The sequence below is a fragment of the Bradyrhizobium sp. 141 genome, assembly GCF_023074055.1.
Lineage (GTDB): Bacteria > Pseudomonadota > Alphaproteobacteria > Rhizobiales > Xanthobacteraceae > Bradyrhizobium.
In genome coordinates this window covers 114724-159590 of record NZ_JADPKR010000055.1, presented here as the reverse complement: position 1 = coordinate 159590, position 44867 = coordinate 114724, and the positions used below count along the sequence as shown (strand labels likewise).

Sequence of the window (44867 nt, the reverse complement as noted above, 5' to 3'; positions counted from 1 at the left end):
CCGCCAGGCCACGCCTTGACGGACGCGAGCACGGCGTCATCATGGCAGGCGCAGGCGATCCGTCGGCTCAAAACACCGCCGCCATTTAATGGTTGCTACGGCAGCGGAGCTAGAACAACGAGCCCTGCCCGTCATCCGCCGATCCGGCCGCCGCCTTCCGCGCCACCTTCTTCGGCTTCGACGCCTCTGCCTCCGCCGCCATCTCCTCCGCGCTGATCGGCAGCACGAGCTGCTCGTCATCATTGGCGACGCGGTTGACGCGGGTGGAGACCGGGTGCCAGGCGAATTCGCCGCGGCGCGGGGGGGTCATCAGCGGCAGGATCGCATCGAGCTCGTCGCCGCTGACGTCGAGCCAGCGCTCGAAATCGCGCGGGCTGATGGTGACCGGCACGCGGTCATGCAGCGCGGCGAGATCCTCGCCCGCCGCGGCCGTGACGATCGCGACCGTGTCGAGCTCCTCGCCGTTCGGCCCGGCCCAGGTCTCGAACAAAGCAGCGAAACCGAGCGGCGCACCGTCGGCACGGTGGATGAAGAAGGGCTGCTTGCGGCCGTCCTCCACCTTCCATTCGTAATAGCCATCGGCCGGGATCAGCCCGCGCCGCCGGCGGATCGCCCTCTTGAAGGCGGGCTTCTCAAGGATCGTCTCGGAGCGGGCGTTGATCAGGAGCGTGAATCCGCGGGGGTCCTTGACCCATCCCGGCAAGAGACCCCAGCGCATCAGCCGAAAATGCCGCGCGCCGTTCTCGACCAATACGACCGGAATCGGTTGTGTCGGCGCCACGTTGTACCGAGGCGGGAAATTCGGCTGCTCGACATAGCCGAACAGTTGCCGCAAGGCCGCAGGGGCCGAAGTTATGACGAAGCGTCCACACATCCCAAGCGCTATATAGGGTCCGTTCAGGTCCTTTTAACCCCGAACGTTAACACTGCGGCTGATGAGCTCAATGGCCTCCCAACCCGCGCAGACTCATGCACAGACGGGCCCCGAGGCCTCCGCCTGGGCCGAGCGGTTGCGCGTGGCCAACATCAACCCGCGGACCGGGCTTGCCACTGACTATCTCAACCATTTCAATGAAGCCGTGATGCTGCTGGAAATGGTCCCCGACATGCCCGAATGCGCGGAAGATTTTCTGACCTGGTCGCCGCTGTCCTATGCCGAGCATTTCACGGCGTCGAATTTCAAGGCGCGCGACCTCGCCATCGAAGCCTATGAGAAGGCCGATCCCAACGTCCGCGCCCAGTTTGACCACCTCACCGATACCATGACCTCGATCCTGACTGCGGTCGGCTCAGCCATGCGCGAGGTCGAGAAGGACACGACGCGCATCCGCCTCGCCGAGCAGGCCGCGCTCTGGGTCAAGCCGCTGATCGCGGCCTGCGGCGGCATCATCCATGGCGGGGCCGAAGCGGACGTCGATACCATCATGGCGAACTGAGCCAGGTCCTTGCAGAACAGGTCCTTTAAGAAAATGGTTTCAGTCGTCCAGCCCACCCATCCCCAGCTTGCCGTCAGCGCCGCCATTTTCCGCGACGGCAAGGTGCTGCTGACCCGCCGCGCCCGCTCGCCCGCCAAGGGCTTCTATTCGCTCCCGGGCGGCCGGGTCGAATTCGGCGAATCGCTGCACCAGGCACTGAGCCGCGAGGTCGACGAGGAAACCGGGCTCGACATCGCGATCGTTGGCCTCGCCGGCTGGCGCGAAGTGCTGCCGGCGGCCGCCGGCGCCGGCCATTATTTGATCATGTCGTTTGCCGCCCGCTGGACGGCCCGTGAGCCGGTCCTGAACGACGAGCTCGACGACTACCGCTGGATCGTGCCCGACGCCCTGGCCAGCCTCGGCGACCTCAAGCTGACCGGGGGGCTGGAAGAGGTCATCCAGTCCGCCGCGCGGCTGGTGGCCGGAGATTGACCAGAATTCGTCATGCCGGGGCTTGTCCCGGGCATCCACGTTCTCCGTGCTGCCTGGCAAGACGTGGATGGCCGGGACAAGCCCGGCCATGACGCTGTGGGCGCGTTCGCTGCGTCCCTCACGTCACCTTGCGTCCACCGCCCCGAGGGGGCATACAGCCCGCCGATGTCCACGCGATTTCTCGCCATTTTTGCCCTGATTCTCGCCTGCGCCTCCGCGCCCATGAGGGCCCAGGACGTGGCGGCGCCGTTTGACGGCGATTTGCAGCGGCTGGCGGAGATCCTCGGCGGGCTGCACTATCTGCGCGGCATCTGCGGGTCCAACGAGGGCAACAAATGGCGCAACGAGATGCAGGCGCTGATCGATGCCGAAACCCCCTCCGGCGAGCGCCGCACCCGGATGATCGCCGGCTTCAATCGCGGCTATAACGGCTTTCAGCAGACCTACCGGAGCTGCACGCCGGCGGCGACGGTGGCGATCCGCCGCTATATCGAGGAAGGCTCGAAGATCTCGCGGGATCTCACGGCGCGCTACGCGAACTGAGACTCTCTGGTCGTCATTGCGTGGCTCGCGACTTCGTCGCGCCCCCGGAATGACAACGGCCGGAACTTTGTCATCGAGTTTGTTCACAGCCGTTAACCGTTCCTAAAGATGTGGCCTAGCGGTCATTAACGCCCGTGCTAAACCTCTTGCACAGCGCATCGCCGTGGATCGCGCCCCAGCCCTGATCGAGTTTCATGAGCCAGCCGATTTCCTACGCCCCCGCACGCGCGCCGCTGCCCGATCACGAGCAGAAGCAGGCCGCATTGAGCTATCTCAACGAGGCCTGGGCCGAGGCGCGCCACGATGGCGTCGACGGCGACTGCCTGGCGCAGGCGAGCCTGTTTGCGGCCTTTGCCGAGCTCGTCGGCACCTACGGCGAGGACGCGGTCGCCAAGTTCGTCGAGGGCTTTCCCGGCCGCATCCGCAACGGTGAATTCTCGGTCGACATCTGCAGGCAGTAGGCACTGCCGAAAATGACCCCGCCATTCGGGCGGGGCCAGTTGACGGATGAATGACTTTGCGAACAGGATTTAGCGAAAGGTTCGCGAAGTCTGCCGCGTTTATCGCACGGAAGCCGTCCCCCGCGGACAAGCATTAGTCTTGCAATGAGCGGGAGATGTTCCTGATACGATCGGGAACGTGCTCCCTCCTCACGGTTCGATCTTGAGAGTCGCTTTCATGTTGGGATGATAGCGGCAGTAATAATCGATCGTTCCCGCCTTCTTCAGAACTGATGTCGCCGATTTCTTCGGCGGCAGTGTCACGTCGAAGTCGCCGTTCTTCGCGGTGGCGGTGTGGGCGAAGACGTCCTTGTTGATCCAGTTGATGGTATCGCCGACCTTGGCCGGTATCTCAGCCGGTGAGATGACGAGATTCTCCATCGTGATCTCTATCGTCGCGGCGTCTGCCGGGGCGACCATTGCCGCGAAGACAAGCGCGATAGCGATCGAACACAGCCGCCCCGACATCATCGCACACTCCCTATTTCAGCTCGGCCGCGACGTGCTCGGCGTGCTGCTGATGCCCCTGGAAGATCTTCAGGCCGGTTTGCAGCAGGCTCTTCAGCTCAGCATTGTTCGCGGACGGAATCAGCTGGGTCTCCAGCGCGCCGTTGACCGCCTTGTGGTAGGCGACCTCGTTGGCGACATAGGCCTTGTCGAACGCCGCGCCGTCCAGCTTGTCGAGCTCGGCCATCTTGTCGCTCGCCTGCTTCGACAGCGCCTTGCTGGTGTCGTTGTCCTCCGGCGTGACATTCAGCTTCTTGACCAGCGCGAGCGCCTGCTTGTTGACCGCCTCGTGGTCGCGCAGCATGTCCTCGGCAAAGGCCTTCACGTCCTTGCTCTTCGCCTTCTTCTGCGCCTGTTTGGCCGCGTTGATGTCGATCACGCCGGCGGTATAGGCGATGTGGGCGATCTGCGGATCGGTGGGCTTGTCGGCCGCGCTGGCGCCTTGCAGCAGCGCGGGGCTCGACAACAGAATTGCTGCGGCAACCGCCGCGTTCCATCGGATCAACATGGCTTGACGCTCCTGTGCTGCCGGGCGGTTCGCCGGCGCGTTGCTTCACAGGGATTGGACGGGACTTTCGCGCAAACGTTCCCGAAAAATTTCAGCCGACGCCGATCAGCCGACGCCAAGGCGCTTGAGCACGGCTTCCGTCAGGCGCTCGCAGCGCTGTCCGGCGAACGGAAAGGCATCCATCACGACGGGGCCGATCTTCTTCTCGACGTTCTCGCGCAGCTGAGTGCGCGCACGGTGCAGCCGCGTCTTCACTGTCTCGGGCTTGATACCGAGCAGCTCGGCCGTCTCCTCCATGCTCATCCCCTCCATCACCCGCGCGATGAAGACCATGCGGTAGGCGTCGGGCAATTCATCGACCGCGTGTTCGACGACGCGCTGGATTTCGCGTTGAGCCATGGATTTTTCCGGATCAGTTGCGGCGGACGAAAGGGGAAACTGGATGATTTGCGCTTCGAGCGTCGCCTCCGGCAGCGATCCCAGTTCGACCTGCGGCTTCCGACCGCGTGCGCGTCCGAGCGCTTCGTTGATGGCAATGCGCGACAACCACGTCGACAGCGCCGAGGCACCAAGAAAGTCGTCGAGATGCGTGAATGCGCGGATATAGGTTTCCTGCACCACGTCCTCGGCCTCACTATCACTGCGCAGAATACCGCGGGCGAGCCTGTAGAGCCTGCGGTTGTTGGCCTGCATGATCTCGCGCAATGCGGCTTCATCCCGGCGCCGCGCACGGTCGATCAACTCGGCTTCCGATGTCCTGACGCCGGCGGACAGGCCGGCTGCGGTCCCTGGCATGGCGGGGCACCTCCATTGGCTTCGGACATTGGATGCAGGCCAGTAAGAAAGGTTCCGAGATTTCTTGCCCTGATCTTACCCTCCCCTCGAGGAAGGGCTATCGCATTTGAGATGTGGGCGCTTTGGGCACGATAGTCTCCACATCGTCATGGCCGGGCTTGTCCCGGCCATCCACGTCTTGCCGGCGGCACGAAGAACGTGGATGCCCGGGACAAGCCCGGGCATGACGACCTCTTGTGCAGGTACAAATGCGATCTCTCCCTGGAGGGAAGGGTCAGCAAACCTAATCCGTCTCGATCGGCAGTTCCGGGTCCCTCGCCCATTCACCCATCGAGGCGTCGTAGAGCGTCAGCTTGTCGTAGCCGAGCTGCGTCAGCAGGAACAGGTCGATCGTCGCCGAGATGCCGCCGCCGCAATAGCAGATTACATTCTTGTCGCGCGTGACGCCTGCCATCGCGAATTTGGCTTCGGCATCGGCGAGCGTCGTCAACGTCTTGTCGGCGTTCACGAGTGTTGCGGCTGATACGTTGACGCTGCCGGGAACGCGGCCCGGCCGGCCGTAGCGGCTCGGCTCGAGGCCGCGGTGAAACTGCGGCCCGAGCGCGTTGACGATGACCGTCGCGGGATCGCCGATCCGGGCCTTCACGGTGGTCTTGTCGACGAAGAAGCCCGCGCGCGGTGCAGCCTTGAAGGTCGTCGCCGGATATCCCTTCGGTGCGCCTGTCTCGACCGGCCGCCCCTCTTCTTTCCATTTGTCGAAGCCGCCGTCGAGCACATGCGCATCGACGCCGAGCGAACGCAGCATCCACCAGAACCGCGTCGACCACATCATCGTGCCGATACTGTAGAGCGCGATGATCTTGCCTGCGTCGACGCCGTGGCGGCCGAAGGCGGCCTCGAGCTGGGCGACATCAGGCATCATGAAGAATTGTTGCGCGGAGGCGTCGGAGAACTCGCCTTGCAAGTCGAGGAAATCGGCACCGGGAATGTGGCCGGCTTCAAACGTCTTGTCGCCGGGCACCGCGCGGTACGGCACGTCGCTGCCCGGCGGCACCGGCTCGTTGTAGGTCGTGCAGTCGAAGAGGCGGAGGTTGGGATCGCCGAGGATGGCGGCGAGCTGCTCAGTGGTGATGAGGGCACTCTGACTCATTGGAATATTCTCCCGTCATACGCGCACAATCTCCGTCACCCTGAGGTGCCGGAGCGTAGCGGAGGCCTCGAAGGGCGACGGCCACCAGCGGGGCCGCTCATCCTTCGAGGCTTGCCATACGGTGCAAAAGCACCGCATGGCGCGCACCTCAGGATGACGGATCACACCGACCGCAGCAACTTACTGCTTCAGCGTCTCCAGAAACCGCACCGGCTCGCCTTGCGAGGCCGTCACCAGCTCGCCTTGCCACATCACGCGGCGGCCGCGGATGAAGGTGCCGACGGGCCACCCTGTCACGCGGACGCCGTCATAGGGGGTCCAGCCGGCCTTGGACGCCACCCATTTGTTGGTGATGGTCTCGCTGCGCTTGAGATCAACGACCGTGAAGTCGGCGTCGTAGCCGGCGGCGATGCGGCCCTTGCAGGCCATGTTGTAGAGGCGCGCGGGGCCGGCGCTGGTGAGATCGACGAAGCGCGCCAGAGAGAGTCGACCCGCGTTGACGTGATCGAGCATCAGCGGCACCAGCGTCTGGACGCCGGTCATGCCGGACGGCGAGGCCGGATAGGTCTTCTGCTTCTCCTCCAGCGTGTGCGGGGCATGGTCGGAGCCGAGCACATCGATGATGCCCTGCTCGATGCCGCGCCAGATGCCGGCGCGATGATCGGCGCCGCGCACCGGCGGGTTCATCTGCGCCAACGTGCCGAGCCGCTCATAGCATTCGGGCGCGACCAGCGTGAGGTGATGCGGCGTCGCCTCGCAGGAGGCGACGTCCTTGTGGTCGCGCAGGAACTCGATCTCTTCCTTGGTCGAGATGTGCAGCACGTGGATGCGCTTGCCGGTCTCATGCGCGAGCTTGACGAGGCGCTGGGTCGCCATCAGCGCCGCGGTCTCGTCGCGCCACACCGGATGCGAGCGCGGATCGCCCTCGATGCGCAGCGATTTGCGGTCGTTGAGGCGATACTCGTCCTCGGCATGGAACGCGGCGCGGCGGCGGATCACCTGGAAGATGCGGCGCAGGCTCTCGTCGTCCTCCACCAGCAGCGCGCCGGTCGAGGAGCCGATGAACACTTTGACGCCCGCGCAGCCCGGCGCGCGCTCCAGCACCGGCAAATCCTGCACGTTCTCGCGAGTGCCGCCGATGAAGAAGGCGAAATCGCAATGCATGCGGTGATGGGCGCGCTTCACCTTGTCGGTGAAAGTGGCCTCCGTCACCGTCAACGGAGACGTGTTCGGCATCTCGAACACGGCGGTGACACCGCCCATCACGGCGCTGCGCGAACCGGTCTCGAGGTCTTCCTTCTGCTCCAGGCCGGGCTCGCGGAAATGCACCTGCGTGTCCATGACGCCGGGCAGGATGTGCAGGCCCTTGCAGTCGATCACTTCCGCGGCCGAGGCCTGCGACAACGGGCCCAGTTCGGCGATCCGGCCGCCCGTGATGCCGATATCGCGAACACCCTCGCCGTCTTGATTGACCACGGTGCCGCCCTTGAGGATCACGTCGAAACGCTGGGTCATGGCTGAAGGCCCCTCTCATCCCCAAGCGCAGGGCTCGAGGTCTTGTCGTTTATGCCTCGCGGGCTTACGTTCCGGAGCAACATGTCGCAAGAGATTTTCGTATGAAATCAGCGTTTCTTCCCGACCGGGGCGTGGTCAAGGTCGCGGGCGAGGATGCGCGCAACTTCCTCAACGGCCTTGTCACGACCGACGTCGACAGGCTGAAACCGGGCCTGGGGCGATTCGGCGCACTGCTGACGCCACAGGGCAAGATCATCGTGGATTTCCTGATCACGGAAGCGCCCGCGGGTCATGGCGGCGGGTTCCTGATCGACTGCCCGAAAGCGCTGGCAGATAGCCTCGCCACCAAGCTGAAATTCTACAAGCTGCGCGCCAAGGTCACGGTGGAAAACCTTTCCGGCGATCTCGGCGTGCTTGCCGCCTGGGACGGCCATCCCGCGGCCCAGCCAGACCTCGCCTTCACCGACCCGCGCAATGACGGGCTCGGCGTTCGCATCCTGATCCCTGAAGATCTCAAGCAGAAGCTGTCCGATCTCGTCGGGGCCGAACTGGTCGATCCGACCGAATACGAGGCGCACCGTATCGCGCTCGGCGTGCCGCGCGGCGGGCTCGATTTCATGTACAGCGACGCGTTTCCGCACGAGACCAACATGGACCGCCTTGCCGGCGTCGATTTCGACAAGGGCTGCTATGTCGGCCAGGAAGTCGTCTCGCGCATGCAGCATCGCGGCACCGCGCGCACCCGCAGCGTGAAGGTGCTGCTCGATGGCCCCTCGCCGGAGGCCGGCGCGACCATTCTCGCCGGCGACAAGCCGGTCGGCACCATCGGCTCGACGTCCGGCGGCAAGGGCATCGCGCTGGTGCGCATCGACCGTGTTGCGGACGCGCTCGACGCCGGCCAGCCGCTCACTGCCGGGGGGCTGGTTTTGACGCTCGCTGAACCAGACGTCGTTCGCGTTCCAACGAAGCAGCCCACCGCATGAGCCGCGCTCCCCGCTTGCATCCCGACGGAAAGACCCGCTGTCCCTGGCCTGGTGAAGATCCGCTCTATGTCGCCTATCACGACACCGAATGGGGTGTGCCGGAATATGACGATCGCGCGCTGTACGAAAAACTGATCCTCGACGGTTTCCAGGCCGGCCTGTCCTGGATCACCATCCTGCGCAAGCGCGACAACTTCCGCAAAGCCTTCGACGATTTCCAGCCGGAGAAGATCGCGCGCTACAACGAGAAGAAGGTTCATGCGCTGATGAACGATGCCGGCATCGTGCGCAACAAGGCCAAGATTGACGGCGCGATAGCGAGCGCGAAGTCCTATCTCGACATCATGGAGAAGGGCCCGGGCTTCTCGAAGCTGCTGTGGGACTTCATGGACGGACGACCCAAGGTCAATCAGTTCAAGTCCACCGCGAGCGTGCCGGCCTCGACACCATTATCGGTGCAAATCTCGAAAGAGCTGTCCTCGCGCGGCTTCAAATTCGTCGGCCCGACCATCGTCTATGCCTTCATGGAGGCGACCGGCATGGTCAACGACCACCTCATCGACTGCCATTGTCACGCGATCTGCGGCAAGACGCAGCGCAAGCCGCGCCTCAAGGCAAAATGACCGCGAAGAAGACGGCGCCCGTTGCGCAATCCCGCGCCTGGCAGCGCATGCTGTCGGGCCGGCGGCTCGATCTGCTCGATCCCTCGCCGCTCGATGTCGAGATCGCCGACATCGCGCACGGCCTCGCGCGCGTCGCGCGCTGGAACGGGCAAACCATCGGCGCGCATATCTTCTCGGTCGCGCAGCATACGCTGCTGGTGGAGACCGTGCTGCGGCACGAGATGCCGCGCGTCGATCGGCGCATGCGGCTCGCCGCGCTGCTGCACGATGCGCCCGAATATGTGATCGGCGACATGATCTCGCCGTTCAAGGCCGTGCTCGACGGCCATTACAAGGCGGTCGAGAAGCGGCTGCTCGGCGCCATCCACATCCGCTTCGGCTTGCCGCCGGAGCTGCCGGACGAAATCACGCAAGCGATCAAGGCCGCCGATCGCGGCGCAGCCTATCTGGAGGCGACCGCGCTCGCCGGCTTCGAAGAGCCTGAGGCGAAGCGCCTGTTCGGCAAGGATCCCGGCCTCTCCGACAGCGTCCGGCGCGACTACCTGACGCCCTGGACCGCGGCACGGGCCGAGAAGCAATTTTTGGAGCGGTTTGGCGCGGTGTTCGCGTGAGCGTCGTCCCTTCGTAGGGTGGGCAAAGCGAAGCGTGCCCACCAAACTAAGCGATTCGCGCGGCGCGAAATGGTGGGCACGGCGCGATGCGCCTTTGCCCACCCTACGGCACCGGCTATAATCGCCGCCAAAAAGGTCCGCCATGATCCACGTCTGTTCCCTCGCCGCGCTTCCCGAAACCGTCCGCCTCACCGGAGCCAGCCATGTGCTGACCGTGATGGCCAATGTCGAGCAGGTGGCACGGCCGGTATCCGTGCTGCCGGCCAACCATCTCAAGGTGTCGATGGACGACATCACCGAGGAGATGGACGGTTTCGTCGCGCCGTCCGAGACGCATATCGATCAGGTGCTGAACTTCGTGCGCGGCTGGGACCGCAGCGCACCGCTGGTGGTCCATTGCTATGCCGGCATCAGCCGCTCCACCGCGAGCGCGTTCGCGGCGGTCTGCGCGCTCAATCCAAACCGCGACGAGCTCGATATCGCCAGGAAGATCCGCGCGGCCTCGCCGATCGCCTCGCCGAACCGGCGCATCGTCGGCCTTGCCGACCGTGCCCTGGGACGCAACGGACGCATGCTGCGCGCGCTCGACGAGATCGGCCCGGGCGCGATGATGGTCGAGGGCCGCCCCTTCGTGATCGAGCTCGAATGAGTGGGCGCCACATCGCAGGTGCGCCCCCTCTCCCGCTTGCGGGAGAGGGTTGGGGAGAGGGTGTCGCCGCAACGGGACGATCCCCAAGAGGAGAAAGCCCTCACCCGGCGCGGGACGATGCTTCGCGCCGCCCGGAACGCGCCGACCTCTCCCGCAAGCGGGAGAGGTTACAGCGAGTCCGCGGAGAGACCGTCGCAATCGATTCTGCGATCATCATCGCATGAGCGACAAGCTCCTGACGCCGATCGAGATCGGCCTGACCGCGGCCATCGCCGCGATCGCGGGCCATGAGCCGCTGATCCTGACCGCGCGCGGCAGTGACGGGCTTGCCGGCCTGCCGTTCGGCCCGTTCGACGCGCTCGCGCACCGCACCTTCGAGATCGGCCTGCGCGCCTGGGTCGAGGAGCAGGCGGGCTTGCGGCTCGGCTATGTCGAGCAGCTCTACACCTTCGGCGATCGCGGCCGCCATGCCGAGGCCGGCGACACCGGCGCGCATATGGTGTCGATCGGGTATCTCGCCCTGACGCGCGCGGTGGACGGCGAGCTTGCAGCAAACGCGGCGAGCTTCGCGCCATGGTATCGCTTCTTCCCCTGGGAAGACCGGCGCGAGGAGCCGCCTGCGATCATCGCCCGCGACATCATTCCTGCGCTGACCGAGTGGGCCGCGGAGGAGACGCCGGAGACGATTCGCGCGCTGCCGCGTAAGGATCGCGTGCGATTCTACTTTGGCCTCGAGGGAGCGGCCTGGGACGAGGAGCGCGTGCTCGACCGCTACGAGCTCCTGTACGAGGCCGGGCTGGTCGAGGAAGCGCGGCGCGACGGCCGCCCTGCGGCATTAGCGCGCAAGACGCTTCCCCCGCTCGGGACCTCGATGCGGTTCGACCACCGCCGGATCCTCGCCACGGCGATCGCGCGGCTGCGTGCAAAACTGAAGTATCGTCCTGTCGTCTTTGAACTTTTGCCGCCTGAATTCACACTTACCGAACTGCAGCACACGGTCGAGGCGATTTCCGGCCGGCACCTGCACAAGCAGAATTTCCGCCGCCTGGTCGAAATGGAAGCTCTGGTCGAACCGACCGGGGTGATGTCGACACAGACGGGCGGACGGCCGGCGGCGCTCTACCGCTTCCGCCGCGACGTGCTCCAGGAGCGGCCCGCACCGGGCTTGCGCGTCCGCTCCCGGCGCTAGACAAGGATTTCGCAATCGGCCCCCCGCCGATCGCCTGGAGGCTTCATGTTCGACGGCCCGTTTGACGTCTTTGCGTGGATCATTGCGATCGCCGCGTTCCTCATTGCGATCAAGGCCTCCAGCCAGGCGGCCGAGCTGCGCCGGCGACTGAATTCGCTCGAAGAGATGTTTGACGCGCAGCGGCAGGTGCAGCCGCCGCCGCTCACACCTGTTTGGGAGCAGGCGCCCGCCACCACGACTGATACCGCGGAGCCGCCGCCGCTTGCGCCGGAAACTGAACCGGCATCGCCGCCTGTTACCGAAGCTGTTTCGCCCCCGCCGCTCGAAGCGGGCACCGAGGCCGATGCGCCGCCTCCGCCTCCGCTGCCCGCGCCTGCGCCGGGCTTCGAGGAGCAGCTCGGTACCCGCTGGGTGGTGTGGATCGGCGGCCTTGCGCTCGCGCTCGGCGGCTTCTTCATGGTGCGCTATTCGATCGAGGCCGGCCTCCTCGGCCCCGGCGTGCGCGTGTTCCTGGGCGGCCTGTTCGCAGCTGCGCTGCTCGGGGCCGGCGAATGGTCGCGGCGCAAGGAGAGCATTTCCAACATCCAGGCGCTGCCGATCGCCAACATCCCGGCGATCCTCACCGCCGCCGGTACGGCGGTGGCGTTCGCGACCATCTATGCCGCCTATGCGCTCTACGGCTTCCTCGTGCCTGCCACCGCCTTCGTGCTGCTCGGCATCGTCGCCATGTGCACGCTCGCGGCCGCGCTGCTGCACGGACCGGCGCTCGCCGGCCTCGGCGTGGTCGGCGCCTTCGTGACGCCGGTTCTCGTCTCCAGCGGCAAGCCGGACTATTGGGCGCTCTATATTTACCTCGCGGTCGTCACCGCCGCGAGCTTCGGCCTCGCCCGCATCCGGCTATGGCGCTGGCTCGCGGTCACCACGATCGTGTTCGCGGTGCTGTGGATCTTCCCGGGTCTGGACACCGAAGAATTGCAGGTCGCGCCGCACGCCTTCCATGTCATGGCTGGCTTCGTACTCGCTGCCCTCCTCGTCGTCTGCGGCTTCATGTTCGGCCCGACGATCGAAGACGGCGAGATCGAGCCGGTGTCATCGAGCTCGCTCGGTGCCTATCTGTTCGGCGCGATGCTGATCGTGCTGTCGAGCGCGCATGCCGATCTTGCGCTGACCGCGTTCGCGCTTCTCGTCGGCGCAACCCTGTTCGTCGCCTGGCGCGCGCCGGCGGCGACCGGTGCACTCGGCGCAGCTGCTGCGACGGTTTTCATCGTGTTTGCCGAATGGGCAGTGCGCGCCAATCCGGACATGCTGGTGCTGCCGGGCGGCCCCCTGACGGGAATCGGACCCGCCGCGATCGACAGCTCCGTGACGCTGCATCTGGTGATGGCCGCGCTCTTCGCCGCCGGCTTCGGCCTCGCTGGCTTCCTTGCCCAGGGCCGTTCGAACTCGGCGATCATCCCGGTGGTGTGGTCGGCGGCAGCCGTAGCGACGCCGATCGCGATCCTGGTTGCGCTCTACGCGCGTATTGCCCATCTCGACCGCTCGATCCCGTTTGCGATCCTCGCCGTGCTGCTCGCCGCGGCTTTCGGCGCCGCGACCGAGGCTCTCACACGCCGCGAGAGCCGGCCGGGCACCATGATCTCCACCGCTTTGTTCGCGACCGGCACGCTCGGTGCGCTGGCGCTGGCGCTGACCTTCGCGCTGGAGAAGGGCTGGCTGACGATCGCGCTGGCGCTGATGTCGCTCGGGACCGCCTGGATCTCGCTGCAGCGGCCGATCCCGTTCCTGCGCTGGCTCTCCGCCATCTTTGCGGGGCTCGTCACCGCGCGCATCGCCTATGATCCGTGCATCGTCGGCGATGCCGTCGGCGCCACGCCGATCTTCAACTGGCTGCTCTGGGGCTACGGCCTGCCGGCGGCATCGTTCTGGGGCGCGAGCATCTTCCTGCGCCGCCGCGCCGACGATGCGCCGCTGCGCATGGTCGAGACCGCCGCGATTCTGTTTACCGCGCTGCTCGCCTTCATGGAGATCCGTCACTTTGCGACCAACGGCCGGATGACCTCGCCGCCGTCGCTGCTCGAATTCGCGCTGCAAGTCTGCATCACGCTCGCGATGGCGATCGGGCTTGAGCGGCTGCGGCTGCGCAGCCACAGCATCGTGCACAATGTCGGTGCGGTCGTGCTCACGGTGATTGCCGGGTTCATCAGCGTGTTCGGCCTCTTGATCCTGGAGAACCCGTTGCTGTTCTCCAGTGTCAATGTCGGCGGCCTCGTCTTCAACCTGCTGCTGCTCGGCTACGCTCTGCCGGCAGTGCTGATGCTGCTGCTGTCCTATGCGGTGGCGGGCCATCGCTCCGTCACCTACGCCAACACGATCGCAGGTGGCGCGCTGGTGTTCGCGCTCAGCTATGTGACGCTGGAGATTCGCCGCTTCTATCACGGCCCGGTCCTGCTCTACGGCGGCACCACGGGAGCGGAGCAATACACCTATTCGATCGGCTGGCTCGGCTTCGGCGTGGTCCTGCTCGGCGTCGGCATCCTCGTCAACTCCGAGCGCGCGCGGCTGGCGTCGGCCGCGGTCATCGCGCTGACGATCCTCAAAGCCTTCGTCATCGACATGTCGACGCTGACAGGCGTCTACCGGGCACTGTCGTTCATGTGCCTCGGCATTGTGCTGGTCGCGATCGGCTGGCTCTACCAGCGCATCCTGTTCCGGCGGCAGGTCGCGCCGCCGCCGGCTCCGGCTCCGCAGACGGGCGCGTAAGGATCAGGCCGCGCGGACCGACTCCAGGAACTGCGCGACCTCGACCTTCAGACGGGTGCTGTCGGTCGCCAGCGACTTCGCGGCCGAGAGCACTTCGCCCGAGGCCGAGCCGGTGTCAATCGCGCCGCGCTGCACGTCGGTGATGTTGGACGAGACTTCCTGCGTGCCGAGCGCGGCCTGCTGGACGTTGCGCGAAATCTCCTGCGTTGCCGCGCCCTGCTCCTCGACGGCGGCGGCGATGGCCGAGGACACCTCGGACAACCGTTCGATGGTGCCGCCGATCTCCTGGATGGCGCTGACGGATTCCTGGGTCGCGGCCTGGATGCCCGAAACCTGCGCCCCGATCTCGCCGGTCGCCTTCGCGGTCTGCTCGGCCAGTGCCTTGACCTCTGACGCGACGACGGCAAAGCCGCGGCCGGCTTCGCCGGCGCGCGCCGCTTCGATGGTCGCATTCAGCGCCAGGAGGTTGGTCTGGCCCGCAATGGTGTTGATGAGCTCGACGACGTCGCCGATGCGGGAGGCCGCCTGCGACAGCGCGTTGACGCGGTCGTTGGTCCGCGCCGCCTGCTCGACGGCTTCCGCAGCCATCCGCGCCGAATCCTGCACGCGGCGGCTGATCTCGGTGATGGAGGACGACAGCTCTTCCGAGGCGGACGCCACCGCCTGGACGTTGGTGGAGGCTTCCTCGGACGCAGCCGCAACGACCGTCGCGAGCTCCTGGCCGCGCTGTGCCGTGTTGGTCAGCGTCGTCGCCGATGCCTCCAGCTCGGTTGAGGCCGACGACACGGTCCCGACCACTTCGCCGATCATGGCTTCGAACTTGCGGGTGATGGCGTCGACGCGGCGGCCGCGTTCGATCTTGGCCTCGGCGTCGCGCGCCGCCGCGTCGTCGGCGGCCTTCTTGGCGATCAGCGCCTCCTTGAAGATCTGGAGCGCATCCGCCATCGAACCGATCTCGGTCTTCTCGCCGCGATACGGCACCTCGGCCGAGAGGTCGCCCTCTCCGAGCGACTGCATCGGGCGGATGATCGAGGCAATGCCGCGAGACACGTCACGCACGAGATAGTAGGCGGCGCCGATCGCGATCACGACGGAGAGCACGATGATGCCGACCAGCACGCGGAAGATCGTGGCGTAGCTGTCGGCCGCCTGCTTCGTCTCCAGCTCGGCGCCCTGGTTATTGAGCTCGATGCCCTTCTGGAGCAGGGGATCAGCGGCCTGGGCCATCTTCGCGACCCTGGTCTGCAACATCTCGTTGGCGTCGGTGGGGAAGCGGCCGACGCTCTTGCGCGACAGCGCCATGACCTCCTGCACGCCATTCAGGTAGTCGGCCCACGCCTTGGTCCATTGCTCGTAGAGCGAGCGCTCTTCGGCGGCCGTGATGAGCGGCTCGTAGACCTTGCGCGTCTTCTCGATGCGCTCGCGCAACGAGGCGAGGCGCTTCTCGGCGGCTTCCTTGCCTTCAGCGGTGTCCTGCATCAGGTGCAGGCGTAGCGCGACGCGCAGCTCATTGATGTCGGCGCGCATCGAGCCGAGCGCACGGACGCTCGGCAGCCAGCTCTGCGCAATCTCGACCGTGTGGGCGTTGATGTTCTGCATGGTGCCGATCGCCATCACGCCGACACCGGCCAGCGAGAGAACGAGAACTGACAACACGCTCAGAAGCTTGAAGACGATCGACAACTTCGACATCACACAAATCCCAACGATGCCTAGCAACGCGCACGCCACCTGCGCCAGGCGTCACGACGGACGACCGTGCGGCGGTCAGTTCAACAGTGCTGGCTGGTTCTTATCCCGTAAGATTGCCTTCCATACTCGCAAGCAGGCGTTAACATGACCCTACGTAAAACTACGGGCGAGGCCCGGCCCGCGTTATTTTCCATGCAATCATTTGTTGCTGCACGCGACTATCACGTGCTGTGGCGCGAGCGCGCCGCCCTTGACGCGCTGCAACAATGCTCGCGGTGAAGCCGCTAGGCCGCCCGCACCGACTCCAGGAAGCGCGCGACCTCACTCTTGAGCCGGTTGCTCTCCTGCGACAGCGACTGCGCGGCCGAATGCACCTGCGCCGAGGCAGCCCCGGTCTCGCCGGCGCCGCGCTGGACGTCGGCGATGTTCGCCGAGACTTCGGAGGTACCTTGCGCCGCGTGCTGGATGTTGCGGGAGATCTCCTGCGTGGCGGCCCCCTGCTCCTCCACCGCGGCGGCGATGGTCGACGAGATCTCCGACATCTTCGCGATGGTGTCGCCGATCTCCTTGATCGCTCCGACAGAGTCCTCCGTCGCGGCCTGGATCGCGCCGATGTGCTGACCGATCTCGCCCGTCGCCTTCGCGGTCTGCTCGGCAAGCGCCTTCACTTCGGTGGCGACCACGGCAAAGCCCTTGCCGGCTTCGCCCGCCCGCGCCGCCTCGATCGTGGCGTTGAGCGCCAGCAGGTTGGTCTGCGCGGCGATGGTGTTGATCAGCTCGACCACGTCGCCGATGCGGGTGGCGGCCTTGGCTAGCTCGGCGACGCGCGCATTGGTGCGCTGGGCCTGCCCGACCGCGACGTCGGCTACGCGCGCCGATTCCTGCACCTGGCGGCTGATCTCGGATACCGACGAAGTCATCTCCTCGCTGGCTGCGGAAACCGATTGCACATTGGCGGACGCCTCCTCCGAGGCCCCCGCCACGGCGGTGGCAAGCCCGTTGCCGCGCTCGGCGGCCTGGGAGAGCGTGTTCGACGACGCCTCGAGCTCGGTCGCCGCCGACGATACCGTCTCGATGATCTCGCCGACCGCGCCTTCGAACGTATCGGCGAGCCGCTGCATATCGGCTTTGCGCTGCGCGCGCCCGCGTGCGTCCGCTTCGGCCTGCTCGGTACGCAGCCGATCGGCCTCCGCCATGTTGCTCCTGAACACCTCGACGGCACCGGCCATCTCGCCGATTTCATCCTTGCGCCCGATGCCGGGAACGGAAATCGAGAGTTCGCCGCGCGCAAGCCGCGTCATCGCCGCGACCATGGCAGCAAGCGCCTTCGAGATCGAACGTCCGAGCAGGAAGCCGACTGCGGCCAGCACCACGACGGTGATGCCGAAGGTGACCGCCATCCACAACCGCACGGCGTCGCGCGTTGCAGCCTCGGCGGCCTCGGCCTGCTTATACTGGGCATCGACGGCAGCCCGCATCTCGGCCATGACGGGCTCGATCTCGCGGAACGTCTTCATCATGCTGGCATCGAGCGCGCCGCTCTGCTGCGCGGTCTCCGCCCACGCCGCGAACTCGGACTGGTATTTCTGGAGCTTGGCCATGATCTCGTTCATCACCGCCGTAGGGACTGCGACAACTTCTATTGCCTTGGAGAATTCGGTAGCGGCCTTCTTCATCTCGGCAATGTATTTTGGGTCGCGCCGCAGCATGAAGTCCTTCTCGTGACGGCGCATCATCAACATCCAGCTCGTCGTCCTGGGATCGTCGATCTCCTTCAGCTTGGCCTCGATGTCGTGTACCGCGGCGCGGAGCGAGCCGGACAAGCCTTGCGTCTCGTTCAGTCCAAGCTTGGTCTCGGCCGTCACCAGCGCACCGAAGTCCGACGCGTAGCGCTTGAAGCCGGTCTGGGCCTGCTTCATCCTGTCAGACAACGCAGCCATGCCGCCGGCCGCAATTAACCGCTCCACCTCGTCGAAATCGCGGTTGATCGGCCCGATCAGTTCGGCATGCGCCTTGGCGTAGCTCTCAGTGCGCCGCTGCTGAAAATTCTTCTCGTTGCGGCGAGCCTCCAGCATCTCGATCGAGAGCTGCTTGTTGAGGTCGGCGATCGCGCGGGCGCGGTTGGCAGCGTCGCGGGAGGTGTCCTGGGAGAGGCTGCCGATCTCGTAGATCGCGCCGAAGGCGACGAGCCCGATGAGGCCGAACAGTCCGATCGCCATGACCTTGTGGGTAAGGCGAATGGAAATGCCACTCATGAATGTGCTCCAACGATTGAGACGCAATACGCGAAGGGCGACTCAGCGCCCGGAAATATCGCGGGCATCATGACTGCGTCGCTTTTCCGGAAGGTTAACCCTGCGGCACGGGTCGCAACGTCGAAATACGAACGCGCGCAACCGCCGCGCAGGCACGCGCGACGGTTGCAAGCCAGATCTGCCCGCCGCGGTCAGGCGTTGCGCACGGTGCCGAGAAACTTGCTCACCTCAAGCTTGATGCGGTTGCTGTCGCCGGACAGCATCTGCGCGGCGGACAGCACCTGACGCCGAGCCGTCTCGCTCGCGCCGCGGTGCACGTCGGTGATGTTGGACGACACCTGATGAGTGCCTTCCGCCTGCTGCACGTTGCGGGAAATTTCCTGCGTTGCAGCGCCCCTGCTCTTCCACCGCGGCCGCAATGGTCGAGGAGATCTCCGACAGCTTCTCGATGGTGTGGCTGATGTCCCTGATCGCGCCAACCGAATGCTCGGTCGCAGTCTGGATGCTGGCGATCTGCTGCCCGATTTCACCCGTGGCCTTCGCAAAGCAGCGCGAAGATTCCCAGAATTTTCGTCAGGATGCGAAAACGACCAAGGAAATGCATCGACTTGCCTTCCGAAATGCCAAACCGGAAAAGCTCAAATCTCGGTGAGCATCCCTCCGATGGATTCCCGATGTCTTAGGAAATCGGGCCATAGAAGCACGGCGTCAATCGGGGTGATTGGGCAGCGGATGGCTCTCGCCGACGAGGCTGATGCGAAAGACCGGCTGCTTGTTCTCGTCAAGCAGCTCCATGCACCACTCGGCATTCGGCTTCAGGCTGCGCGCGATGCCACCGAGCAGGTTGGCGCAGACCTCGGTCATCTCGGTCCAGGCGGCTGTGCGATCCTCGAACTCGTACGGCTGGTCGGCGGCACCGGAATAGCGACCGGTGCTGATGCGGAAAAAATACAGCGACATCGTTGAACCCTTTTATCGGGCCGCACCCCCCGGCCGTACGCAAACTGGAGCGCGAACAGCTACCAAGGCATGAAAACCGCCGTCCGTATGACTACGGCGCGGCGGCTTCGTGTTCGATGGACGTCTTCAACGAAAAAGTGGGCGGACTGACGCGCGCGGCCGTCTCACTGGGTCGAACGGCGCAGCTCCAGGGGGCCCTCGTTCTTGGCAGGCTCCGACCTGGTATCCGACTTCACCGGCTCGAGCCGGCCGCTCTCGACACGGGGCGTCTCCACCCGCGCGGCAATCTCGGTGTTGGACGGACCAACCGAACCGGTGTGCTCCGGCCTGTGCAGCGAGCGCGGCCGCGCCGCGGCGCGCGCCATCAGCATCTGGTTGCCGCCCTGGTGATGGAAGTCGCAATAGGCGAAGCCCATGCCCGACACCGAGCCACGGAAGCTGCGATCATCGGTCTTTTCCAGGTTGAAACAGGGCTCGAACGGAATGCCCTTGATCGAGGCGCAGACGTTCTGACCGCGGATCTGGAGCGTGTTGCCGGGCAGGCGGAGGTGTTTCACCGGACCGGCGCCGGAGAACTGCACCGCGCCGGCGGCGCCGAGGTCGTCGAGGATGCGGCCTGCACCGCGGGTGCCGTCGAAACAGGTGAACGCAAACACTTTGCCGGCCACGAAGCGACGCGCCTCGTCGGCGTTCATGCTTCCGGCAATGGCCGGCGCAAACGTTGCTGCCGCCGTGACAGCCCCCAACACAATACGCGCAAGCATGCTCAACTCCGAACCAACCCCCGCAGCGGGCGATGCCTTATCTCTTTACCTGCTGCTTACCATACTAACCATGGCGACATTGAAGCAGCTTGGTTGGTAAAGTCTGAACGCCGTTAGACAATTTTTACCACGATGCGGCCGCGGACCTGGCCGGCCAGGATTTTGGCGCCCCATTGCGGAACTTCGTCGATCGGGATTTCCTGAGTGATTTCAGATAGTTTTGTCCGATCCAGATCGGACGCCAAGCGCTGCCAGGCGGCCTTCCGCGGCTCGATCGGGCACATCACGGAATCGATGCCGAGAAGGCACACCCCGCGCAAAATGAAGGGTGCGACAGACGACGGCAGGTCCAAGCCGGCGGCCAGGCCACAGGCCGCAATTGCCCCGCCATATTTCGTCATCGACAGCAGATTCGCCAGTGTGGTCGAGCCGACGCTATCGACGCCGCCCGCCCAGCGCTCCTTTGCAACCGGCTTGGCCGGTGCCGACAATTCGTTGCGGTCGATGATTTCGGCCGCTCCCAGGTGCTTCAGATAGTCGGCCTCCGAGGCGCGGCCGGTCGAGGCGATGACGTGGTAGCCGAGCTTCGAGAGCACGGCGATCGCGACCGAGCCGACGCCGCCGGCGGCACCCGTCACCACCACGGGACCGCTCTTCGGCGACAGACCGTGCTTCTCCAGTGCCAGCACCGAGAGCATCGCGGTGAAGCCGGCGGTGCCGATCGCCATGGCATCGCGCGCCGACAGGCCTTGCGGCAAGGCCACCAGCCAGTCGCCCTTCACCCGCGCCTTCTCGGCGTAGGCGCCGAGATGGGTCTCGCCCATGCCCCAACCGGTGCAGACGACCTTGTCGCCAGCCTTCCATTGCGGATGCGAGGATTGCTCGACGGTGCCGGCGAAGTCGATGCCGGCGATCATCGGGAAGCGGCGCACCACCGGCGCCTTGCCGGTGAGCGCAAGGCCGTCCTTGTAGTTCAGCGTCGACCATTCGACGCGGACGGTGACGTCGCCGTCCATCAGCTCGGCTTCGTCGAACTGCGTTAGCGCGGCGGTGGTGCCCTTGTCCGCCTTGTCGATCCGGATCGCCTTGAATGTGGCCACGACTGAACTCCCTGACTTGTTTGTCGGGGATGTTTAGCCGATCAGGCCGGCTGCGCAACCGTCCGCTGAACCGGTTTTTCCACGATCGGAAGATTGATCAGCGCCGAGAGCACGCCGAACAGGATCGAGAGCCACCAGATCGGCGTATAGGAACCGAAGCGCTCGAAGACGATGCCACCTAGCCAGACGCCCAGGAAGCCGCCGACCTGATGGCTGACGAAGGCGAAGCCGTAGAGCGTTGCAAACCAGCGGGTGCCGAACATCAGCGCCACCAGCGCCGAGGTCGGCGGCACCGTCGACAGCCAGGTCAGGCCGGAGACCGCACCGAATGCGATCGCCGAGAACGGCGTGATCGGGAACGAGATGAAGGCGAGGGTCGCCAGAGCACGCGTGAAGTAGATGGTCGAGAGGATGTAGCGCTTCGGCAGTGAGTTTTGGAGATAGCCGACGCTCAGCGATCCCACGATGTTGAACAGGCCGATCGCCGCAATCACCCAACCGCCGGTTTGCGCGGTGATGCCGCGATCGACCAGGAAGGCCGGCAGATGCACGGTGACGAAGGCGAGCTGGAATCCGCAGGTGAAGAAGCCGAGCACCAGCAGCACATAGGAGCGGTGGCCGAAGGCTTCGGCAAGCGCCTTGGTGAAGGTCTGATCATCCGCCGGCGTCGCGGTCGCCGCATGTGCGACCGGCGGCGTCGAGAGCGCCAGCGACAGCGGGATGATCAGCAGCATCAGGAAGCCGAACACGGAAAGCGCCTGCTGCCAGCCGAAATTGTCGATCAAGGCCACGCCGATTGGCGCGAACAGGAACTGCCCGAATGATCCCGCCGCCGTGCCGGCACCAAGTGCAAGGCCGCGCTTCTCGGCCGGCAACAGCTTGGTGAACGCCGACAGCACCAGATTGAACGAGCAGCCGGCAAGACCAAAACCGACCATGACGCCCGCACCGAGGTTGAGCGACAACGGCGTCGAGGAATAGCGCATCAACAACAGGCCGCCGGCATAGAGCAGAGCGCCGACGCACATCACCCGGAACAGGCCGAAGCGATCGGCGACCGCGCCGGCGAATGGCTGGCCCAGGCCCCACAACAGATTTTGCACGGCAATGGCGAGGCCAAACACGTCGCGGCCCCAGGAGAATTCGTGACTCATCGGCTGCACGAAGAAGCCGAGCGCCGAGCGCGGACCGAAGCCGAGCATGCCGATCGCACAACCGCAGAGAATGATGACGGCCGGAGTGCGCCAGTTGGAGGAACGTGGGGCCGGGGCAAGCTCGCCCGCTGATGTCGACATGGTGCTCCTCGTCTCTCTTCGGCGGACTCGCAAAGCGGCAACCGCGAACATGCCATTTAATGCACTTGCATGAAAACCCCAAGTCAAAAACGGTTGCATTCCACGGGGAGCTGCCGCGGAAGCATTGCGTTTCAGTGTGGCCTCGCCGACCCACCAAGCCGGGCTTGACGGAAATGTGTGCGGAAGAATCTGGCAGTCCTCAGCAGAGCGTGTTATCTTTGATTTGCTCATATTGAGTATATATGACCTTGATGCGCTGGCCTCAGATTAATTGGGCCTCATATATGCTCAATCTGAGTATAATGGATATGCAAGGGAGGCTTCGATGCCGATCGCTGGAATTTACGGCCCCGACGACTTTGCCAACCGGCCCCAGGGCCAACTCACCACCTCCCCCCGTGCCGCACCGGCACGAACGGGACCCGCGCTGCCGATGCCTTCGCTGGCATGGACGCCGGAGGTCGCGCGCGCCACCACGACGCTCTATGAGCGTGTGAAGCATGTGATCCCGCCGATCGAGTGGCCGCTGATGGCGCCGACGATCCAGGCGATCAACGAGCTGAAGCGCGCGCGGGGCGCGGTGATCCTCGCGCACAATTATCAGTCGCCCGAGATCTTCCACTGCGTCGCCGATATCGGCGGTGATTCGCTTCAGCTCGCCGTCGAAGCCACCAAGGTGAAGGCCGGCATCATCGTCCAGTGCGGCGTGCACTTCATGGCGGAGACGTCAAAACTGCTCAACCCGGACAAGACGGTGCTGATCCCGGATTCGCGGGCCGGCTGCTCGCTCGCCGCCAGCATCACCGGCGCCGACGTCCGCCTGCTCCGCGAAAGATTTCCTGGCGTGCCCGTCGTCGCCTACGTCAACACCTCCGCGGAGGTGAAGGCCGAGGTCGACATCTGCTGCACCTCGTCGAACGCGGTGCAAGTGGTCGAGAGCCTGGGCGCGGCAAGCGTGATCTTCCTGCCCGATCGCTATCTGGCAACCTACGTGGCCTCGAAGACCGACGTGAAGATCATCGCCTGGAAGGGCGCCTGCGAAGTGCACGAACGCTTTAAGGGCGAAGAGCTGCGTGCCTTTCGCGAGGCCGATCCCTCGGTGCAGATCATCGCGCATCCGGAGTGCCCGCCGGACGTGCTGGCGGAAGCCGACTTCACCGGCTCGACCGCACACATGATCAACTGGGTGCGCGAAAAGCGGCCGCGACGGCTGGTGATGATCACGGAGTGCTCGATGGCCGACAATGTCCGCGCCGAGCTGCCCGACGTGGAGATGCTGCGTCCCTGCAATCTCTGCCCGCACATGAAGCGCATCACGCTCGCCAACATCTTGGAGAGCCTGCTGACGCTCGGCGAGGAGGTGACGATCGATCCCGCGCTTGCGGTGCGTGCGCGGCATTCGGTCGAGCGGATGATAAATCTGAAGAACTGAGAGCACAGCATGCAAGACAACATTCACAACCTCACCCGCGGCACGGACGACATCATCATCGTCGGCGGCGGCCTTGCCGGACTGTTCTGTGCGCTCAAGCTTGCCCCCCGGCCGGTGACCTTGATCTCGGCCGCGCCGCTCGGACAGGGCGCATCATCCGCATGGGCGCAAGGCGGCATTGCCGCGGCCGTGGCCGAAGGCGACACGCCGGAAGCACACGCCGCCGATACCGTCGCCGTCGGTGGCGGCCTTGTCGACGAGGCGGTGGCGCTCGGCATCGCCCGCGAGGCCGCGCCGCGGATTCATGATCTCCTGGCCTATGGCGTTCCTTTCGATCGCGATCTCGAAGGCAGACTCGCCGTGGGACGCGAAGCCGCACATTCCGCCCGGCGCATCGTGCATGTGCGAGGCGACGGGGCTGGCGCGGCGATCATCGCGGCCTTGAGCCAAGCCGTGCGCCGCACGCCGTCGATCCGTGTCATCGAAGGTCTCGTCGCTGAAGCGCTCCTGACCGAGGGCGGTGCCGTGGCCGGCCTACAACTGCGTGAGGCCGTCAACTCGTCGGCGAGGCCGCTCCTGCTCGCCTCGCGCGCGGTGGTGCTCGCCACCGGGGGCATCGGGCATCTCTATGCCGTCACCACCAATCCGCTCGAGGCCAGCGGATCCGGCCTCGCCATCGCGGCGCGCGCCGGTGCCATAATCGCCGACCCCGAATTCGTGCAGTTCCATCCCACCGCCATCAGGATCGGACGCGATCCCGCACCGCTCGCCACCGAAGCGTTGCGCGGCGAAGGGGCAACGCTGATCAACGGCAGCGGTGAACGCTTCATGGCGGCGCGCCACCCGCTGGCGGAGCTCGCGCCACGCGACATCGTCGCCCGCGGCGTGTTCGCCGAGATCGCGGCCGGTCGCGGCGCATTTCTCGATGCGCGCCAGGCGCTGGGCGCGAGCTTCGCCGACAAATTTCCGACCGTGCATGCGAGCTGCGTCGCCGCCGGGATCGATCCAGCGACGCAAATCATCCCGATTGCGCCCGCCGCACACTACCACATGGGCGGCATCGCGGTGGACGACCGCGGCCGCAGCTCGATCGACGGGCTCTGGGCCGGCGGTGAGGTGTCGTCGACCGGCGCGCACGGCGCCAATCGGCTCGCCTCGAATTCGCTGCTCGAGGCCGTGGTCTACGCCGCACGAATTGCCGACGACATCGCCGGTCGTGCGCTGTCCTCGCCTGCCCGCCTTCCCGACGCACCGGTCGCACCGCGCGGCGGCGCGCCGGATGCCGCGGTCGTGCAGCGATTGCGGGCGATGATGAGCGCGCATGTCGGCGTGGTCCGCGAGGGCGACGATCTCACCGACGCCGTGCACCACTTCGCCGCGCTCGAACGCGAGGCTACGAGCATCACGCTCCGCAACATGGCGACGTCGGCCCTGCTCGTCGCAGCCTCGGCCTGGAGCCGGCGCGAAAGCCGCGGCGCGCATTTCCGCTCCGACCATCCGGCCGAAATCCCTGCGCTGGCGCAGAGAACGATGACCTCGCTCGCCGCGGCGCGCGAGATCGCAGAAAGCCTGAGCCCGTTACCGCGCACCCGCCCCATGATCGCCTGATGGAGTCCCCCATGATCACCCCGACCTCATTGCTTAACCCCGACGCCTTCCTTTCGCCGCTCGTCATCGACGAAGCAGTGCAGCGCGCGCTCGACGAGGACCTCGGCCGCGCCGGCGACATCACTTCGTTCGCGACGATCCCGGAAGCGACCAAGGCGCAAGCCGTGCTGGTCGCGCGCCAGTCCGGCGTGATCGCCGGCTTGCCGCTGGCGTTGGCGACATTGCAAAAGCTCTCGCCCGACATCGAGGTGCGCGCGCAGATGCGTGACGCCGCACGCGTTGCCCGCGGACAGCAGTTGCTGACGATCACGGGGCCCGCGCGCGCCATTCTCACCGCGGAGCGGACCGCTCTGAATTTCGTCGGCCGCCTGTCGGGCGTAGCCACGCTCACGGCGGATTATGTTGCGCGCACCGAAGGCACGAGAATGCGCATCTGCTGCACGCGCAAGACCACGCCGGGCTTGCGGGCGCTGGAGAAATACGCGGTGCGGTGCGGCGGCGGCTTCAATCACCGCTTCGGTCTGGACGACGCGATCCTGATCAAGGACAACCACATCGCGGTCGCCGGCGGCGTCAGTGCGGTGCTGGAGCGCGCCCGCGCCCATGCCGGCCATCTCGTCAAGATCGAGATCGAGGTCGACACGTTGGCGCAACTGCGCGAGGTGCTCGACACCGGGCTGGCCGATGCCGTGCTGCTCGACAACATGGATGTTGCGACATTGCGGGAGGCCGTACGGATCAACGAGGGCCGCCTCAAGCTGGAGGCGTCCGGCGGCGTCACGCTGGACTCGATCGCGGCGATCGCGGCCACCGGCGTCGACTACGCATCGGTCGGCGCTCTGACCCATTCGGCACCGAACTTCGACTGCGCGCTGGATATCGAGGCGTGATTGGAGCGCCGGCGCCTCCGCAACGTCATGGCCGGGCTTGTCCCGGCCATCCACGCCTTAGCCACGCGGTACGAAGAACGTGGATGCCCGGGACAAGCCCGGGCATGACGACTTTCTACCTTCGCTCGTTCACGCCCATCTCCGCGGAGCTCTTGGCTTCCTGCGCGAGCTCGGCGGAGAGCGCTGCGGTCTGCGCGGGCGTGCCCCAGCTCGGCACCTCGCTGCCGTCGCCCCAGGCGCGCGGGCGGTAGAAGGTGTGCACGCCGGTCTTGTACATCTTCTTCATCTCGGCGACCCAGGACGGACGCACCCAATAGGCGTGATAATGCGTGGACTTGCCGACCTCGGGCAGCCAGATCTGGCCGTCAAGCGTGGCCTTCGCGATCTTCTTGGCGCGCTCCCACATCTCGGGCTCGCGGATCACGTCGGCATTGTTGTCGCAGGCAAAGGTGAACTGGCAGGCGAGATGACGGTGCTTGTTCTGGTAGACCGCTCCGCACACGGTATCCGGATATTTGCCGGAGAACACGCGGTTCATCACGACTTGCGCCACCGCCATCTGGCCGCGGACGGCCTCGCCGCGGGACTCGAAATAGACCGCTTCCGCGAGGCACTTCTCGGACTTCGCGCGCGACTTGTCGTCGAGCGCGAGCCGTTCCGCCGGTGATCTGGTGCGCTGGTTGTCGGCGTTGACCTCGCCCTTCGGCGCGACGCTCTCGCCGCTCTCGATATCCTTGGCAATGTCCACTGTGGGCGGCGACAGCGAGGCCGTCACCTTCATGTCGGGGTCGGGCATCACGATCAGCGGCTCGGCGCCGGGCTGCCAGCTCTCGATGCTCTCGAGATTGCCGCCGAGCGAGGAGCTGCCGAAGAACAGGTTCGAGGTCTTCACGCGGAAAGGATCGCGCGCCGGCGCAGCCGGAACAGTCGCTTGCTTCAGCACTTCGAGGGGCTGGACCGCGAACGCGCGCGCAGCGTCGCTGGCTTGCGGCGGATTGGCATATTGCGGCAGCGGCGGCGCGCGCAGCGCTTCCTGGAGCTCGGGGTCGAGCGCGGCCGCGGACTCCGGCGACATCGCCTGTGGCAACGCGGCGGTCTTGGTGCCGAACACCGAGCTGTTCGACGTCGCGGGATCTTCCTGCGCCGGTGCCGCAGCTGGCGCGGCCGTCTCGGGAGCCTCGGTCGGTGTGACGGTTGCGAGGCGATCACCCTTCATGGAGCGATCGACCTTGGGAAAGTCGGAAGCCTGGTAGCGCGGCGCAGTCTGCAGCGCCGGATTGCGGCTGATCGCGCCAGTGACGTCGCGGCCATCGAGGCTCGCCAGACGAACCATCGTGCTCTGCGGAACGGAGGTGCCGATGGGGCGCGAGAAACTGTAGGTGGCGAGCTGTATCGAGGACGCCGCGGAGAACACCTGCTTCTGCCAACGCTCGGCGACGCCGGGTTGCCGCGCCAGCAAAGAGGCAATGTCCTGATAGCCAGTCTCTCTCGGCATCAATGCGAAGATGCAGAGACCGATGCCGAAGGACGCGAACCGCGCGCCCTTCGGATGGTTACGCAACACTGACATCGTTACGCTCACGCTACGCTTACGCCAGAAAAATCGAGCCGCAGTACATCCGTGCAATTCGATCTTTATCGTAAGTATCTAATTTAGGTTGCCGGGGCGTTAATCGGCGTTGCGCGTCCAGCACACTCAAGCGAACACAGGTGTTTTCACGGGGTGATCGCGCACGGTGGTAAACACGTCCTCACGCGAAGCGGTAAACAACCGGTCAACGCGAATGGTGAAGGAACTCTTGCTGACGCGTATCATTACGGGACGCGTGGTGCTGCGCTCGCAATGACGGGTAGAGAGAGCGTTGCTTCAAACGAAAAGAGGCGGAGCTCTCGCCCCGCCTCTTTCATTCCAGCATTTTAGTTCTTCTTACGCCTGGCTTGCGATCGCCTTGCCGAGCGCGGCTTGCGCGGCGGCGAGCCGGGCGATCGGCACGCGGTAGGGCGAGCACGACACGTAGTCGAGGCCGATATTGTGGCAGAAGGCGACGGAGGCGGGATCGCCGCCGTGCTCGCCGCAGATGCCGACCTTGAGCTTCGGGCGGGTCTTGCGGCCGCGCGCGACGCCGAGCTTGACGAGCTCGCCGACGCCCTCCTGGTCGAGCGCCACAAAGGGATCGACCGAGAGGATGCCCTTCGTCACGTAGGGACCGAGGAAGCTCGCCGCGTCGTCGCGGCTGATGCCGTAGGTCGTCTGCGTGAGGTCGTTGGTGCCGAACGAGAAGAACTCGGCCGACTGGGCGATCTCGGCCGCGAGCAGGCAGGCGCGTGGCAGCTCGATCATGGTGCCGACCTGATAGGCCAGCTTGGTGTTGGTGTCGCGCATCACCGCCTGCGCGGTGGCATCGATCCGCGCCTTGACGAGATCGAGCTCCATCTTGGTGGCAATCAACGGCACCATCACCTCGAGACCGACGGCCTTGCCGGTACGCTTCTCGGCCTCAACCGCGGCCTCGAAGATCGCGCGGGCCTGCATCTCGGCGATCTCCGGGTACGCGATCGCGATACGGCAGCCGCGGAAGCCGAGCATCGGATTGAACTCCGAGAGCTCACGGGCGCGGTCGGCGAGGCGCCGCGGGTCGGTGTTCATGGCACGTGCCACTTCCTCGACCTCGGCATGGGTGTGCGGCAGGAATTCGTGCAGCGGCGGATCGAGCAAGCGGATCGTGACGGGCAGGCCCTTCATGATCTCGAACAGCTCGACGAAGTCGGCGCGCTGCATCGGCAGCAGTTTTGCGAGCGCGGCGCGGCGCGACTGCTCGTCCTCGGAGAGAATCATCTCGCGCACGGTGCGGATGCGGGTCTCCTCGAAGAACATGTGCTCGGTGCGGCACAGGCCGATGCCTTCGGCGCCGAACTTGATCGCGGTGCGCGCATCATCAGGCGTGTCGCCATTGACGCGGACGCCGATCTTGCGGACCTGGTCGGCCCAGGCCATCAGCGTGCCGAACTCGCCGGAGAGCTCCGGCTCGATCATCGGCATGCGGCCGGCCAGCACCTGGCCGAGCGAGCCGTCGATGGTGATGACGTCGCCGGTCTTGAAGGTGCGCGAGCCGATGCTCATGGTGCCGCGGCCGTAATCGACGCGGATGGTGCCGCAGCCGGAGACGCAGGGCTTGCCCATGCCGCGCGCGACCACCGCCGCGTGCGAGGTCATGCCGCCGCGCGTGGTCAAAATACCTTCGGCGGCGTGCATGCCGTGGATGTCTTCCGGGCTGGTCTCGATGCGGACCAGGATGACCTTGCGTCCGTCGGCCTGAAGCTTGGCCGCTTCATCCGAGGAGAACACGATCTCGCCGGAGGCCGCACCCGGCGAAGCCGGCAGGCCGGTCGCGATCACGTCGCGCTTGGCGTTGGGATCGATGGTCGGATGCAGCAGCTGATCGAGCGAGGCCGGATCGATGCGGGTGACCGCTTCCTTCTTGGTGATCAGGCCTTCATTGGCGAGCTCGACCGCGATGCGCAGCGCCGCTTTCGCGGTACGCTTGCCGCCGCGGGTCTGGAGCATCCACAGCTTGCCCTGCTCGACCGTGAACTCCATGTCCTGCATGTCGCGGTAGTGCTTCTCGAGCAGCGTGTAGATCCGCGTCAGCTCCTTGAAGGCCTCCGGCATCGCCGCTTCCATCGACGCCTTGTCTGAGCCCGACTCTTTCCGCGCTTCCTCGGTGATGTCCTGCGGCGTGCGGATGCCCGCCACCACGTCCTCGCCTTGCGCGTTGATCAGGAACTCGCCGTACAGCTTGCTCTCGCCGGTCGAGGGGTTGCGGGTGAAGGCAACGCCGGTCGCCGAGGTCTCGCCCATGTTGCCGAACACCATGGCCTGCACGTTGACTGCGGTGCCCCAGGACTCCGGAATATCGTGCAGCTTGCGGTAGGTCACCGCGCGCGCGTTCATCCAAGATGAGAACACGGCACCGATCGCGCCCCAAAGCTGGTCGTGCGGATCCTGCGGGAATTCCTTGCCGGTCTCGCGCGCGACCGCGTCCTTGTACTTGCCGACCAGCTCGACCCAGTCGTCGGCGGTGAGGTCGGTGTCCAGCGTGTAGCCCTGGCCGTCCTTGAAGGTGTCGAGGATTTCCTCGAAGTGATGATGCTCGAAGCCGAGCACCACGTCCGAATACATGGTGATGAAGCGACGATAGCTGTCATAGGCGAAGCGGCGATCGCCCGACAATTCCGACAGCGCTTCCACGGTCTGGTCGTTGAGGCCGAGGTTCAGCACCGTGTCCATCATGCCCGGCATCGAGGCACGCGCGCCGGAGCGCACCGAGACGAGCAGCGGGTTCCTGGTGTCGCCGAACACCTTGCCGGTCAACTTGCCGACATGGTCGAGCGCCTTCTCAACCTGCGCCTGCAACTCCTTCGGATAGGATTTGCCGTGGGCGTAGAAGTAGGTGCAAACCGAGGTCGGGATGGTGAAGCCGGGAGGCACGGGAAGGCCGAGATTGGCCATCTCGGCGAGGTTGGCGCCCTTGCCGCCGAGCAGGTCGCGCATCTCCGTCCGGCCCTCGGCCTTGCCGTCACCGAACGTGTACACCCATTTGCCGGCCTTGATGGCTGCTGGCGCCATCTTGGCGGGCGCAGCCTTCTTCGGCGCGGGCTTCGCAGCGCTCTTCGGCGGAGCCGCCTTGGTCATAGCCTTTGCCGCCGGCTTTGCAGCGGGCTTGGCAGCAGGCTTTGCAGCGGGCTTGGCGACCGGCTTCGGCGCGCTCTTGGCCAGCGCCTTGCGGGCCGGCGGCGCGGCCTTAGCGGCGGCGGAGGACTTTGATTTCGCTGGGATTTTCGCCGGGATTTTCTTGGGCTTCGAGGCGGCTTTGGCCATAGCTTGCACACAACCTGCGAGAGGAATGGGAATTCGCGGGCCTTACACCATTTTGGGCGGGCCCGCGCAAGTCGGACAGTTCCGGAAAATGAACGCCTAGAAGCGGAGCCACTTCAGGAGCCCGAGCCCGATCGCGCCGTTCACGATGAGGAAGATCGCGACGATCAAGTTGAGGAGCCGCGGCATGATCAGGATGAGCACGCCCGCAATCAACGACAGGATCGGCGAAATGTGGGCGACGGTGATGTGCATGAACTATCTTTCTGTGGAGGGTAAGGCGAATCGCGGGCGGATCATAGCCCTCCCGGTTCCGCGAGTAGAGACGCGCAACAGGCAGTGCGAGTTCCGGCACCCACGAAAACTGCCTGAAATTGCCGCGAATGCGGCGGGCCTTTTCCCGGAACATTGCGAAGGGTGCATGCATTGGCCAATCGGCTGCGCCACTGGCGCGTCCGAAAATAAAATCACGTCGAAGGAGTTGTCCATGCGGAACAGGATTCTTGCTGTTGCAGCGCTCGCGGCCGCGATCGGCTCGCCCCTTGCGGCGCAGGCGCAAAGCGGTGTCACCGTCGGACGCGCGCCCGCCGTGGTCGACAGCGAGCCGACCATTGCGACCGACCAGCGGCCGGCCTTCCGCGACTATGTCGTCGAACAACGTGTGCCGCCCTTCCGGATTCCGGATCGCGTGGTGGTCGGCGCCACCTTACCCGAAAGCGGCGTCACTTATTATGACGTGCCGCAACGCTTCGGCGCCACCACCTATCGCTACACCGTCGTGAACGGCGAGACCGTGCTGGTCGAGCCGCGCTCGCGCCGCATCGTCGAGGTGCTGAACTAGCACTGATCGACAACGAGCACTGATCGACTCGATGTCCGGCGCGTCACTTCAATCAGGCTGGCGCGAGCAGTGTAAATCGGACATCAGGCCCCGCCCGGTCTTCCCCCCGCCGGGCGGGGCACTTTTTTGCGCGACTTGTATTTGCACTCTCGTGTCCCGGGCAAGCGAAGCGCGACCCGGGACCCAGAAGCTGTGAGCACGCCGCAAGCATGGGCCCCGGCTCTGCAGCGCACCGCCAAGAGGCGCTGCGCTGCGTCCGGGGCACGAGAGCCGCAATACCGCGCCTCAATCCTGGATCTTCGAGAAATCCGCTACCGCCCGCGTAGCGCTGCGGATTTCGTTCAGCAGCTTCAGGCGGTTCTCGCGCACCTTCGCATCGTCGTCGTTGACGCGGACCTTGTCGAAGAACGCATCGACAGGCGGCCGCAATTTTGCCATCGCGCTCATCGCGGCGGCAAAATCTTCCTTGGCGACGGCAGCGCTTGCTTCCGTTTTCACCTCGCCGATCGCCTTCGCCAGCACCTTCTCCTCAGCGAGGCTGTAAAGCGCAGCATCCGGCGCGCCGTCGAAATTGCGCTTGTCCTTTTTCTCCTCGATCGCAAGGATATTGCTGGCGCGCTTGGTGCCGGCGAGCAGGTTCTTGCCGTCGTCGGTTTCGAGGAATTTGCCGAGCGCTTCGACGCGACGGACGATCATCAGGAGATCATCCTGGCCGCCAAGCGAGAACACGGCATCGACGAGATCGTGACGTGCGCCTTGATCGCGGAGCTGGACTTTCAGGCGGTCGGCGAAGAAGGCGAGCAGGTCGCTCGGAAGCTTCTGCGCATCAGCCGGCTTCACCGACAAGCCGGTGAGCGCGGACACCGCCACCTTCATGAGCGACAGACGCAACGCGTTCTCGGCGATCAGCCTGATCACACCCAGCGCCGCACGACGCAGCGCGTAGGGGTCCTTGCTCCCCGTCGGCTTCTCGTCGATGGCCCAGAAGCCGACGAGCGTATCGATCTTGTCTGCAAGTGCGATGGCGATGCTGACCGGATCGGTCGGCACGCGATCGGCGGGGCCTTGCGGCTTGTAGTGCTCCTCACAGGCCGCCGCGACGGAGGCATCCTCGCCCTGAGCCAGCGCGTAGTACTTGCCCATCAACCCCTGCACCTCGGGGAATTCGCCGACGACCTCGGTCAGCAGATCCGCCTTGGCAAGATGTGCCGCGCGCGTCGCCTTCGTGACATCGGCGCCGACCAGCGGCGCGATCTCGGCAGCGAGGCGCTCGATGCGCTTGATGCGCGCGGCCTGCGTCCCGAGCTTCTCGTGGAACACGATCTGCTCGAACTTCGGCAGGCGATCTTCGAGCTTCGTCTTCAGATCCGTCTCGTAGAAGAATTTCGCATCCGACAAGCGCGGACGGATCACGCGTTCGTTGCCTGATACGATGACCTTGCCGCCATCGGTCGCCTCGATGTTGGCGGTGAGAACGAACTTGTTGGTCAGCTTGCCCGTCTTGGCATCCTTGACCACAAAGCACTTCTGGTTGTTGCGAATCGTCGCACGGATCACCTCGTCCGGGATCGCGAGATATTCCGCCTCGAACGAGCCCATCATGACAACGGGCCATTCGACGAGGCCCGAGACCTCGTCCAGCAGCACCTGATCCTCGACCAGCTCAAAACCCTGCGCGAAGGTCAGCTCCTTGGCGTCGGCAAAGATGATGTCCTTGCGCGCCTGCGGATCGAGGATGACCTTTGCAGCCTTCAGCTTCGCTTCATAGTCCTCGAAGCGGCGCACGGAGATTGCGGCGGGCGCCATGAAACGATGGCCGTAAGTGGTCTGGCCGGCCTCGATGCCGTCGACCTCGAACTTCACGACATCGGGTTCTTCCGTCTCGAGTCCGAAGGTCGCGGTGATCGCATGCAGCGGACGCACCCAGTTGAGCGAGCCGGGCTTGCCCGAGCGCGCGCCCCAGCGCATCGATTTCGGCCAGGGGAAAGTGCGGATAATCACGGGCAGGATTTCCGCGAGCACCTCGATCGCATCGCGGCCGGGCTTTTCGATCAGTCCGATGTAGAAATCACCCTTGGGGTCGCGCTGGATCTTGGCTTCATCCAGCGATTTCAGACCGGTCGCTTTCAAAAAGCCCTGCACGGCCGCATCGGGCGCGCCGATTTTCGGGCCGCGGCGTTCGGTCTTGAGGTCGGGCTGGCGCGCGGGGATGCCGTGCACGGTGAGCGCAAGCCGGCGCGGCGTCGCGAACGCCTTCGCGCCTTCGTAGACGAGGCCCTCGGCAACGAGCTTGTCGGTGACCATACGGCGCAGATCGTCGGCCGCCTTCCCTTGCATGCGCGCAGGGATTTCTTCCGAGAACAGTTCAAGCAAAAGATCGGGCATCAGGCCGCTCCGCCCGCTTCAGTGTGGATCCAGGCCTCGCCGCAGGCTTTTGCCAATTCGCGTACGCGCAAAATGTAGCTCTGCCGCTCCGTCACCGAGATCACGCCGCGCGCGTCCAAGAGGTTGAAGACATGGCTCGCCTTGATGCACTGGTCATAGGCGGGCAGCGCCATCAGATGCGCTTCGCGCTTATCGTCCTTCCAGCCCGCGTCGAGATATTTCCTGCAGGCGGCTTCCGCCATCTTGAATTGCTCGAACAGCATCGCGGTGTCGGCGACTTCGAAATTGTGCTTCGAATATTCGCGCTCGGCCTGCAGGAAGACGTCGCCATAGGTCACCTTGGCGTCGCCGTCGCGGCCGTTGAAATTGAGGTCGTAGACGCGGTCGACGCCCTGCACATACATCGCGAGGCGCTCGAGCCCGTAGGTGAGCTCGCCCGCGACCGGCGCGCATTCGAAGCCGGCCACCTGCTGGAAATAGGTGAACTGGCTGACCTCCATGCCGTCGCACCAGCACTCCCAGCCGAGGCCCCAGGCGCCCAGCGTCGGGCTCTCCCAATCGTCCTCGACGAAGCGGATGTCGTGCACGGCGGAATCGATGCCGATCGCGGCGAGCGACTTCAGGTACAGCTCCTGAAGGTTCGGCGGCGACGGCTTCATGATCACCTGGAACTGGTAGTAGTGCTGCATCCGGTTCGGGTTCTCGCCGTAGCGGCCGTCCTTGGGCCGGCGCGAGGGCTGCACATAGGCGGCGTTCCAGGGCTTCGGCCCGAGCGCGCGCAGCGTGGTCGCCGGATGGAAGGTGCCCGCGCCCATCTCCATGTCGTAGGGCTGCAGAATCACGCAGCCCTGCTCGGCCCAGAACCGCTGGAGCGCGAGGATGAAGCCCTGGAACGACCGTTCCGGGCGCATATGGGCGGGCAATGAGGCGTCCATCGTCAGATCAGGCTCTCGCGGGGGGTTTTGAATCGCGCGGGACCGTATCGACGGCGGGGGTGGGAATCAAGGCAAAGGGGGCGGAATCGGGCTTAACGACTGCCGTAGGGTGGGCAAAGGCGCACTTGCGCCGTGCCCACCATCTTTCTTTCCGTGATTGCGATGCTGGTGGTGGGCGCGCTCCGCTTTGCCCACCCTACGGCACCTTCCGTGTGGCGCTATCTAACCCGGCCGGTAGGCTCCGGTCACGGGATCACGTTTCAGCGTCTGGATGTTCCCCACATGGGCTGCTTCGGCGACGCGCGACAGGCGCATCTCCTCCAGCTCCTGATTGATCCGGACAGCGGTCTTGTAGGCCCAGCGGACCACGGCAAGCCCACCCAGGACGCCCGCAAAAGCGACGAACGGCGGCATCGGTCGATCCTTGTTGAGTGCTCAGCCCCCGCGTGCATTCTTGCGCAGATGGGCTTGCGCCGCAATCGGCAGGCCGAGGGACCAAATGGCGCGGGAGGGCGGCGCCTAGAACCCGAATTTCGCCCAGATTGCCCGCGTCTCGACCGCCGAGATCAGCTCGTCCGGCAAGCCGGCCACGGATTCCAGGCCCAAAAGCTGGCCCGCGCCGGGCGATTTCCGGCCCAGGAGACCTGAGAGCAAACCGGTCGGCTGAGCAATCACGGGGGTGAGAACCTTCTCGCCGTAGCGGGCACGAAGAGTTGAGCGGAGATCGCCGATGCTGTCGGCCAGCCCCAGCGCGACCGAACTCTCGCCGGCCCAGTATTCGCCGGTGAACAGGGTATCGTTGTCGCCCCTCAGCCGCGCGCCGCGACTGTCCCTTACCAGCGAAATGAAGATCTGGTGGATCTCGCGCTGGAGCGCCTTCAGCTTGGCGACGTCGTCGGGATTCTCAGGGAGGAACGGATCGAGCATCGCCTTGTGCGCCCCTGCGGTGTACAGGCGCCGCTCGATGCCGAGCCGCCTGATCGCCTCCTGGAAGCCGAAGCTGCCGCCGACCACGCCGATCGAGCCGAGGATCGAGGACGGATCGCAGATGATCTCGTCGCCCGCGCAGGCGATCATGTAGCCGCCGGAGGCCGCGACGTCCTCGACGAACACCAGCACCGGCAGCTTCTTCTCCGCCGCGAGCTGCTTGATGCGCAGATAGATCTGGCGCGACTGCACCGGCGAGCCGCCGGGCGAGTTGATCACCAGCGCTACCGCCTTGGCGTTCCGATACGAAAACGCCCGCTCCAGCACGCGCGCGACGCCCGCCAGCGTCATGCCCGGACGCAGCGGCGTCACCGCACCGATCACGCCTGAGAGCCGCACCACCGGCACCACTGCCGTGCCCGGGCGGAACCGCGCCGGAAGATATTGCATGAGCTTGTCGGCCAGGCCGGAACTCTCACGATCGTTCAAATGTTCGGCCATGCCGTTACCTCTGTTTAACCATTTCTTATCACGCGACTGTCATTGGAAGTGCCTGGAACGTGTTTTGCAGATTTCCCGTTGGGAGGCTGCAATGAGGCAGCGGAGAACGCCATGAAAATCTACCTGCTGATGCTGCTGATCGGTGCGCTGTTCATGGCGATCCGCCTGACGTCTCCGCAAGAGCAGCAGTCGGAATCGCTTCCGCAGTAAGCCGTCACCGTTCCACCAGCGGCAATGCCGCTCTCCCCTCCAAAATCTCGTTCGTCTCGTTTTTAGGCACGCGTGACTCGTTGTTGAGCATGAGGCCCGGCAGCAATCGCGTCGGGCCCCGGCCGCCTTTGACCGCACGCACCAGCACGCGGATCGCGGGCCGGCCCGCCTCGCCGTGAACGGGCAGGATCGCGAGGCTGCCGAAGCCGCGCGACAGCGCCGCCAGCACATCGGCGATGCCATCTGCACGCCAGATCAATGTCAGCACACCATTCGATCGGAGGATGCGCCGCGCTGCATGCACCCACGCATGTAGGGTCTCCTCCGTCGCCACATGCGCGGTGTGACGCGCCTGATCCGGCGAGCCGCGATGCCGGGCCGGATCGTTGAATGGCGGATTCATCAGCACTACGTCGACGCTGTCGGACGACAGCCCGTTTGCCGCAAAGGCCTGCGCGTCGGCTGTGACGTCGAGCACGATGGTTTCGGCGGCAATCGCATTCGCCGCCGCGTTGTGGCGCGCGAGCTCGGCCAACTCGGGATCGATCTCGACCAGGCTGAGCCTGACACCGGGAATGCGCCGGGCCAGTGCCAGTCCGGCCGTGCCGATACCGGCGCCGAAATCAACCACGCGATCCCCTGCCCGGGCCTCGGTCGCCGCCGCAAGCAGGATGGCATCATGCCCGGCGCGATGGCCGGACCGCTTCTGCCTCAGCCGCAACTGCCCCCCGAGAAAGGCGTCCTCGGTAATATTTGCGGCCTCACTCATCGCCGCGCAGTTCGTGGCTGAGTCCGGCCTCGGTAAGGAGGTCCCTGGCCTCCTGGGCGTCGTCCTCATGAACCAGGATCCGCCGCGGCAAGATGCCGAGCGAGCCCTCGATGATGCTCATGTTCTGATCCAGCACCAGATGATGGATGTTGGCGCCATCGAGCAGCGCGCCGATCGCCGACACCAGCACCATATCGTTGGTTCGAACCAGTTCACGCAAAACGCAGGTCTCCTGCCTGAAAGAGGCTAAAGCGGCAAATGTCAATGGTTCCGCGGCACTTGCCGCATCCGCTGCCAGTTTCTATTGTCTTTCCGTCAGAATAGCCCTTCCGGGGCAAATATTGGAGACCGGCGTGGCCGTCATCGTACCTTTCGAAACTCCCGGCGCGTCGATCGAAGAGCTGGTTGCCCTTGTCGCCCCTGATATGGAGCGCGTCAACGCCACCATCTTGTCGCGGACCGGGTCGGACGTGACCATGATCCCGGAAGTGGCCAACCATTTGATCTCCTCCGGGGGCAAGCGGTTGCGGCCGATGCTGACGCTCGCCATGGCCAACCTCGCCGGCTACACCGGCGACGGCCACATCAAGCTCGCAGCAAGCGTCGAGTTCATGCACACCGCCACCCTGCTCCATGACGACGTCGTCGACGAGAGCGAGATGCGCCGCGGCAAGCTGTCGGCGCGCATGCTCTGGGGCAACGAGGCGAGCGTCCTGGTCGGCGACTTCCTGCTCGGCCAGGCTTTCCGCATGATGGTCGAGGTCGGCTCGCTCCGCGCGCTCGACATCCTCTCTGCGGCCGCCGCCACCATCGCCGAGGGCGAGGTGATGCAGCTCGCCGCCGCCAAGAACACGGCGACCACCGAGGATGAATATCTCGCCGTGATCCGCGGCAAGACCGCCGAGCTGTTCGCCGCCGCCTGCGAAGTCGGCCCCGTGATTGCGAACCGCCCGAAGGCCGAGCAGACCGCCTGCCGCTCGGTCGGCATGAATCTCGGCATCGCCTTCCAGCTCGTCGACGACGTGCTCGACTATGGCGGCAAGAGCGCAAAACTCGGCAAGAACACGGGCGACGATTTCCGCGAGGGCAAGATCACCCTGCCGGTCGTGCTGGCGTTCCGCCGCGGCAACGACACCGAGCGCGCCTTCTGGATCCGCGCGCTGGAGCGCGGCGAGATCGGCGATTCCGACCTCGACCACGCCATCGGCCTGATGAACAAGCACCGCGCGCTCGAGGACACGCTGAGCCGCGCCCAGCACTATGGCGCCATGGCGGTGGACGCGCTGGCGCTGTTCCCCTCCTCGCCGATGAAGAGCGCGCTGGAGCAGGTCGTGGCGTTCTGCCTGGCGCGGTCGCATTGAGCGCTTTGGCCTTATAGGTCATCCATTCGCACTCTCAGCTCCGTCATCCCTGCGCAACCGCGAAGCGATTGTCGCTGGAAGCGCTCGCGCAGCGAGCCTCGAAGGATGAATCGGCCGAGATGCATCCGGGCCGTTCGCCCTTCGAGGCTCGCTCCGCTCGCACCTCAAGGGGACGGTGATAGGCAGCTGCGCTCGCAATGACGGAGTGCGCTGCGACGACGTAACTCCCTCTCGTGTCCCGGACGCGCGCAGCGTGAAACGTTGCTGCGCAGAGCCGGGACCCACGCAACACGAGCGCCCCTCAGCAACATCGGCCCGGCTCTGCAACGCACCGCACCGGGCGATGCTTCGCATCGCCGGGGGCGCTGCGCTGCGTCCGGGGAAGAGCGGTTCCGGACGCGGCCGCCGCACATCGCATCTCCGAATGCATCTTCTCGACACGAAATCGCTGCGCGCCCAGTCACTTGCATTTTGCAATCCACTCTCCTACCTTCCGTCCCATGCAGCCCAAATCCCCTTCCATCCAGGAATGTCCGGTCGGCCGCGCCGTGGAGACGGTCGGCGAATGGTGGAGCATTCTGATCCTGCGGGATGCGTTTCAGGGCGCGACGAAATTCGACGAGTTCTCGCAAAGCCTCGGCATCGCGCCGAACATCCTGTCGCGGCGCCTTGCCCACCTCACCGCATCAGGCATGTTCGTCCGCCGCCGCTATCATGAACGCCCGCCGCGCTACGAATATGTGCTGACGGACAAGGCGCGGGATTTCTTTCCCGTGATCGTGGCGCTGCTCGCCTGGGGCAACAGGCATCTCGCGCCGAAGGGCGAAGCCATCCTGCTGGCGAACCGAAGTGACGTTCGCCCGCTCGATCCGGTCGTGGTCGACGCCGCCGACATGCAGCCAATCACGCTCGCCAATGCGGTCGTCATCGCTGGTCCCCGCGCCAGCCGCGGGATGCGCAAGCGCCTCGTTTCGCTCAAAGCCATGAACCCGGCCGTTGCGCCGGCTGGAGACTGACATGCGTCGTATCGTCGTGACGGGAATGGGGACCGTGTCGCCGCTTGGATGCGGCGTCGAACTCTCCTGGCGCCGGCTGCTCGCCGGCCAGAGCGGGTTGCGCCCGCTGCCCGAATGGGCGCAGGCGCTGCCGGCGCGCATCGCCGGCCTCGTGCCCGAGAAGGCCGATGATTCCGAGGGCGGCTTCGATCCGGCGCAGGCGGTCGCGCCAAAAGACCAGCGCAAGATGGACCGCTTCATCCTGTTCGCGCTGCTCGCCACGGCGGAAGCGGTCGCGCAGGCCAAATGGACGCCGCAGGACGCGCGCGCGCTGCAACGGACCGCAACGATCATCGGCTCCGGCGTCGGCGGATTCCCGGCGATGGCGGAGGCGGTGCGCATTACCGAGCAGCGCGGCGTGCGCCGGCTCTCGCCATTCACGATCCCTTCGTTCCTGGCCAACCTCGCCGCCGGCCACATCTCGATCAAATATGGCTACAAGGGCGCGCTGGGCACACCGGTCACCGCATGTGCCGCCGGTGTCCAGGCCATCGGCGATGCCGCGCGCATGATCCGCGCCGGCGAGATCGACGTCGCGATCTGCGGCGGCGCAGAGGCCTGTATCGACATCGTCAGCCTCGGCGGCTTTGCGGCGGCCCGCGCGCTGTCGAGCGGCTTCAACGACGAACCCGCGCGCGCCTCGCGCCCGTTCGATCGCGACCGCGATGGTTTTGTGATGGGCGAAGGCGCCGGCATCCTGGTGATCGAGGAGCTCGAGCATGCGCTGGCGCGCGGCGCGACGCCGATCGCCGAGATCGTCGGCTACGGCACGACGGCGGACGCCTACCACATGACATCAGGTCCGCCCGATGGCGACGGCGCCCGCCGCGCCATGGAGATCGCGCTCCGGCAGGCGAACCTTGCGCCTGCGGATGTGCAGCACCTGAACGCCCATGCGACCTCAACGCCGGCCGGCGACGAGAGCGAGCTCGGCGCGATCGGCGCGTTGTTCGGCCGCAACCTCGGCATTGCCGTCAGCGCGACCAAATCGGCCACGGGCCATCTGCTCGGCGCCGCCGGCGGCCTCGAGGCGATCTTCACCGTGCTCGCTTTGCGCGACCAGATCGCGCCGCCGACGCTCAATCTCGAAAACCCCGATGCCGGCGCTGATGGCATCGACATTGTCGCCGGCACCGCGCGGCCGATGCCGATGCAGCATGCCATCTCCAACGGCTTTGGCTTCGGCGGGGTGAATGCCAGCGCAATCTTCCGCCGCATGGACTAAACGAGGGGCCTTAACCAGAAGCCTTGTAACCAGAAGACTTGCAATCGCGGTACGCTGCGCTACGAAACCAGGATGATCGAAACGAATTTCTGGCTATTCCTGGCCGCAGCCTGTCTCATTGCCGCAATTCCCGGCCCCGGCATCTTCTACGTCGCGGCACGGACCTTGTCCGAAGGACGGGCCAGCGGTTTCGCCTCGACCGCGGGCACGGCGCTGGGCGGACTGGTTCATGTCGTGGCGGGCAGCCTCGGCATCTCCGCAATCATCCTTGCGAGCGCGGAATTATTCGCTGCCGTCAAGTTCGTCGGCGCACTCTATCTGGTCTGGCTCGGCATCAAGACTTTCCGTAGTGCCGGCCGCGCGCTGCCGCTCGAGAGTGAACCTGTCGGCGACAAGCGCGCGTTCCGCGACGGCGTGCTTGTGGAGGCGTTGAACCCGAAGACCGCCGCGTTCTTCCTCGCCTTCATTCCGCAATTCCTCGATCCCATGGGATCCAGCCCCACGCTGCAATTCATCATGCTCGGCGCAATCTCGGTGGCGCTGAACACGCTCGCCGATATCGTCGTGGTGCTGATGGCCTCCGCGACACGCACGCAGCTCGTTGGTAGGCCGCATCTGATGCGCCGCCTGACCCAGGGCTCCGGCGTGTTCATTGCTGGCCTCGGCCTCTCGCTCGCACTGGCGCGGCGGCCGGCGAATGGATAGCGCCACGATGCTCGCCCCGCAAAGCCGCACCTATGAGTCTCATAGCCTGCGGCTGCATTACGCCGATTGGGGCAATGAGAGCGCACCGCCTCTCATCCTGGTCCATGGCGGCCGCGATCATTGCCGGAGCTGGGACGTCATCGCCCGGTCGTTGCAGCCGCATTTTCACGTGCTCGCACCCGACTTGCGCGGTCACGGCGATTCCGATTGGACCAGGGGCGGCAGCTACGCGCTGACCGAATCGCACCATCGCAGCGCCTCAGGTGACTCTCATCGGCCATTCGATGGGCGGCATGGTGAGCCTGATCTTTTCAGGGTCATTTCCTGAAAAGGTCTCGAAGCTGGTCGTGCTCGACGGCGTGACCATGTTGCCGGATACGCCGAAGCCGCCGGCGCATGAGCGCATCGGCAAATGGGTCGGCCAGCTCGACAAGCTGCATGACCGCACACCCCGCCGCTATGCGACCCTTGAGGACGCGGCGGCGCAGATGGTGCTTCACAACAAACGTCTGTCCCGCGACCTCGCGCTGCATCTCGCCACGCACGGCGCCCGGCAGAACGAGGATGGCACCTATAGCTGGAAGTTCGATCCCTATCAGCGCGCCTCGGCGCCGCACCGGCTCTGGCCGGACGATCACGTCGCGCTGTGGTCGCGCATTACCTGCCCGACGCTGCTGTTGAACGCCGCTGAGAGCTTTCTCGCCGGCGCCAGGGCCGCGGGCCTGGAGCGTTATTTCCCGCAAGCGCGCGTCGAGACCATCTCAGGCGCCGGACACTGGCTGCAGCACGACAAGCCGCAGGAGGTGTTGGGCGAAATCCGGCGGTTTCTCGGGCTGGCAGAGCACGGCGCCGGCTAGCCCCGCTGCGGTAGGGTGGGCAAAGGCGCGACAGCGCCGTGCCCACCGTGCGTCGAGATTGCGCGCATGAGTTGGTGGGCACGCTTCGCTTTACCCACTACGGCACCATCGTTGCGGAAAGTCCTAGCTCAACGTCCCCGCATGCACCCACCAGCCGGGATGGTCGCGGCGGATCTTTTCGGCGGCGGCGTGCGCCGCGGCCGAGGCGCCATAGATCGCAAAGCACGTTGCGCCCGAGCCGGACATGCGGGCGAGCTTGACGCCGGCGGAAGAGCGCAAGGCTTCCAGCACCTCGCCGATGACAGGTTCGATACGCAGCGCAGGCGCTTCGAGATCGTTGGCGACGGTTTCGAGAACGTCGACCCAATCGGCAATCGACCCGCCCTCCTCCGGCCAGGCCGGAGCTCCGAGGACCGATGTGGCGCCGACCAGCAGTTCGCCGTTGCGCAGGCCCAATTCCCTAAACACGTCCTTGGTGGCAACAGGCACGCGCGGATTGACCATCACGCAAGGCATGCTCGGAAGTGCGAGCGGCAGCAGCTGCTCGCCGACGCCGGTCATGTCGCAGGCGCGGGAGAAAAGGCACACCGGCACATCGGCGCCGGTCGCGAGCGCGACCTTCTGGAGCCTGGGATCATCGAGCGACAGATTGTTGAGACGCGCCAAGAGCCGCAGCGCCGCAGCCGCATCGGCAGAGCCGCCACCAATGCCGGCCGCAACCGGCAGCACCTTGTCGAGCGCGAACGCGCCCAGCTTCAGGCCCGGCACGGCCTCGGCCAACAGCTTGGCGGCCTTGAGCACGAGATTGTCGGCGGCATCGCCGCAGGCCTCGGCCAGCGGCCCGGTGGTGGTGAGCTTCAGCTCGCCGCCCGGCTCCAGCGTGAGCCGGTCGGCGCAGTCGGCAAACGCGACCACGCTTTCGAGATCATGATAGCCGTCGGCACGACGGCCCACGACGCGAAGGCTGAGATTGACCTTCGCCCGCCCCTCTTCAATCAACGCCGACATCGGCGACACGCCCCCAACTTCACTTGTTCGTCGCGCATGATCTTATCGGAAAACCGCTTCACACTTTTCCGGATCATGCGCCAGCCTAGCCGCCCTTGCCGTCGTCCTTCTTCTTCTCGGCCTGCGCGGCCGAAGAGTTCGAATTGTCGTCGGCGAGGCCATTGGCAATCTTGGCCTCGATCTTCGGCAGCTCTTCCGGCTCGGGCTTGAGATCGCGGGCGTGCGACCACTGGAATTTGGCTTCCAGCGTGCGGCCGACGCGCCAATAGGCGTCGCCAAGGTGATCGTTGATGGTGGGATCCTCGGGCTTGAGGTCGATCGCGCGCTCGAGATTCTTCACCGCTTCCTCGTAATTGCCGATGCGGTAATAGGCCCAGCCGAGGGAGTCGACGATGTAGCCGTCGTCGGGACGCTGCTCGACGGCACGCTTGATCATCTTCATGCCTTCGTCGAGGTTCACGCCCTGGTCGATCCAGGAATAGCCGAGATAGTTGAGGACGTGCGGCTGGTCGGGCTGCAGCTCGAGCGCCTTCTTCATGTCGGCCTCGGCCTTGGCCCACTGCTTGGAGCGCTCCTGGCAGATGCCACGATAATAGTACCAGACGCTGTTGGCCTTGTCGTTGCCGGCCGGCAGCACGTCGACGCCTTGCGAATAGGTCGCGCCGCAGTCGCCGAACCTCTTGCGGCCGCGCTCGATGTTGCCGAGCGCTATGATGGCTTCGAGGTCCTTGGCATCCTCCGTGGTGACACCCTTGAGGATCTTGATCGCCTCGTCGGTGCGGTCGGCGGAATCCAGATCAATGGCCAGCTGGATCTGCGCGTTGCGCTTGAGCGGCGAACTCGACGGCACACGCTCATACACCTTGATCGCCATCTGCGGCCGCTTCACCGATTCGTAGAGATCGGCGAGCGAAAGCAGCGCCAGCGGATGCGTCGGCTGGAGGTAGAGCGAGAGCTGGAGATAGACCAGCGCCAG

42 protein-coding genes and 2 pseudogenes (1 of these 44 running past the window's edge) are annotated in these 44867 nt (G+C 65.5%); 20 read left to right on the top strand and 24 right to left on the bottom strand.

Translation table 11 applies throughout. From position 1 onward, the window contains the following. Nucleotides 1-109: 109 nt before the first annotated feature. Nucleotides 110-874 carry an SOS response-associated peptidase gene (locus tag IVA81_RS16290; RefSeq protein ID WP_247319843.1) on the bottom strand — a complete coding sequence of 255 codons (765 nt, stop codon included), beginning with the start codon at nucleotides 872-874 and terminating at the stop codon, nucleotides 110-112. Between the two features lie 61 nt (nucleotides 875-935). Between IVA81_RS16290 and IVA81_RS16285 the strand changes: the two genes are divergently transcribed. From IVA81_RS16285 to IVA81_RS16270, 4 genes are all read left to right on the top strand, one after another. Then, nucleotides 936-1436 carry a hypothetical protein gene (locus IVA81_RS16285; protein WP_247319841.1) on the top strand — a complete coding sequence of 167 codons (501 nt, stop codon included), beginning with the start codon at nucleotides 936-938 and terminating at the stop codon, nucleotides 1434-1436. Nucleotides 1437-1469: 33 nt separating this feature from the next. Continuing rightward, entirely contained in the window at nucleotides 1470-1907 is a 438-nt protein-coding gene (locus tag IVA81_RS16280) for an NUDIX hydrolase (RefSeq protein WP_247319839.1), read from the top strand. Nucleotides 1908-2072: 165 nt separating this feature from the next. Next, a complete protein-coding gene (locus tag IVA81_RS16275; RefSeq protein WP_247319856.1) occupies nucleotides 2073-2450 on the top strand; it encodes a TIGR02301 family protein in 378 nt (125 codons plus the stop codon). A gap of 194 nt (nucleotides 2451-2644) precedes the next feature. After that, a complete protein-coding gene (locus IVA81_RS16270; RefSeq protein ID WP_028134933.1) occupies nucleotides 2645-2911 on the top strand; it encodes a hypothetical protein in 267 nt (88 codons plus the stop codon). Between the two features lie 189 nt (nucleotides 2912-3100). Here IVA81_RS16270 and IVA81_RS16265 read toward each other — a convergent pair whose 3' ends face one another. The 5 genes from IVA81_RS16265 to IVA81_RS16245 form a co-directional block, all read right to left on the bottom strand. Beyond that, nucleotides 3101-3421: a cupredoxin family copper-binding protein gene (locus tag IVA81_RS16265; RefSeq protein ID WP_247319837.1), complete on the bottom strand. Its 321-nt coding sequence runs from the start codon at nucleotides 3419-3421 to the stop codon at nucleotides 3101-3103. Nucleotides 3422-3431: 10 nt separating this feature from the next. Continuing rightward, the gene (locus tag IVA81_RS16260) at nucleotides 3432-3965 is read right to left on the bottom strand and encodes a DUF4142 domain-containing protein (protein WP_247319836.1); all 534 of its coding nucleotides are present in this window, start codon (nucleotides 3963-3965) and stop codon (nucleotides 3432-3434) included. A 105-nt stretch (nucleotides 3966-4070) separates the two neighbouring features. Next, nucleotides 4071-4760 carry an RNA polymerase sigma factor gene (locus tag IVA81_RS16255; RefSeq protein ID WP_247319834.1) on the bottom strand — a complete coding sequence of 230 codons (690 nt, stop codon included), beginning with the start codon at nucleotides 4758-4760 and terminating at the stop codon, nucleotides 4071-4073. A 283-nt stretch (nucleotides 4761-5043) separates the two neighbouring features. Then, complete coding sequence (locus IVA81_RS16250; RefSeq protein WP_247319832.1) at nucleotides 5044-5910, bottom strand: sulfurtransferase; 867 nt, start codon at nucleotides 5908-5910, stop codon at nucleotides 5044-5046. 180 nt (nucleotides 5911-6090) lie between these two features. Beyond that, nucleotides 6091-7425, bottom strand: a complete 1335-nt coding sequence (locus IVA81_RS16245) for a dihydroorotase (protein ID WP_247319829.1) — start codon at nucleotides 7423-7425, stop codon at nucleotides 6091-6093. A gap of 101 nt (nucleotides 7426-7526) precedes the next feature. Here IVA81_RS16245 and IVA81_RS16240 point away from each other — a divergent pair, with 101 nt between their 5' ends. From IVA81_RS16240 to IVA81_RS16215, 6 genes are all read left to right on the top strand, one after another. Beyond that, nucleotides 7527-8408: a folate-binding protein gene (locus IVA81_RS16240; RefSeq protein WP_247319827.1), complete on the top strand. Its 882-nt coding sequence runs from the start codon at nucleotides 7527-7529 to the stop codon at nucleotides 8406-8408. Beyond that, the gene (locus IVA81_RS16235; protein WP_247319826.1) at nucleotides 8405-9031 is read left to right on the top strand and encodes a DNA-3-methyladenine glycosylase I; all 627 of its coding nucleotides are present in this window, start codon (nucleotides 8405-8407) and stop codon (nucleotides 9029-9031) included. Before IVA81_RS16240 ends, IVA81_RS16235 begins: the two co-directional genes overlap by 4 nt. Beyond that, the gene (locus IVA81_RS16230; RefSeq protein WP_247319824.1) at nucleotides 9028-9642 is read left to right on the top strand and encodes an HD family hydrolase; all 615 of its coding nucleotides are present in this window, start codon (nucleotides 9028-9030) and stop codon (nucleotides 9640-9642) included. The genes IVA81_RS16235 and IVA81_RS16230 overlap by 4 nt, the downstream gene beginning before the upstream one ends. A 142-nt stretch (nucleotides 9643-9784) precedes the next feature. Then, nucleotides 9785-10291 carry a protein-tyrosine phosphatase family protein gene (locus IVA81_RS16225; RefSeq protein WP_247319822.1) on the top strand — a complete coding sequence of 169 codons (507 nt, stop codon included), beginning with the start codon at nucleotides 9785-9787 and terminating at the stop codon, nucleotides 10289-10291. 220 nt (nucleotides 10292-10511) lie between these two features. Beyond that, nucleotides 10512-11480: an NAD regulator gene (locus IVA81_RS16220; protein WP_247319820.1), complete on the top strand. Its 969-nt coding sequence runs from the start codon at nucleotides 10512-10514 to the stop codon at nucleotides 11478-11480. Nucleotides 11481-11525: 45 nt separating this feature from the next. Then, nucleotides 11526-14240, top strand: coding sequence for a DUF2339 domain-containing protein (locus IVA81_RS16215; RefSeq protein ID WP_247319818.1), 2715 nt, complete (start codon nucleotides 11526-11528; stop codon nucleotides 14238-14240). Between the two features lie 3 nt (nucleotides 14241-14243). On the opposite strand, the gene IVA81_RS16210 is transcribed toward IVA81_RS16215, so the two are convergent. After that, the gene (locus IVA81_RS16210; RefSeq protein WP_247319816.1) at nucleotides 14244-15932 is read right to left on the bottom strand and encodes a methyl-accepting chemotaxis protein; all 1689 of its coding nucleotides are present in this window, start codon (nucleotides 15930-15932) and stop codon (nucleotides 14244-14246) included. A 144-nt stretch (nucleotides 15933-16076) separates the two neighbouring features. On the opposite strand from IVA81_RS16210, the gene IVA81_RS40480 reads away from it, so the two are divergent. Further along, nucleotides 16077-16211 carry a hypothetical protein gene (locus IVA81_RS40480; RefSeq protein WP_256469339.1) on the top strand — a complete coding sequence of 45 codons (135 nt, stop codon included), beginning with the start codon at nucleotides 16077-16079 and terminating at the stop codon, nucleotides 16209-16211. 5 nt (nucleotides 16212-16216) lie between these two features. On the opposite strand, the gene IVA81_RS16205 is transcribed toward IVA81_RS40480, so the two are convergent. The 6 genes and pseudogenes from IVA81_RS16205 to IVA81_RS16180 form a co-directional block, all read right to left on the bottom strand. Further along, nucleotides 16217-18187 (bottom strand): HAMP domain-containing methyl-accepting chemotaxis protein, encoded by a 1971-nt coding sequence (locus IVA81_RS16205; protein ID WP_247319813.1) that lies wholly within the window; start codon nucleotides 18185-18187, stop codon nucleotides 16217-16219. Between the two features lie 191 nt (nucleotides 18188-18378). Next, nucleotides 18379-18730 (bottom strand): annotated as a pseudogene (locus tag IVA81_RS16200) (methyl-accepting chemotaxis protein); the annotation flags it as partial. A 165-nt stretch (nucleotides 18731-18895) separates the two neighbouring features. Further along, on the bottom strand, nucleotides 18896-19147 hold the full coding sequence (locus IVA81_RS16195) for a hypothetical protein (RefSeq protein ID WP_247319811.1): 252 nt from the start codon (nucleotides 19145-19147) through the stop codon (nucleotides 18896-18898). A 164-nt stretch (nucleotides 19148-19311) separates the two neighbouring features. Continuing rightward, a complete protein-coding gene (locus tag IVA81_RS16190) occupies nucleotides 19312-19911 on the bottom strand; it encodes a hypothetical protein (protein ID WP_247319809.1) in 600 nt (199 codons plus the stop codon). A 113-nt stretch (nucleotides 19912-20024) separates the two neighbouring features. Continuing rightward, nucleotides 20025-21011 (bottom strand): MDR family oxidoreductase, encoded by a 987-nt coding sequence (locus IVA81_RS16185; protein WP_247319807.1) that lies wholly within the window; start codon nucleotides 21009-21011, stop codon nucleotides 20025-20027. A gap of 41 nt (nucleotides 21012-21052) precedes the next feature. After that, nucleotides 21053-22306: an MFS transporter gene (locus tag IVA81_RS16180; RefSeq protein ID WP_247319805.1), complete on the bottom strand. Its 1254-nt coding sequence runs from the start codon at nucleotides 22304-22306 to the stop codon at nucleotides 21053-21055. Between the two features lie 325 nt (nucleotides 22307-22631). On the opposite strand from IVA81_RS16180, the gene nadA reads away from it, so the two are divergent. Genes nadA through nadC form a run of 3 tightly spaced genes read left to right on the top strand, consistent with a single transcriptional unit; the run spans nucleotide 22632 to nucleotide 26236 of the window. Continuing rightward, nucleotides 22632-23738, top strand: coding sequence for a quinolinate synthase NadA (gene nadA, locus IVA81_RS16175; protein WP_247319802.1), 1107 nt, complete (start codon nucleotides 22632-22634; stop codon nucleotides 23736-23738). Nucleotides 23739-23747: 9 nt separating this feature from the next. After that, nucleotides 23748-25346 carry an L-aspartate oxidase gene (locus IVA81_RS16170; RefSeq protein ID WP_247319800.1) on the top strand — a complete coding sequence of 533 codons (1599 nt, stop codon included), beginning with the start codon at nucleotides 23748-23750 and terminating at the stop codon, nucleotides 25344-25346. A gap of 11 nt (nucleotides 25347-25357) precedes the next feature. Next, nucleotides 25358-26236: a carboxylating nicotinate-nucleotide diphosphorylase gene (gene nadC / locus IVA81_RS16165; protein WP_247319798.1), complete on the top strand. Its 879-nt coding sequence runs from the start codon at nucleotides 25358-25360 to the stop codon at nucleotides 26234-26236. Between the two features lie 115 nt (nucleotides 26237-26351). Here the strand turns inward: nadC and IVA81_RS16160 are convergent, their stop codons facing one another. The 3 genes from IVA81_RS16160 to IVA81_RS16150 form a co-directional block, all read right to left on the bottom strand. Continuing rightward, on the bottom strand, nucleotides 26352-27806 hold the full coding sequence (locus IVA81_RS16160; RefSeq protein WP_247319796.1) for a cell wall hydrolase: 1455 nt from the start codon (nucleotides 27804-27806) through the stop codon (nucleotides 26352-26354). A gap of 357 nt (nucleotides 27807-28163) precedes the next feature. Next, nucleotides 28164-31115, bottom strand: coding sequence for a pyruvate, phosphate dikinase (gene ppdK / locus IVA81_RS16155; protein ID WP_247319794.1), 2952 nt, complete (start codon nucleotides 31113-31115; stop codon nucleotides 28164-28166). Between the two features lie 96 nt (nucleotides 31116-31211). After that, nucleotides 31212-31367 (bottom strand): DUF3096 domain-containing protein, encoded by a 156-nt coding sequence (locus tag IVA81_RS16150; RefSeq protein WP_008562090.1) that lies wholly within the window; start codon nucleotides 31365-31367, stop codon nucleotides 31212-31214. Nucleotides 31368-31599: 232 nt separating this feature from the next. Here IVA81_RS16150 and IVA81_RS16145 point away from each other — a divergent pair, with 232 nt between their 5' ends. Further along, nucleotides 31600-31953 (top strand): DUF1236 domain-containing protein, encoded by a 354-nt coding sequence (locus IVA81_RS16145; RefSeq protein WP_247319792.1) that lies wholly within the window; start codon nucleotides 31600-31602, stop codon nucleotides 31951-31953. Between the two features lie 285 nt (nucleotides 31954-32238). Here the strand turns inward: IVA81_RS16145 and glyS are convergent, their stop codons facing one another. The 6 genes from glyS to IVA81_RS16115 form a co-directional block, all read right to left on the bottom strand. After that, nucleotides 32239-34338, bottom strand: a complete 2100-nt coding sequence (glyS, locus tag IVA81_RS16140) for a glycine--tRNA ligase subunit beta (RefSeq protein ID WP_247319790.1) — start codon at nucleotides 34336-34338, stop codon at nucleotides 32239-32241. Beyond that, nucleotides 34338-35273 (bottom strand): glycine--tRNA ligase subunit alpha, encoded by a 936-nt coding sequence (locus tag IVA81_RS16135; RefSeq protein WP_038948278.1) that lies wholly within the window; start codon nucleotides 35271-35273, stop codon nucleotides 34338-34340. The genes glyS and IVA81_RS16135 overlap by 1 nt, the downstream gene beginning before the upstream one ends. Before the next feature lie 222 nt (nucleotides 35274-35495). Further along, nucleotides 35496-35687, bottom strand: a complete 192-nt coding sequence (locus tag IVA81_RS16130) for a hypothetical protein (RefSeq protein ID WP_246929943.1) — start codon at nucleotides 35685-35687, stop codon at nucleotides 35496-35498. 105 nt (nucleotides 35688-35792) lie between these two features. After that, nucleotides 35793-36701, bottom strand: a complete 909-nt coding sequence (locus IVA81_RS16125; RefSeq protein ID WP_247319788.1) for a S49 family peptidase — start codon at nucleotides 36699-36701, stop codon at nucleotides 35793-35795. 214 nt (nucleotides 36702-36915) lie between these two features. Continuing rightward, complete coding sequence (locus IVA81_RS16120; RefSeq protein WP_247319785.1) at nucleotides 36916-37680, bottom strand: methyltransferase; 765 nt, start codon at nucleotides 37678-37680, stop codon at nucleotides 36916-36918. Next, the gene (locus IVA81_RS16115) at nucleotides 37673-37900 is read right to left on the bottom strand and encodes a DUF2007 domain-containing protein (RefSeq protein WP_247319783.1); all 228 of its coding nucleotides are present in this window, start codon (nucleotides 37898-37900) and stop codon (nucleotides 37673-37675) included. The genes IVA81_RS16120 and IVA81_RS16115 overlap by 8 nt, the downstream gene beginning before the upstream one ends. Nucleotides 37901-38033: 133 nt before the next feature. Between IVA81_RS16115 and IVA81_RS16110 the strand changes: the two genes are divergently transcribed. The 5 genes and pseudogenes from IVA81_RS16110 to IVA81_RS16090 all read left to right on the top strand — a co-directional run bounded on the left by IVA81_RS16110 (nucleotide 38034) and on the right by IVA81_RS16090 (nucleotide 42883). Further along, nucleotides 38034-39041, top strand: a complete 1008-nt coding sequence (locus IVA81_RS16110; RefSeq protein ID WP_026202916.1) for a polyprenyl synthetase family protein — start codon at nucleotides 38034-38036, stop codon at nucleotides 39039-39041. A gap of 500 nt (nucleotides 39042-39541) precedes the next feature. Beyond that, nucleotides 39542-40057 carry a helix-turn-helix domain-containing protein gene (locus IVA81_RS16105; protein ID WP_247319781.1) on the top strand — a complete coding sequence of 172 codons (516 nt, stop codon included), beginning with the start codon at nucleotides 39542-39544 and terminating at the stop codon, nucleotides 40055-40057. A 1-nt stretch (nucleotide 40058) separates the two neighbouring features. Beyond that, nucleotides 40059-41321, top strand: coding sequence for a beta-ketoacyl-ACP synthase II (gene fabF, locus IVA81_RS16100; RefSeq protein ID WP_247319778.1), 1263 nt, complete (start codon nucleotides 40059-40061; stop codon nucleotides 41319-41321). Between the two features lie 72 nt (nucleotides 41322-41393). Further along, nucleotides 41394-42026 (top strand): LysE family translocator, encoded by a 633-nt coding sequence (locus IVA81_RS16095; protein ID WP_247319776.1) that lies wholly within the window; start codon nucleotides 41394-41396, stop codon nucleotides 42024-42026. Nucleotides 42027-42033: 7 nt separating this feature from the next. Then, nucleotides 42034-42883: pseudogene (locus IVA81_RS16090) on the top strand (alpha/beta hydrolase). Between the two features lie 123 nt (nucleotides 42884-43006). On the opposite strand, the gene IVA81_RS16085 reads toward IVA81_RS16090, so the two are convergent. Further along, the gene (locus IVA81_RS16085; protein WP_247319775.1) at nucleotides 43007-43891 is read right to left on the bottom strand and encodes a 4-(cytidine 5'-diphospho)-2-C-methyl-D-erythritol kinase; all 885 of its coding nucleotides are present in this window, start codon (nucleotides 43889-43891) and stop codon (nucleotides 43007-43009) included. A gap of 85 nt (nucleotides 43892-43976) precedes the next feature. Beyond that, a protein-coding gene (locus tag IVA81_RS16080) for a tetratricopeptide repeat protein (protein ID WP_247319773.1) crosses the window boundary here: on the bottom strand, nucleotides 43977-44867 show its end. The gene runs 906 nt beyond the window's last position; 891 of the gene's 1797 nt are visible here — the last part of the coding sequence; the start codon falls outside the window, past its right edge; its stop codon occupies nucleotides 43977-43979.

What these genes read in the sequence shown, in the direction of transcription:
- IVA81_RS16290 (WP_247319843.1), bottom strand. Translation starts at nt 874, where the DNA reads ATGTGTGGACGCTTCGTCATAACTTCGGCCCCTGCGGCCTTGCGGCAA.
- IVA81_RS16285 (WP_247319841.1), top strand. Translation starts at nt 936, where the DNA reads ATGAGCTCAATGGCCTCCCAACCCGCGCAGACTCATGCACAGACGGGC.
- IVA81_RS16280 (WP_247319839.1), top strand. Translation starts at nt 1,470, where the DNA reads ATGGTTTCAGTCGTCCAGCCCACCCATCCCCAGCTTGCCGTCAGCGCC.
- IVA81_RS16275 (WP_247319856.1), top strand. Translation starts at nt 2,073, where the DNA reads ATGTCCACGCGATTTCTCGCCATTTTTGCCCTGATTCTCGCCTGCGCC.
- IVA81_RS16270 (WP_028134933.1), top strand. Translation starts at nt 2,645, where the DNA reads ATGAGCCAGCCGATTTCCTACGCCCCCGCACGCGCGCCGCTGCCCGAT.
- IVA81_RS16265 (WP_247319837.1), bottom strand. Translation starts at nt 3,421, where the DNA reads ATGATGTCGGGGCGGCTGTGTTCGATCGCTATCGCGCTTGTCTTCGCG.
- IVA81_RS16260 (WP_247319836.1), bottom strand. Translation starts at nt 3,965, where the DNA reads ATGTTGATCCGATGGAACGCGGCGGTTGCCGCAGCAATTCTGTTGTCG.
- IVA81_RS16255 (WP_247319834.1), bottom strand. Translation starts at nt 4,760, where the DNA reads ATGCCAGGGACCGCAGCCGGCCTGTCCGCCGGCGTCAGGACATCGGAA.
- IVA81_RS16250 (WP_247319832.1), bottom strand. Translation starts at nt 5,910, where the DNA reads ATGAGTCAGAGTGCCCTCATCACCACTGAGCAGCTCGCCGCCATCCTC.
- IVA81_RS16245 (WP_247319829.1), bottom strand. Translation starts at nt 7,425, where the DNA reads ATGACCCAGCGTTTCGACGTGATCCTCAAGGGCGGCACCGTGGTCAAT.
- IVA81_RS16240 (WP_247319827.1), top strand. Translation starts at nt 7,527, where the DNA reads ATGAAATCAGCGTTTCTTCCCGACCGGGGCGTGGTCAAGGTCGCGGGC.
- IVA81_RS16235 (WP_247319826.1), top strand. Translation starts at nt 8,405, where the DNA reads ATGAGCCGCGCTCCCCGCTTGCATCCCGACGGAAAGACCCGCTGTCCC.
- IVA81_RS16230 (WP_247319824.1), top strand. Translation starts at nt 9,028, where the DNA reads ATGACCGCGAAGAAGACGGCGCCCGTTGCGCAATCCCGCGCCTGGCAG.
- IVA81_RS16225 (WP_247319822.1), top strand. Translation starts at nt 9,785, where the DNA reads ATGATCCACGTCTGTTCCCTCGCCGCGCTTCCCGAAACCGTCCGCCTC.
- IVA81_RS16220 (WP_247319820.1), top strand. Translation starts at nt 10,512, where the DNA reads ATGAGCGACAAGCTCCTGACGCCGATCGAGATCGGCCTGACCGCGGCC.
- IVA81_RS16215 (WP_247319818.1), top strand. Translation starts at nt 11,526, where the DNA reads ATGTTCGACGGCCCGTTTGACGTCTTTGCGTGGATCATTGCGATCGCC.
- IVA81_RS16210 (WP_247319816.1), bottom strand. Translation starts at nt 15,932, where the DNA reads ATGTCGAAGTTGTCGATCGTCTTCAAGCTTCTGAGCGTGTTGTCAGTT.
- IVA81_RS40480 (WP_256469339.1), top strand. Translation starts at nt 16,077, where the DNA reads ATGACCCTACGTAAAACTACGGGCGAGGCCCGGCCCGCGTTATTTTCC.
- IVA81_RS16205 (WP_247319813.1), bottom strand. Translation starts at nt 18,187, where the DNA reads ATGAGTGGCATTTCCATTCGCCTTACCCACAAGGTCATGGCGATCGGA.
- IVA81_RS16195 (WP_247319811.1), bottom strand. Translation starts at nt 19,147, where the DNA reads ATGTCGCTGTATTTTTTCCGCATCAGCACCGGTCGCTATTCCGGTGCC.
- IVA81_RS16190 (WP_247319809.1), bottom strand. Translation starts at nt 19,911, where the DNA reads ATGCTTGCGCGTATTGTGTTGGGGGCTGTCACGGCGGCAGCAACGTTT.
- IVA81_RS16180 (WP_247319805.1), bottom strand. Translation starts at nt 22,306, where the DNA reads ATGTCGACATCAGCGGGCGAGCTTGCCCCGGCCCCACGTTCCTCCAAC.
- nadA (WP_247319802.1), top strand. Translation starts at nt 22,632, where the DNA reads ATGCCGATCGCTGGAATTTACGGCCCCGACGACTTTGCCAACCGGCCC.
- IVA81_RS16170 (WP_247319800.1), top strand. Translation starts at nt 23,748, where the DNA reads ATGCAAGACAACATTCACAACCTCACCCGCGGCACGGACGACATCATC.
- nadC (WP_247319798.1), top strand. Translation starts at nt 25,358, where the DNA reads ATGATCACCCCGACCTCATTGCTTAACCCCGACGCCTTCCTTTCGCCG.
- IVA81_RS16160 (WP_247319796.1), bottom strand. Translation starts at nt 27,806, where the DNA reads ATGTCAGTGTTGCGTAACCATCCGAAGGGCGCGCGGTTCGCGTCCTTC.
- ppdK (WP_247319794.1), bottom strand. Translation starts at nt 31,115, where the DNA reads ATGGCCAAAGCCGCCTCGAAGCCCAAGAAAATCCCGGCGAAAATCCCA.
- IVA81_RS16150 (WP_008562090.1), bottom strand. Translation starts at nt 31,367, where the DNA reads ATGCACATCACCGTCGCCCACATTTCGCCGATCCTGTCGTTGATTGCG.
- IVA81_RS16145 (WP_247319792.1), top strand. Translation starts at nt 31,600, where the DNA reads ATGCGGAACAGGATTCTTGCTGTTGCAGCGCTCGCGGCCGCGATCGGC.
- glyS (WP_247319790.1), bottom strand. Translation starts at nt 34,338, where the DNA reads ATGCCCGATCTTTTGCTTGAACTGTTCTCGGAAGAAATCCCTGCGCGC.
- IVA81_RS16135 (WP_038948278.1), bottom strand. Translation starts at nt 35,273, where the DNA reads ATGGACGCCTCATTGCCCGCCCATATGCGCCCGGAACGGTCGTTCCAG.
- IVA81_RS16130 (WP_246929943.1), bottom strand. Translation starts at nt 35,687, where the DNA reads ATGCCGCCGTTCGTCGCTTTTGCGGGCGTCCTGGGTGGGCTTGCCGTG.
- IVA81_RS16125 (WP_247319788.1), bottom strand. Translation starts at nt 36,701, where the DNA reads ATGGCCGAACATTTGAACGATCGTGAGAGTTCCGGCCTGGCCGACAAG.
- IVA81_RS16120 (WP_247319785.1), bottom strand. Translation starts at nt 37,680, where the DNA reads ATGAGTGAGGCCGCAAATATTACCGAGGACGCCTTTCTCGGGGGGCAG.
- IVA81_RS16105 (WP_247319781.1), top strand. Translation starts at nt 39,542, where the DNA reads ATGCAGCCCAAATCCCCTTCCATCCAGGAATGTCCGGTCGGCCGCGCC.
- fabF (WP_247319778.1), top strand. Translation starts at nt 40,059, where the DNA reads ATGCGTCGTATCGTCGTGACGGGAATGGGGACCGTGTCGCCGCTTGGA.
- IVA81_RS16095 (WP_247319776.1), top strand. Translation starts at nt 41,394, where the DNA reads ATGATCGAAACGAATTTCTGGCTATTCCTGGCCGCAGCCTGTCTCATT.
- IVA81_RS16085 (WP_247319775.1), bottom strand. Translation starts at nt 43,891, where the DNA reads ATGTCGGCGTTGATTGAAGAGGGGCGGGCGAAGGTCAATCTCAGCCTT.